Consider the following 48,468-nt stretch of genomic DNA (forward strand, 5'->3'; position numbering starts at 1 on the left):
CCCTCGACGGCCGCGAGCTGCCGGTGATCGGCGACGGCGCCCTGATGGCCGCCCTCGGCCAGGCCCGCAGCCACACCATGCGGGACATCGTCTCCAGCATCCAGGCCGAGCAGGACCTGGTCATCCGGGCGCCCGCCGCCTCCGTGACGTACGTCGAGGGCGGGCCGGGGACGGGGAAGACGGCGGTCGCGCTGCACCGGGCCGCCTACCTGCTCTACCAGGACCGGCGGCGCTACGCCGGCGGCATCCTCATCGTCTCCCCGACCCCGCTCCTCGTCTCGTACACCGAGGGCGTCCTGCCCTCCCTCGGCGAGGAGGGCCAGGTCGCGATCCGCGCCGTCGGCTCGCTCGTCGACGGCGCCGAGGCCACCGCCTACGACGAGCCCGCCGTCGCGCGCGTCAAGGGCTCCTCCCGCATGGTGCACGTGCTCCGGAAGGCGGCCAGGGGCGCCCTGGAGAGCCCGGACGCCCCGCAGCTCCTGCGCGTCGTCGCCTTCGGGCGCCGGCTCGAGCTCGAGGCCGACGAGCTCCGCCGCATCCGGCACAACGTCCTCGGCGGCACCGCCCCCGTCAACCTGCTGCGGCCCCGTGCCCGCAGGCTCCTCCTCGACGCGCTCTACGCCAAGTCCGGCGCCGCGGGCCGGCACAGCGACCCCGAGCTCGCCGCCGAACTGCGGTCCTCCTTCGACGAGGACGTGTCGACCGAGGACTCGTTCCTGGGCTTCCTCGACGCCTGGTGGCCCGAGCTCACCCCCCGCCAGGTCCTCGACGCCATGGCCGACGAACGGCGGCTCGGGCGCTGGGCCCGCCGGATCCTCAACCCGGGCGAGGTGCGGCGGCTCGCGCGTTCGCTGCGCCGCCGGGAGCTCTCCGTCCACGACGTCGCCCTCCTGGACGAGCTCAACACCCTGCTCGGCGCCCCGGCCCGGCCCCGGAAGAAGCGGGAGTACGACCCGCTGGACCAGCTCACGGGCCTGGAGGAGCTGATGCCCGTACGGGAGGAGACCCAGCGGGAGCGGGCCGAGCGGCTCGCCGCCGAGCGCACCGAGTACGCGCACGTGATCGTCGACGAGGCCCAGGACCTGACGCCCATGCAGTGGCGGATGGTCGGGCGGCGCGGCCGGCACGCCACCTGGACGGTCGTCGGCGACCCGGCGCAGTCCTCCTGGTCGGACCCGGACGAGGCAGCGGAGTCCCGCGACGAGGCCCTCGGCTCCCGGCCGCGGCGCCGCTTCGAGCTCACCGTGAACTACAGGAACCCGGCGGAGATCGCCGAGCTCGCCGCCAAGGTCCTCGCGCTCGCGATGCCGGGCAAGGAGTCGCCGCGCGCCGTCCGCTCCACGGGCGTCGAGCCCCGCTTCGTACCGGTGCCGGAGAAGGGTGATCTGGCCGAAACCGTACGTTTGGAAGCGGAGCGGCTCCTCACCCAGGTGGACGGAACCGTGGGTGTCGTCGTCGCCATGAACCGGCGCGAGGAGGCCGCGCGCTGGCTCGCCGGGCTCGGCGACCGGGTCGTGGCGCTCGGCTCCCTGGAGGCGAAGGGTCTCGAGTACGACGCGACGGTGGTCGTCTCGCCCGCCGAGATCGCGGACGAGTCCCCGGCCGGCCTGCGGGTGCTGTACGTGGCCCTCACCCGGTCGACGCAGGCGCTCACGGTCCTCGCGGGCGGCCGGGACATGCCGGACGAGGCGGGGGTGCCGGACCTGCTGCGGGACTGAGCGGGTCGACTCCCGGCCGGTCACGGCCGCCGATTTCAGGTCAACCTGTGGCGCTGGAATCACCAGGCAGGGTGGTTTGTTAGCCTTGTCGTGGCACCGGCTCGATCCAAGCCCCCGGGCCCAACCTTCGTCCCTCAGAGGGACCACTTGCCGCGAGGCGAGCATGGCGGGTCGGTGCCACTTAGACGTACGTACAAAGTTGAGGCCCCTGTCACCTCCGGTGACGGGGGTCTCTTCAGTTTTTCCGACAGTTCTCGTATGGTGGAAACTACTTTCCGAAAACAAAATGACCGCATTACCTGCTACCGGCAGGTAGGTGCGACCATCGGAGGGCGCCGCCAGGCAACCAGCCGGGGCGGCGTAGCAACGAAGCTCAGGGAAAGCAGAGGAACTCGGCCATGGCAACGGCGCCCAGCGTCTCGTACTCGATGACGGTCCGGCTGGAGGTTCCCGCCAGCGGAACCGCGGTCTCCCAGCTCACCACGGCGGTGGAGTCCCACGGCGGATCCGTCACCGGCCTCGACGTGACCGCCTCCGGCCACGAGAAGCTCCGCATCGACGTCACCATCGCCGCGACCTCCACCGCGCACGCCGACGAGATCGTCGAGCAGCTGCGCACCATCGAGGGCGTCGTCCTCGGCAAGGTCTCCGACCGTACGTTCCTGATGCACCTCGGCGGCAAGATCGAGATGGCGTCGAAGCACCCCATCCGCAACCGTGACGACCTCTCCATGATCTACACCCCGGGCGTCGCCCGCGTGTGCATGGCGATCGCCGAGAACCCCGAGGACGCCCGCCGCCTCACCATCAAGCGCAACTCCGTCGCGGTCGTCACCGACGGCTCCGCCGTCCTCGGCCTCGGCAACATCGGCCCGATGGCCTCGCTGCCCGTCATGGAGGGCAAGGCCGCCCTCTTCAAGCGCTTCGCCGGCATCGACGCCTGGCCGATCTGCCTCGACACCCAGGACACCGACGAGATCGTCGCGATCGTCAAGGCGATCGCCCCCGGCTTCGCGGGCATCAACCTGGAGGACATCTCCGCGCCCCGCTGCTTCGAGATCGAGGCCCGGCTGCGCGAGGCCCTCGACATCCCCGTCTTCCACGACGACCAGCACGGCACCGCCATCGTCGTCCTCGCCGCCCTCACCAACGCGCTGCGCGTGGTCGGCAAGGGCATCGGCGACGTACGGGTCGTCATGTCCGGTGCCGGCGCCGCCGGTACGGCCATCCTCAAGCTGCTGATCGCGGCGGGCGTGAAGCACGCCGTCGTCGCCGACATCCACGGCGTCGTGCACGCGGGCCGCGAGGACCTGGTCGACGCCGCCCCCGGCACGCCGCTGCGCTGGATCGCCGACAACACCAACCCCGAGGGCGTCACCGGCACCCTCAAGGAGGCCGTCGTCGGCGCGGACGTCTTCATCGGCGTCTCGGCCCCGAACCTGCTCGGCGCGGAGGACGTCGCCGCCATGGCGGAGGGCGCCATCGTGTTCGCGCTCGCGAACCCCGACCCGGAGGTCGACCCGGCCGCCGCGCGGCAGACCGCCGCCGTCGTCGCCACCGGCCGCTCGGACTTCCCGAACCAGATCAACAACGTGCTGGTCTTCCCGGGCGTCTTCCGCGGTCTGCTCGACGCCCAGTCCCGTACGGTCAACACGGAGATGATGCTGGCGGCGGCCACCGCCCTCGCCGACGTGGTCACCGAGGACGAGCTCAACCCGAACTACATCATCCCGTCGGTCTTCAACGACAAGGTCGCCGGCGCCGTCGCCGGAGCCGTCCGGAACGCGGCGAAGTCCACCGTCTGACGCGGCGAAGCCCCCGGCCCCGGGCGCGGCGCCCGGGCGCCGCTGACGGCGCGTCGCGATTCGCGGAGCCGTAAACCCGCCTTTAGGGTGGCGTTTCGGCTCCGCGCGGTTTTCGCGGCGTCGACAGAACGTCACCACCACGGGGCTCGGGCGCTTTTCGTGTGACCCGCGGGGGTGCCGGATTGGCGTTCCCGCCGCTGGTGGGGGCAGGATGCGTGTTTGGGCGCGAGGGTCTGTCGTCTGACCCGGGTCCGGGGACTGTCCGAGGGCCCTGGCAGCATCGGCTTCGCTGTACCCAATCGCGCGGCTTCCGCCGCGTGGCACGCCTCACAGGCAAGAAGAACACGGGAGTAACAACATGAACCGCAGTGAGCTGGTGGCCGCCCTGGCCGACCGCGCCGAGGTGACCCGCAAGGACGCCGACGCCGTGCTGGCCGCTCTCGCCGAGACCGTCGGTGAGGTCGTCGCCAAGGGTGACGAGAAGGTCACCATCCCCGGCTTCCTGACCTTCGAGCGCACCCACCGTGCCGCTCGCACCGCTCGTAACCCGCAGACCGGCGACCCGATCGACATCCCGGCCGGCTACAGCGTGAAGGTCTCCGCGGGCTCGAAGCTCAAGGAAGCCGCCAAGGGCAAGTAAGGCTGCCTAGAGGCGCAGAAAGGGCGGCCACCCTGTCAGGGGGTGGCCGCCCTTTCGTTCGTGCCTGTACGGGGCCGTGACGCCTTACGCGCCTGTACGGGCCCGTGGGCCTCGCCCGCCGGTGCGGGCCCGTGACGCCTCACAGGGCCCGGCGCCGGGCCCTGTGAGGCGGGTGGGGCCGGTCAGACCAGCGCGCTGCCCGGCAGCTCGACCTTCGCGCCCAGCTCGACGAGCTTCTCCATGAAGTTCTCGTAGCCGCGGTTGATCAGGTCGATGCCGTGGACCCGGCTCGTGCCCTGCGCCGCGAGGGCCGCGATCAGGTACGAGAAGCCGCCGCGCAGGTCGGGGATGACCAGGTCGGCGCCCTGGAGCCGGGTCGGGCCCGACACGACCGCCGAGTGCAGGAAGTTCCGCTGGCCGAAGCGGCAGTCGGAGCCGCCCAGGCACTCGCGGTACAGCTGGATGTGGGCACCCATCTGGTTCAGCGCGGAGGTGAAGCCGAGCCGGGACTCGTACACCGTCTCGTGGACGATGGAGAGGCCGGAGGCCTGCGTCAGGGCCACGACCAGCGGCTGCTGCCAGTCCGTCTGGAAGCCGGGGTGCACGTCCGTCTCCAGGTGGATCGCGTTGAGCGAGCCGCCCGGGTGCCAGAAGCGGATGCCCTCGTCGTCGATCTCGAAGGCGCCGCCGACCTTCCGGTACGTGTTGAGGAAGGTCATCATCGAGCGCTGCTGGGCGCCGCGCACGTAGATGTTGCCCTCGGTCGCCAGCGCCGCGGACGCCCAGGAGGCCGCCTCCAGGCGGTCCGGGAGCGCCCGGTGGGTGTAGCCGTCGAGGCGGTCGACACCGGTGATCCGGATGGTCCGGTCGGTGTCCATGGAGATGATCGCGCCCATTTTCTGCAGGACGCAGATCAGGTCCTCGATCTCGGGCTCCACGGCCGCGTTCGACAGCTCGGTGACGCCCTCGGCGAGGACGGCCGTGAGCAGCACCTGCTCGGTCGAGCCGACCGAGGGGTACGGCAGGCGGATCTTGCAACCGCGAAGGCGCTGCGGGGCCTCCAGGTACTGCCCGTCGGCGCGCTTCTCGATGGTCGCGCCGAACTGGCGGAGCACGTCGAAGTGGAAGTCGATGGGCCGGCCGCCGATGTCGCAGCCGCCCAGGCCCGGGATGAAGGCGTGGCCGAGGCGGTGCAGCAGCGGGCCGCAGAAGAGGATCGGGATGCGCGACGAGCCGGCGTGGGCATCGATGTCAGCGACGTTCGCGGACTCGACGTGCGTCGGGTCGAGGACGAGCTCGCCGGGCTCCTCGCCCGGGCGGACCGTCACTCCGTGCAGCTGGAGCAGCCCGCGGACGACGCGGACGTCACGGATGTCGGGAACGTTGCGCAGGCGGCTGGGGCCGCTGCCGAGCAGGGCGGCGACCATCGCCTTGGGCACGAGGTTCTTCGCGCCGCGGACGCGGATCTCGCCCTCCAGCGGGGTGCCGCCGTGGACAAGCAGGACATCGTCTGTGCCGGTCATGAATCTCGCGTTCCGAAAGTGGGGTCCGACGGGTGGCCAGTGAAAAGGGTAAGGGGCCATGAGACCCCGAACGGGTGCCTCATGGGGGCTGTCAGATGTAATGAATTCGGCACAACACCCTCTGTTCCCGTGATCTTGCGGAGCGTTACCGTCCGCTTGTCCCCGAGGGGCGGCCGGGCACCGCGGCCCCTCCGTCCCGGACCGCGGTGGTCCCCGCCTTCCCGCCATCACGTCCCACAACCCCCCGCGAACGCCGAAGATGCGGGATCATGTGTCGCATGACCGAGGTGTCCTCGCTCACAGGACGGCTGCTCGTGGCCACCCCCGCGCTGGCGGACCCGAATTTCGACCGCGCGGTGGTCCTGCTGCTCGACCACGACGACGAGGGCTCCCTCGGCGTGGTCCTCAACCGGCCCACGCCCGTCACCGTCGGCGACATCCTCGCCCCCTGGGCCGCCCTCGCCGGCGAACCCGGGGTCGTCTTCCAGGGCGGCCCGGTCTCGCTCGACGCGGCCCTCGGCGTCGCCGTCATCCCCGGCGACGAGGGCCCGCTCGGCTGGCGGCGGGTGTACGGCGCGATCGGCCTGGTCGACCTGGAGACCCCGCCCGAGCTGCTCGGACCCGCGCTCGGCTCGCTGCGGATCTTCGCCGGATACGCGGGCTGGGGCCCCGGCCAGCTGGAGTCGGAGCTCGGCGACGGAGCCTGGTACGTGGTCGAGTCGGAGCCCGGCGACGTCTCCTCGCCGCACCCCGAGACGCTCTGGCGGCAGGTGCTGCGACGGCAGCGCGGCGAGCTCGCGATGATCGCGACGTACCCGGACGACCCGTCCCTCAACTGAGGGCCACGGCTTTCAGTACCCTTGGCGGTTATGAGCACTCTCGAGCCCGAGCGCGGGGCAGGTACGGGAACCCTCGTCGAGCCGACGCCGCAGGTGTCCCACGGTGACGGCGACCACGAGCGCTACGCCCACTACGTCCAGAAGGACAAGATCATGGCGAGCGCCCTCGACGGCACGCCCGTCGTGGCGCTGTGCGGAAAGGTCTGGGTACCGGGGCGCGACCCCAAGAAGTACCCGGTCTGTCCGATGTGCAAGGAGATCTACGACTCCATGGGCGCGGGCGGCGGCGACAAGGACAAGGGCGGCAAGGACAAGTGACGCGGTCCTGACGCCGGGGGCGGCCCCCGTCGTGCGTACTCCGGTACGTGCGGCGGGGGCCGTTTCGCGTCTCCGGGCCGGTCGGTGCGGCCGGCGCGCTCGATCCGCTCCTTCTGGCCGATGTGGTTCAGACCTCTTGTGGGCCCGCCGGGGGCGCGCCTAACCTCTCGCGTGTTGTGCAGTGCGAAACGACCGTTGCGCATGTTGCAACGCACGCATTCGGAGGGGGTTCCGCATGACGTCCGAGCAGTCCGCCAGGAAGCTGCCGGCCCGCCTCACGGCCCCGGCCGCCACACCCCTGCTCGCCGGCCTCACCACCACCGCCTGCGCGCCCCGGACGTCCGGCGGCACCGCCACGGCCGACAGGAAGAGCGGAACCCTGCGCGTCTGGCTCTTCCGGGAGGTGGGCGACCAGCCCGAGGAGAAGGTCGTCCAGGAGGCCGTCGCCGCCTTCGAGAAGCGCCACGCGGGCGCGAAGGCCGAAGTCGAGTACATCCCCGTCGAGACCCGCGCCCAGCGCGTCAAAGCCGCCTTCGACGACCCCACGTCGGCGCCCGACCTCATCGAGTACGGCAACACCGACACCGCCGGATACGTCCACGACGGCGGACTCGCCGACATCAGCGCCGAGTTCGCCGCCTGGGACGAGGCCGGGGACACCGACCCCACCGCCAGGCAGTCCGTCACCGTCGGCGGCGAGGTCTACGGCGCCCTGCCCTTCGTCTGGGCCGCCGGCGGCGAACTCGCCACCGCGCAGGGCGACTCGTACGAGGCCGCCGTCGACAGCGAGGCCCCCCGCAGGGGCATCGCCACGTACACCTCGCTCTTCGGCGACGACAACTGCCCGGCCGTCAAGTGCGCGCAGATGGGCGGCATCGCCACCGTCACCGCCTTCGCCTCCGGCAACAAGATCGGCGTCCGACCTGGAACGGCTTCCTCTTCGCGAAGTCCTTCCTCATCGGCGACACCTCGCAGTCGACCCTGCCGATGGGCTGCTCGTCTTCTTCGAGCCCGACGAGAACGACTGGGGAGGAATCATGGCCGGGTCGACCGTGATGACGATCCCGGTGCTCGTCTTCTTCGTACTCGTACAGCGCCGCCTGGTCTCTGGACTGGGCGGGGCGGTGAAGGACTGACGCGATGACCCACCCCATGGACCTGATCCCCGCGCCCGTACGGGTCGAGGGGCCGTACCGCTGCGGCTTCGTCCTCGACTCCAGGACCACCCTGAGCGCCGCCCCCGGCACCGAGACCACCGAACGCTGGCTGCGCACCACCCTCGGCGCCGCCTTCGCGCTTCCGCTCCGGGCGACCGACGACGAGAACGCCACCCACAGCATCCGGCTGCGCATCGACGACACCCTCGCCCCCGAGGCGTACCGGGTCCACGTCGTGATCGACGAGGTCGTCGAGATCACCGGCGGCGGGCCCGCCGGAGTGTTCTGGGGCGCGCAGACCCTCCGGCAGCTCCTCGGTCCCGAGGCCTTCCGCAAGGCGCCCGTGAAGGCGAAGCCGACCGCCGTCCTGGTGGCGCAGACCATCGAGGACGCACCCCGCTTCGGCTGGCGCGGCCTCCTCCTCGACGTCTCCCGGCACTTCCTGCCCAAGGACGACGTCCTGCGCTACCTCGACCTCCTCGCCGCCCACAAGCTCAACGTCCTCCACCTCCACCTCACCGACGACCAGGGCTGGCGCATCGAGATCGAGCGCCGCCCGAAGCTCACCGAGGTCGGCTCCTGGCGGGCCCGTACCAAGTGGGGGCACCGGGCCTCGGAGCTCTGGACCGAGACCCCCCACGGCGGCTTCTACACCCAGGACGACATCCGCGAGATCGTCGCCTACGCCGCCGAGCGGCACATCACCGTCGTCCCCGAGATCGACCTCCCCGGCCATGCACAGGCCGCCATCGCCGCCCACCCCGAGCTCGGCAACACCGACGTCGTCGACACCGCCGCCCTCACCGTCTGGGACACCTGGGGCGTCAACCCCAACGTCCTCGCCCCGACCGAGGCCGTCCTCCGCTTCTACGAGGGCGTCTTCGAGGAGGTCCTCGACCTCTTCCCGTCCACCTTCGTCCACGTCGGCGGCGACGAGTGCCCCAAGGACCAGTGGAAGGCCTCCCCGGCCGCCCGGGCCCGCATCGAGGAGCTGGGCGTCGGCGACGAGGAAGGACTCCAGTCCTGGTTCATCCGCCACTTCGACCGCTGGCTCGCCGCCCGCGGAAGGCGCCTGATCGGCTGGGACGAGATCCTGGAGGGCGGCCTCGCCGAGGGCGCGGCCGTCTCCTCCTGGCGGGGGTACGCGGGCGGGATCGCCGCCGCCGAGGCCGGCCACGACGTCGTCATGTGCCCCGAACAGCACGTCTACCTCGACCACCGTCAGGCACCGGGCGAGGACGAGCCCATGCCCATCGGATACGTCCGCACCCTGGAGGACGTCTACCGCTTCGAGCCCGTCCCGCCGGGCCTCACGCCCGAGGCCGCCGCCCACATCCTGGGAACCCAGGCCAACGTCTGGACCGAGGTCATGGAGAACCGCGCCCGCGTCGACTACCAGGTCTTCCCGCGCCTCGCCGCCTTCGCCGAGGTCGCCTGGTCCGCGCTGCCCGCGCCGGAGGCGCGCGACCACGCCGACTTCGAGCGCCGCATGCACAGCCACTACCGGCGCCTGGACGCCCTCGGAGTCGACTACCGCCCGCCCGCCGGACCCCACCCGTGGCAGCGGCGCCCCGGGGTGGTCGGCCGGCCCCTGGAGGGCACGCCCCCGAACGTGTGAGAGACCCGACGTCACCCGGTCACCCAAGAGCGGCGAAAGGGAAGTTACCGTCGCTCACAGGGCGTCCCGGACGGAACAGTCCTTCGCGGACCCTCGCGCCGGACTCCTCGGAAGATGTGCCAGAGTTGCCACGTCCGGCCTGTGAGCACGTACGGTACGCCCACACGCAGGCGCGACGGCCGGGCACAGTCGGGGACCACCGGGACACCGGGAAGGGGCAGCGGGTTGACCACGCACGCACCACAGACGGCGCAGTCCGTGACGCTGCCCGCCTCGCTCGACGAGGCCGTGGCAGCGCTCACGGCCATGCCGGCCGCCGTCCCCGTCGCCGGCGGCACCGACCTCATGGCCGCCGTCAACAAAGGCCAGCTCCGCCCCGCCGGACTCGTCGGCCTGAGCCGCATCAACGAGATCCGCGGCTGGCAGTACCAGGACGGCCACGCGCTCCTCGGCGCGGGCCTCACCCACGCCCGGATGGGCCGCCCCGACTTCGCCGCCCTCATCCCGGCCCTCGCCGCCGCCTCCCGCGCGGCCGGGCCGCCCCAGATCCGCAACGCGGGCACCCTCGGCGGCAACATCGTCACCGCGGCGCCCACCGGCGACTCGCTGCCCGTCCTCGCCGCCCTGGAGGCCGACCTCGTCGTCCTCGGACCGCTCGGCAGCCGCGAGATCCCCGTCTCCCACCTCCTCGCGGGCCGCGACCTGCTCGCCCCCGGCGAGCTCGTCGGCTTCGTCCGCGTCCCGCTCCTGCACGCCCCCCAGGTCTTCCTCAAGGCCACCGGCCGCACCGGCCCGGCCCGCGCCACCGCCTCCGTCGCCGTCGTCCTCGACCCGGCCCGGCGGGGCGTGCGCTGCGCGGTCGGCGCCGTCGCGCCCATGCCGCTGCGGCCCCTGGAGGCCGAGCGCTGGATCGCCTCGCTGGTGGACTGGGACAACGAGCGCGGGCTGGCCCCGGAGGCGCTCGCGGCCTTCGGCGAGTACGTCGCCGCCGCCTGCATCCCGGACCCGCCGGGCGACGAACAGTTGCCCCCGGCCGTACTGCACCTGCGGCGCACGGTCGCCGCACTCGCCCGACGGGCACTGGGGAGGGCACTGGCATGAGCGACGAGCACACGGGTCAGACGGGCGGCTGGGAGCCGCTGCCGCAGAGCGAGGGCTACGACGGAGACGCGACCGCCTTCGTCCAGCTGCCGCCCGACTTCATGCTGGACGGCGTCCCCCTGGAGGCGCCGGGCCACGGCTACGTACCGCCGATGATCACCCCGCTCCAGCCGCTCACCCCGGCCGCGGCGACGGACCCGTCGGCGACGGGCTCGTGGACGGTGCACGTCCCGACGGAGGCGCAGCAGACGCAGTACTTCGAGGGCGGTGAGTACGGGGAGCAGGACGGAACCTTCCAGGGCGTCGAGCACTTCCATCCGCCCGCGTACGTCGAGCACGCCGTGGAGCACGTCGAGCACGTCGAGCACGTCGAGCACGTGGAGCACGTCGAGCACGTGGAGCACGTCGAGCACGTGGAGCACGTCGAGCACGTGGAGCACGTCGAGCACGTGGAGCACGTCGAGCACCTGGGCCACGCCGAGCCCGACCCGCACGCGACGGCCGAGTGGCGTTTCGAGGAGGCGGTGGCTCCGGCCGCGGACCCGGGGGCCACGGGGCAGTGGCAGATCCCGGCGGAGGCGGTGGCGGCGCAGCCGGAGGAGGCGTCGGCGCCTGGCATGCCCGCCTCGCCCGCCTCGTACCCCGAGGCTCCGGCGACGCTGCCGGGCGGTGCGGCGGCGCCGTGGGCGCTCCCGGAGGAGCCGGAGGCCGTATCGGAGCCCGTGCCGGAGGTCGTACCGGATCCGGTCCCGGATCGCGTCCCGGAGGCCGTACAGGAGTCGGCCCCCGCGGCGCCCGCGGACGCCCTGGAGGCCGTACCGGAGGCCGTACCGGAGGAGACTCCCGAGCCTTCCCCCGCCCCCGTGGTGGTGCCGCCCGTCGACGCGTCCACGGACAGCGACGAGCACCCGCACACCTCGTACACCCTGCGGGTCAACGGCACCGACCGGCCCGTGACCGGTTCCTGGATCGGCGAGTCGCTGCTCTACGTCCTGCGCGAGCGCCTCGGCCTCGCCGGGGCCAAGGACGGCTGCTCGCAGGGCGAGTGCGGCGCGTGCAACGTGCAGGTCGACGGCCGGCTGGTCGCCTCCTGCCTGGTGCCCGCGGCGACCACCGCCGGGAGCGAGGTGCGGACGGTCGAGGGCCTCGCGGTCGACGGCGAACCCTCGGACGTGCAGCGGGCGATGGCGAAGTGCGGCACCGTCCAGTGCGGCTTCTGCATCCCCGGCATGTGCATGACCGTGCACGACCTCCTGGAGGGCAACCACGCCCCCTCGGAGCTGGAGACCCGCCAGGCCCTCGCCGGCAACCTCTGCCGCTGCTCCGGCTACCGGGGCGTCCTCGACGCCGTCCGGGACGTCGTCGCCGAGCGGGAGGCGGCCGCCGCGGCCGCCGCGCCCGAGGCCGGCGACGAGGCCCGTGTCCCGCACCAGATTCCCCACCCGCACGACGGAGGCATGGCGTGAGCAGCGACGCGACCACCGCCGCTCTGGACACCCCCGGTCAGGAGCAGCCCGCGGCACACGGCCTCGGCACCTCGCTCCCGCAGGCCGAGGCGCGCGCGAAGACCGAGGGCACCTTCCCGTACGCCTCCGACCTGTGGGCCGAGGGGCTGCTCTGGGCCGCGATCCTCCGCTCGCCGCATCCGCACGCCCGGATCGTGTCGATCGACACGTCGGCGGCCGAGGCCATGCCGGGCGTACGGGCCGTGGTGACGGCCGCGGACGTGCCGGGCGCGGCGACGTACGGGCGCAGGGTCGCCGACCGGCCGGTCTTCGCGTCCGACCTGGTACGGCACCACGGCGAGGCCCTCGCGGCCATCGCCGCCGACCACCCGGACACGGCGCGGCTCGCGACGGCGGCGATCGCCGTCGAGTACGAGGTCCTCGAACCCGTCACGGACCCGGAGAAGGCGTTCGCGGCGGAGGCGCTGCACCCCGACGGGAACCTGATCCGGCACATCCCGCTGCGCTTCGGGGACCCGGAGGCGACGGGCGAGGTCGTCGTCGAGGGCCTGTACCGGATCGGCCGGCAGGACCCGGCGCCGATCGGCGCGGAGGCGGGCCTCGCCGTGCCGCGCCCCGACGGCGGCGTGGAGATCTACACGGCCTCCACCGACCCGCACACCGACCGCGACCTGGCGGCGGCCTGCTTCGGGCTCGCGCCGGAGCAGGTCAAGCTGGTCGTCACCGGCGTCCCGGGCGCGACGGGCGACCGCGAGGACCCGGGCTTCCAGATCCCGCTGGGGCTGCTCGCCCTGCGCACCGGCTGCCCGGTCAAGCTCACCGCCACGCGCGAGGAGTCCTTCCTCGGCCACGCCCACCGCCACCCGACCCTGCTGCGCTACCGCCACCACGCGGACGCGGAGGGCCGGTTGGTGAAGGTCGAGGCGCAGATCCTGCTCGACGCGGGCGCGTACGCGGACTCCTCGTCGGAGTCGCTCGCGGCGGCGGTGGCCTTCGCGTGCGGCCCGTACGTCGTTCCGCACGCCTTCGTGGAAGGCTGGGCGGTCCGCACCAACAACCCCCCTTCGGGCCATGTCCGGGGCGAGGGCGCGATGCAGGTGTGCGCGGCGTACGAGGCGCAGATGGACAAGCTGGCGGCGAAGCTGGGCGTGGACCCGGCGGAGCTGCGCATGCGGAACGTCATGGCGACGGGCGACATCCTGCCGACGGGCCAGACGGTGACCTGCCCGGCCCCGGTGGCGGAACTCCTCGCGGCGGTAAGGGACTTCCCGCTCCCCCCGCTCCCCAAGGACACCCCGGAAGGCGACTGGCTGCTGCCCGGCGGCCCGGAGGGCGCGGGCGAACCCGGCGCGGTGCGGCGGGGCGTGGGCTACGCGCTGGGCATGGTGCACATGCTGGGCGCGGAGGGCACCGACGAGGTCTCGACGGCGACCGTGCGGGTCATGGACGGGGTGGCGACGGTCATCTGCTCGGCCGTGGACACGGGTTCGGGCTTCTCCACGCTGGCCCGCCAGATCGTGCAGGAGACGCTGGGCATCGACGAGGTGCACGTGGCACCGGTCGACACGGACCAGCCCCCGGCGGGCCCGGCGGCCCACGGCCGCCACACGTGGGTCTCGGGCGGTGCGGTGGAACGCGCGGCGAAGATGGTCCGTACGCAACTGCTCCAGCCGCTGGCCCACAAGTTCGGCATGTCGACGGAGCTGCTCCAGATCACGGACGGCAAGATCACCTCGTACGACGGCGTCCTGTCGACGACGGTCACCGAAGCGATGGACGGCAAGGAACTCTGGGCCACGGCCCAGTGCCGCCCGCACCCGACGGAGCCGCTGGACGAGTCGGGCCAGGGCGACGCGTTCGTCGGCCTCGCCTTCTGCGCGATCCGCGCGGTGGTGGACGTGGACATCGAACTCGGCGCGGTACGCGTGGTGGAGATGGCCGTGGCCCAGGACGTGGGTCGCATCCTGAACCCCGCGCAGCTCGCCGCACGCATCGAGGCGGGCATCACCCAGGGCGTCGGCGCGGCCCTCACGGAGAACCTCCGCACGGCCCGCGGTCTGGTCCGGCACCCCGACTTCACGGGGTACGCACTCCCGACATCCCTGGATGCCCCGGACATTCGCATCGTGAAACTCGTCGAGGAACGCGACGTGGTGGCGCCCTTCGGCGCGAAGGCGGCGAGCGCGATCCCGGTGGTCACCGCACCGGCCGCGGTGGCCTCAGCGGTACGCGCGGCAACGGGCCGCCCGGTCAACCGCCTCCCGATCCGCCCCCAGGCGGCGGTCGCCGTGCCCAATTCGTAACCACCCGATGTCCGTTGCTTGTGCAACCCGGAGGTGCGTTCTGTCCGTCGTCTTGACTACGATGAAGTCCTGACTTGTCGAACGGGGAGGCGGCTATGGCGGAGGCGACGGACAGTGGTGGAGCGGTGAACGCGGCGCTCTCCCTCGTGCCCCTGATAGGCGGCGCTGTCGGTGCGGCCGCGAGCATGGCCGTGGAGGTGAACGAGCTGGCGCACCTCAAGGACCGCGTGGACGCGCTGCTCACAGGGTTCGAGGAGTCGAACGCCGGACCGGGCAAGATCGGCGACGACTGGCTGGAGGAGGCCGCCCTCGCGGGCCCGGGGTTCCACGAGGCGGGCTACCTCTTCTCCAGCTACGCCGTCGTACGGGATGAACTGCTCAAGTTCTCCAAGGTTCTGGGACTCCAGATGGAGAGCATGAAGATCGCGATCGACCTCTCCAAGAGCGGGTACGAGAACATCGACGACGACATCCGTGCGCGGATGAGGTCGCTCAACACACAGATCACCGATCTGCAGCGCTCCGGCGAGGAGAAGGGGAACGCCCAGCACACCATGGGCGGCACCTCTGCGGAGGCTCCGAGGGCCGACGTGCCCGCAGGGGGCGGCGACGCGCAGGGTGATTTCCAGTGAACCACCTGACGGACACGGGGGAAGAGTCGCATGGGTAACGGGCCCAAGAAGCCGGAGCCGAAGTCGACTTCGCTCGAAGGCATGTCGAACGAGCAGCTGCTGGCGATGCTCACTCCCATCCAGCACGACCGCGCCGAGGCGCTCTCGGGGAAGCTCAAGAGCGCGGCGGAGGAGATCACCAAGATCGCCGAATACCTGCGCAACCGCGCCCACGGCGGTCTCAGCTGGAAGGGCGTGGCGGCGGACTCGTTCGTCGAATGGACTTCGGCCACGGCGAGCGCGACGTTCCAGCTCGCCGACTACACGAGGCTGGCGGGCGATTGCCTGGCGGAGTCGGCTCAGGCCATGGCCACGGCGAAGAGCGGCGTGGACGAGATCGCCGAGACGAGCGCCTCGGCGAAGACGGACTACGCGAATGCCCAGCGCACGCTGAACGCGGCCCGCCACGACCCCGGCGCCGGCAAGACCGAGGTCAAGACGGCGACCGACGACATGAACGCGGCGGCGAGCGCGCGGGAGCAGGCGCGGATCGAGGCGCTGATGAAGCTCCGTTCGCTGGGGCAGACCTACACGTTCACGGGCGAGCGGGTGAACAGCGCGCCGCGGCCGGAGTTCCCGCCGCCGGCGGGGATGAACGAGGCCTGGATCTACGAGTCGGAGAACATCCAGGTGCCAGGGCGTTCGTCCGGGACCGGTACGTCCTCCACGACCGGTACGACCGGCACGTCCTCCACGCGGCAGACCCATGACGTCATCGGCGGGCGCACGGAGACCACGAGCGACGGGAGTGTCGTACACGGCTCGGACGGGAGGACGACGGACACGGGCGGCACGGTGCGACCCGGCCCCACGCACGTCACGCCCGATGCTCCCGTCGACCTGGGGATCGACAGCACTGACACCCTGCCGAAGCCGACCACGACCGGTCCGACGACGCCGGCCCCGGGAGGCCCACCGCCGATCGGCAAGCCGGACGGCGGCACACCCCCGTTCGTGACCACCGGCGTGCCTCCGCTGACCGTCAAGGGAGGCCCGGGCCCCTTCGGCCCCACGTCGCCCCTCACCGGCGGCACCGGCAACCCACGCAGTCCGCTGACCGGTGGCCTCCGCACCACGACGCCCAACATGCCCCGCGAGGGCATCAGCGGTGGCCGTCAGGTCCCCAGCACCACGGGCCGGCCCCAGACCGGCCTCCCGCGCAGCACCGTCATCGGCAACGAGCCCGCCGGCCAGGGCCGGACGGGCATGGGTCGGGGCATGGGCGGCGCGCACGGCATGGGTGGCCCCATGGGCGGTGCGGCCGGCCAGAACGGCATCAGCGGCGGCCGTCGCCTCGCCGGCGAGACCGGTGGAGTCGTCGGCGGCAGGGCGCAGCGCACCGGCGCCGCCGGTGGCGGGAAGCCCTTCACCGCCGGTGGGTCGGGCCTCGTACGCGGAAACGCCGCGAAGCCCGGTGAGCGCGAAGAACAGCACGGAGAACGTCCCGACTACCTGGTCGAGGACGAGGAGACCTGGCAGCAGGGCAGGCGACCGAGCGCTCCCCCGGTCGTCGACTGACCCCGTAGGCAGAAGGGCACGGAGAAGCAGATGCGAACCAGCGGTGGACGGGCCATGCGGTCCGGCTCCCTGACGGCGGCCGCCATGGCCCTGACACTGCTGGGCGTCGGTGCGACTCCGGCTCACGCCGAGTCGGTACGCGACATGCAGTGGCACCTGGATGCCATGGGCGCGGACAAGATGTGGAAAGTCAGTCAGGGCGAGGGTGTCGTCGTCGCGGTCCTCGACTCCGGCGTCGACGACACCGTCGCCGACCTTCGAGGCCAGGTGCTGCCGGGCAAGGACTTCTCCCGCTTGTCAGGAGACGAGAACAACGACATCGACGGTCACGGCACCGGCATCGCCGCGCTCATCGCGGGGACGGGCGCTCGCGGACCGGAGCAGGGATCCTTCGGGCTCGCACCGAAGGCCAAGATCCTTCCGATCAGGATCCCCTACAACCAGGAGCAGTTCCAGCAGAAGGGCCACGTCGACCCGTTCTCGGTGAACATGGCGAAAGCCATTCGCTTCGCCGCGGACTCCCAGGCCAAGGTCATCAACATCTCTGCGGCCCAACACGAGCAGAATCCTGATCCGCAGCTCGCGGAGGCAGTTCGGTACGCACTCTCCAAGAACAAGCTGATCTTCGCGGGCGTGGGAAACAGCGCCGACACGACCAACGACGTGATGTACCCCGCGGCGACGCCCGGTGTCGTCGGCGTGGGTGGCCTCAACAAGAAGGCGGCCTGGTGGCCCAAGTCCGAGACAGGTCCGCAGGTCGACCTCGCTGCCCCGGCTGAGGATGCCATCAGCGCATGCTCCAAGGGAACCCAGCTGTGCAAGGGCAGTGGTACGAGTGCCGCCACCGCCCTCGCCTCCGCCTCCGCCGCCCTGATCTGGTCCAAGCACCCCGACTGGACCAACAACCAGGTCCTGCGCGTCATGCTCAACACCGCCGGCAAGCCGAAGAGCGGGAAGGCGCGGACCGACTACCTCGGCTACGGCAGCATCCGCACCCTTCGCGCGCTGACCACCCCGGGCGACCCCGGTGCCCCCGACGTCTACCCGCTGCCGGACCTCGCCGCCGCCGAGGCGTCCGCGTCGCCCTCGCCGTCCGCGAGCGCGTCGTCCACTCCGGCCCCGGCGGAGCAGGGCAAGGGCAACGACAAGCCGGCCACCGCAGCCCCCGCCGCGGAGTCCGACAGTGGGAGCGACACCGGTCTCTGGATCGCCCTGGGCGTCGGTGCCGCCCTGCTGGTCGGCGGCGCGGCCGCGGTCGTGGTCGTCCGTTCCCGGCGCCGCGGCGCCGTTGTTCAGGCTCCGCCCCCGGCGATGCCTCAGTACGCACCGTACGGCGCCGCCCCGCAGCAGCCCGCCCCGTACCAGCAGAACGCGCAGTACGGCCCGCCTCCCGGACCGGGGCAGCACGGCTGAGCCCTCCAAGCTGCGGGCGTTGCAAGCAGATTCCGCATTGCGCTTGCACACGACCCCTGGGTCCCCGGTAGCGTTACCGCGAGCGGGAAGCTGACACATGAGAGTGCGACCAACGGGGGAGAGTGCATGGCTGGCGAAACGCAACCGCAAAGCCTGCAACAGTTGCTTCAGTTCGAGGGAGGCGACTCGTCGGCCGAGCAGGGGATGAGCCTTGCGGGCGTCGCGCCGGAGTCCGGGGGCGGAGGAGGCGCGGACGCGGATCTCAAGCACACCGAGGGGCCCTGGACGCACGCCGCGGGTGTGGTCGTGGAGCTGCAGGCCGACACCGACACAGGGCTTACTCAGCTGGAGACCGCGCACACCGGCGTCCAGGCCCATACCGAGGGCCTTGAGACGACGGCCGCGCTCAGCGCCGTGCTCTTCTCCTGGCAGGAGCGGCTGAAGAGCGTACGGGACGAGGCCGGGAGCCTGGAGGCACCGCTGCGGAAGGTCGCCCAGGACCACGGTGAGCTGGAGGCCGCCCAGAAGGCGATGTTCTCCCAGGTCGCACCCCTGCCCAAGCAGGGCAAGGGGGGTCGGTGACCGCCATGATGTCGATGCAGGAGCTCAAGGACCTCAAGCTCAACGAGCTCACGGAGGCCGCCAGGGGCTGGGGCGAAGTCAGCAAGCGGGCGTACCAGTCCCGCAAGCGGGTCGACGGCGACGTGGTGCCCAAACTGACGGACGTCACGAAGGGCATGGCCACCACCTCGGCGGCGTTCCGGCTGGGGCGGTTGAGCCGCAACTACCAGTACATCCACACCGAGTGCGGTCTGCTGCAGGTCTCCCTCGACGGACTCGCCGAGGAACTGGCCGTCCCCCAGCGCAACTTGCTCAACGCGCTGGCCGAAGCGCAGGCGCTCGGGTTCACGGTGCACCCCGACGGGTCCGTCAGCTACCCGGCCGCCGGTGACGAGGTCGACGGCCAGCAGCCGCAGGGTGACACCGTCCGGCGTGCCGACGGCCTCTTCGGGCGCATGGCCACCGACGTGTCCGCCCTGGCCAATCCCAATCCGAACGCCGCCAAGGCGCAGCACATCGCCGACGCGATCGGCAGCGCGCTCGTGGAGGCGCAGACGATCGACGGCGAGTACGCGGCCGCCGTGCGCAGACTCAAGGCCGAACAGGGCCTGGACGTCACGGAGAACAGCTGGGCCGACGTCAGCAAGGACGCGCAGGCGGTCCATGGGGCGGCGGACGACGTCTTCAAGGACGACATCCCGACGGGCGGGAGCCCCGCAGAACGCAAGGCGTGGTGGGACGGGCTCAGCGAGGAGGACCGGATCGCGTACATGGCCGCGTATCCGGACACCGTAGGCAACCTGGACGGGATCCCTTCGCTGGCCCGTGACGAGGCGAATCGCACGTACCTGCCTCAGCTCATGGGGAAGCTCGCCGACCAGGGCGACGAGGCGTCGATGACCAAGCTCGCCGGCCTGCAGGGTATTCAGGACAAGCTGAACACGGCCACCCAGCCGCCCATGCTTCTACTTGGCATCGGGGATGAGGGCAACGGGCGCGCCATCGTGGCCTTCGGTAATCCGGACACCTCCAAGAACGTCTCCGCCTATGTGCCCGGTCTTGGCACCAAACTCGATGCCGAGTTCGCGGGCGGAACAGTGAAGAGGGCTTTCGACACGGCGAAGGGCGCGCAGGAGATCGATCCGTCCAGCGCCTCCATCGTCTGGCTGGGTTACGACGCTCCGCAGGACATCGACGTCATGTCGGAGGGCGACGCCCAGCGCGGCGCTCCCGCGTACAACTCCTTCATGGAGGGGCTGTCGACGACGAATACCTTGGGCGACGACGCACACATCACCGCCATCGGTCATAGCTACGGCTCACTCACAGTCGGCCAGGCCACACAGATGCAGCCCGGCGGCATTCCAGGAGTCGACGACATCATCCTGGTCGGTAGCCCCGGTGTCGGCGTGGACAAGGCCACGGACCTGGGCGTCGACCCGGGCCATGTCTTCGTCGGCGCGGCCGACAACGACGTCGTCACGAAGCTCCCGAGCAAGGACGAAGGGAAGGCCACCGGAGGTGGAGCTGTGCTCGGCGGGATACTGGGTACGGTGACCGGGGGCCCAGTAGGTACGGTCACCGGTGCGATCTCGGGTGGACTCGCCGGATACGGCATCGGGGAGTCTTTCGACCGAGGCCACGACGACATCTACTTCGGCAAGGACCCGGCGAGCGAGGCATTCGGCGCCACCAGGTTCCGAGTCGACCCGGGCCCTGAACTGGTGGACGTGAAGTTCCCCGAATTCTGGGAGACCCGGCCCGACCTCAACGCGCACTCGAACTACTTCACACCTGAGAAGGACCAGATCTCCGCGAACAACATCGCGGCGATCGTCGCCGGCGAGCCCGGCAAAATCATCCCGGAGGCACGACGATGAAACTGCGCGCGCTGGCAACGACGAGCCTGGTCATCCTGCTCGCGGGTTGCGGCATGTCCGGCGGGACACAGACGGGTGGCAGGGGAACGATGGAGCCGAAGATGAACATGCAGCAGGCCGCGGAGCGGGCCGACCAGATCCTCGACGAGACGTTCGCCGCCATCGTCCCGCCGGTTCAGTGGACCCACGGGTCCGCCATGCCGGGAAACTGCTCGACGGACCGTAGGCGGACGGTCATGACGATCATCTCCGAGGAGCGCATGCCCGCGTTTCTCGGCCTCGTCGACCGATTCTGGAAGAGCAAGGGATTCACGTTCCGTGCCGCGAGCAAGGACAAGCAGGCCGCGTACTACGTGACGCCGGACGGCTTCCAGTTGAGCGTGTTGTTCGGCTGGAAGGGACAGGCCCACTTCGAGGTCACCACCCCCTGCGTGGAGAAGTCCGACGTGCTGCCCCCCACCACACCGCCGAACGGCCCCGACTACAGCAAACTGCCGCCCACCGCGCCGAACGTGACGTCGGATTTCTGGTCGGCGAAGAAGACCCCGGCCCCCAGCGCCTCGCCGAGCAGTTGAGGTCCCGCCGCGCCCGGCCGGGTGGCCGCCGGGGCTGACGGGGCGGTCGGCGTCGTGCTGGAATGCGATCGGCTGGTCCCCGTCCACGAGGGCATGCGCTGAACGGAGCCGAGACGAAAAGCCGTTACGGGGAGAGCATGGCGTTCGACGAAGGCCAGCGGAGCGGCCAAGGCGACGACGACGTGTGGTTCGGCAAGGACCCGGCGAGCGAGGAGTTCGGCGCGACCCGATTCAGGACGGAGAAGGCCCCAACGCCCTCACGGAGTTCACCCTCGAAGCACACTCCAACTGCTTCGACCCCCAGAAGGACCAGATGTCCGCTGACAGTATCGCCAACATCGTGGCCGGCAATCCCGGCGGCATCACCCCGGAGGCCAGGCGATGAGGGTACGGGCAGCCGCTGCGGTGGCCGCGCTGGCGGTGCTTCTCACCGCTTGCGGTCAGACGGGGAACTCGGGGAGCGCGAACGAAGGAAGGGCCCAGGACATGAACATGCAAGAGGCGGCGGAGAGGGCCGACGCGCTCCTGAACGACACCATCGCGGCAATCGAGCCAGCCGTGAAATGGGACCACGGGATTTCCACGGACGGCGGGTGCGAGGTCTCGCGACGCATCTCCGTCACGACGGTCATCTATCCGGAACGTGTGGGTAGTTTCCTGGGCGTTGTGGAGCGCCACTGGGAAAAGAGTGGCTTCACCCGTAGGGGAACCAACAAGAGTGAGAAGACTCCGGCGACGTACTTCGTGACGCCGGACGGATTCCAGATCAGGCTTCTTTTCGGGTACCAGAGGCAAGCACACTTCGAGGTCGCCACCCCTTGTGTGGAGAAGTCCGACGTCCAGCCCCCCAAGGCGGTGCCCGGCGGGCCCGCCTACGACGGCAACAAGCCGCCCCTGCCGGGCGAGCAGTCCGACTTCTGGTCCGCGCATACGCCGATCTCAGGGTCTTCGGCCACGCCTTCCTGACGACAAGACCGGGGAGCCGAAAGGGGCGGGGCGGCCGAGGCCTGCGGAGGACTCGACAAGGGTGCCCCACAGGAGCCCCGCTCAGGACCGTTGCGGACATCGAACTGGGCGCGGCCCTCACGGAGAACCTCCGCACGGCCCGCGGTCTGGTCCGGCACCCCGACTTCACGGGGTACGCACTCCCGACATCCCTGGATGCCCCGGACATTCGCATCGTGAAACTCGTCGAGGAACGCGACGTGGTGGCGCCCTTCGGCGCGAAGGCGGCGAGCGCGATCCCGGTGGTCACCGCACCGGCCGCGGTGGCCTCAGCGGTACGCGCGGCAACGGGCCGCCCGGTCAACCGCCTCCCGATCCGCTCCCAGGCGGCGGTCGCCGTGCCCAATTCGTAACCATGTGATGTCCGTTGCTTGTGCAACCGGGAGGTGCGGACTTTCGTCGTTCCTGACTACAGTGAACTTCTAGACTGGCCGTTGACGGCACGGTGGGTTCACGGGGGAGGAGCGCGGGCGTGCGCGCCGAGATGGAGGGCATGACGTCCGGGATGCGGACGCAGGCCGTCAAGTACAGCGCCGACTCCATGGACGAGTTCAAGAAGGATGTCGACAAGCTCATCGACAACGGGGCCTTCGGCCTGGCCCCGGGGGCCAAGGGGTCTCTCGTCTTCGCCTCCGTCGGGAACAGCGGCGACACGAGCAACGTGATCGAATACCCGGGGGCGACCCCCGGCGTGGTCGGCGTCGGCGCTGTCGACGACAAGGGCAAGCGCATCCCGGTGTCCGAGTACGGCCCCCAGGTCGACGTCGTCGCCCCTGGAAAAGACATGGTGCACGCCTGTGGTGGAGGAACCGGCCTCTGCAAGGGCACTGGTACCAATGACGCCGCCGCCATCGCCTCCGCGGCCGCCGCGCTGCTCTGGTCGAAGCACCCCGACTGGACCAACAACCAGGTCCTGAAGGTCATGCTCAACACCGTCGCCGGGCCCAGCGGGGGCGAGAAGCGCAGCAACCACGTCGGCTTCGGCGCCCTTCGCCCCCTTCGTACGCTGAAGACGCCCGGCGACCCCGGCCCGGCCGACGTCCGGCCCATTGACGACCTCACCGAGGCGCCGAAGGCGACTCCCACGCCCTCCGCCGACCCGTCCTCGGCGGCCCCGGCCCCTTCGGAGTCCACCGTCGCCCCCGCCCCGGCCCTCGCCGCCCAGGCCTCCAAGGACGGTAGCACCGCCCTCTGGATCGGCCTCGGGATCGGTGCTGCCGTGCTGATCGGTGCCGCCGTTGCCGTACCCGTACTCCGGTCCCGGCGGGGCTGAGCCCTACCCCTGCCATCGGCCGTCCGTAACTCACTCATGGGGAAGTAGATGTCGTTCGACGAAGAGTGGACACAAGTCCGCAGCGAGACCGCGGCGATGCGGCTCAACAGCGTGCCCATGGACCCCGGCGGCGGTGGCGGCGGGGCCAGTGACTACAAGGTGACCTCCGCCGACCTCAAGGCCATCGGCAACGAGGCCCAGGAGCTCTTCCACTGGTTCGAGCGGGACGCCTTCCATGCCGGCGCCCAGACCGACACCGCGGCCAAGAGCCTCGACGGCGACGGGTTCCTGACCGGCGCGGCGATGTGGACGATGTGGGACACCTGGCGCGGCCAGGCCGAGGCGCTCCTCAGCGCCTGCGCGCACATCCACAACCACCTGGAAGACACCGTCGTCAGCCATACCAACCACGAGGAATCGCTGATCACGAACTTCTCCATGTCCGAGATCGACAAGCACTTCAAATGAGCCGGGCCCGTAACAACGGCTGACGAGGGAAACAGATGCTGAAGTTCGACCAGGTCCTCCACGCCCACCTCGGAGGCCTCAAAGAGGCCGTCACCGTCTGGTCGGAGACGGTTTCCAAGCTGGAGAAGACCAAGGAGAAGGCCGAGACCGGCCTCCAGGGCAAGGCCGACAAGGCCGACTGGAAGGGCGAGAACGCCGGTGTGACGCAGGCGTTCGTCCGCAAGACCGCCAAGGAGTTCGGCGACGCGCTGACCGAGGCGAGCAGCATCCGCAACATCCTGCGGGACGCGGAGAGCGAGTTCCAGGCCGCCAAGTCCGAGCTGGAGAAGCTCGTCGCGGAGGCCCCGGGCAAGGGCATCCGCATCGACCAGGACGGTGTCGTCAGCTATCTGATCCACCCCGACCGCCGCGCCAAGGACTACGACGGGCCCAAGCCCGAGCAGGCCGACTTCGAGGCCATGCGTTCGGCGATCAAGGCCGCGATCGACAAGGCCAACAACGCCGACGACGTCGCCTCCCGCGCCCTGCGCGGACTCGTCGGCAGCGACAAGATGAACTTCTCCGGCACGAGCTACGACTCCCTCAAGGCCGCCTCGAAGGCACAGGACGCCGAGGACGCGCACGCCGCCTACGAGCTGTACAAGAAGGGCGACGACGCCACCCCCGAGGAGATCGACAAGCTCAACGCCCTCTTCAAGGCCAACCAGAAGGACCCGTACTTCGCCGAGAAGTTCGCCCTCGAGGTCGGTCCGAAGGGCAGCATGGAGTACTGGGCCGACATGGGCGACCCCAGCGACGGCTCCCGGCTCGGCGTCGACCACCGCGACAAGCTCAAGGAACTCCAGACGAACTGGAGTCTGACGCTCGCCACCGCGACCCATTCCACCAGCCCCGAGATGGAGCAGTGGAAGGCCGACGTCATCAAGGCCGGCGGCGAGCCGATCCAGACGCGCGGCACCAGCCCGTACGGCTTCCAGGTCATGTCCAACCTGATGCGCGTCGGCGACTACGACGACAAGTTCCTCAAGGACTACGGCAACGGACTCGTCATCACCGAGCGGAAGATGACCCACGACGGGGCGCTGCCCGCCGACCGCGCCTGGCGCCAGATGACCGGTATGCCGAGCCACCTGAACTGGATGGGCGGCGACCTCGGCAACGACCCCATGGTCGGCTTCATGGAGGGTCTCGGGCACAACCCCAAGGCCTCCACGGACTTCTTCAACGGCGACATCGACCTCACGCCCGAGAACACCAAGGACGACAAGAAGCTCGACCCGTTCGACTACTTCACCAAGGACCGCGAGTGGCCCGAGGAGATCAACGACAAGGGTGACCGCACCAAGGAGCCCGGCTACAACGCGCTCGGCCACGCCCTGGAGTCCGCGACCACCGGCCACCCGTACGACGCCGAGGCCGAGGGCCTCAAGGACGTACGGACCAAGGAGAACGCGGAGGTCATGCAGAAGGTCGTCGAGCGCTACGGCAGCGACCCCAAGTACATGCACGAGCAGCCGGGCATCGACGACAGCCTCGGCAAGATGGGCGCCGCGTACATCGACGAGCTGAACCGCTCCCTGGAGACGGACAGCGACACGACGATGGAGGAGAAGCGGAACTCCCCCTTCGGCTTCAACGACGGCAAGGGCGGCTCGCGGTTCGGCTCCGAGTTCGACACCGGCCTCCTCTGGAACCGCGGCGACGCCGTCAACTTCATGGGCATCGTGTCCCAGAGCGAGACCGGCCACTCCACCCTCTCGGCGGCCGAGTCGCTGTACACGACGAGCGTCCTCGACGAGGTCGGCCCCAAGCCCGGCTCCACCTTCGACGACCGCGACCTCACCGACGCGCGGACCACATTGCGCGTCGGGTCGGAGGCGCAGGGCATCCTCGACGAGTCCCGGATGGCGCAGATCGACAAGGACTACGAGAAGGACTCCGAGGAGCACAAGAAGGCCGTCGGCCGGACGACCGAATGGGTCAAGTTCGGTGTCGGCGCGGCGGCTGCGGGCGGCATCGCGGTCCTGACCGGCGGTGCGGGTGGCGTACTGGTACCGCTGGCCGCCGAGACGGTGGGCGGCGCGGTGACCACCGTCATCGGCATGGAGGCCGACGACATGGCGGAGAAGTACGAGAAGGACGAGCTGCTGAAGAAGAAGTCGGACGACCTGTCGGACGAGGCGCTGGCCATGGGCAAGGAGAACTCCCTCCGCCCCGGCATCGCCTACGCCAACGCCCCGGGCTGGAGCGAGAAGGACCGCAACTACCTCGACGAGGAGCTCGTCAAGTACGTCCGGGACTCGCGCATGCACGCCCGCGACAACTCGCTGCCCGACCCGTACGAGAAGAAGTGACGCACATGCGGTCTGTACTGACCGGGATCGGGGCGGCCGTCGCCATGGCCGCCCTCCTCACCGGATGCGGCGGCGACGGCGGGGACGCCACGGCGGGCCCGGAGGGCCTCACGGCGGCCGAGGCCTGCGGAGGCTTCGCCGAGGACGCGCCGGCCTCGACGGCGCTCAAGGCCGTCCTGGGCGGCGAGCGCTACGAGGACAACCTGTCGAAGCCGGAGAAGGCGCTCGACAGGCTGCGGGAGGACGCCGCCGCGAAGTGGGCCGACTCGTACCGGCCGCAGCCGGTGACGTACTGCGGCCTCCAGTCCGCCGAGGAGGTGTCGAGGAACCTCAAGATCGAGGTGAACGCGGTGGGCAAGGGCCCGTACCTGGGTCCGGAACTCGCCGAGAAGGTGACCTCGTACACCTCGGGGCTCGAGGCCTTCACCTCCTCCACGCTCGGCCACGTCTACTTCACCTGCCGTCTCAAGGCGCCCGCCCACGAGATCGTCGTCGAGACGACCATCTGGGGACCGGCGGGCGTCCCGGACACGGACACGGAGCAGCGGACCCGGCTGATCACCCTCGCCAACGCGGCGGCTCGCGACGTCTCGGCGAAGCTGGGCTGCCAGGGGGAGGACGGGCTGGCGGCCGGGGTGCCTGCGCGCGCTGCGGCGGCCTCCTGAGAGAGTCGTGCCATGCGCACCACCACCGTCCACAGGATCGTGCTTCCGGTCGCCGCCCTCGTGCTGGCGGCGACCGGCTGTACGCAGGGAACCGACGACGCCTCCGCGAAGGGGCAGGCCGCCTCGGAGGTCTGCGGTGCGTTCGCCAAGGAGCCGCGCGTGGCCTCGGCCCTCGAGGCCGTCGCGGGCAAGGGCGTCCGGCTGACGAGCGACCGGTCCGAGCCGGACAGGGTCGTCGGCGAGCTGCGGAAGGCCGCGCGGACGCCGCAGAGCGGCAAGAAGCGGATGCGGGGCATCCCGTTCTGCACGCTGGAGGCGGCGGAGGACGGGAAGAACGTCCTGAGCATCACCCTCCGGGAGGCCCTGGCCGTCCCTGGCAGCGACATCTCGAAGGGCTTCGTCACGGTCTACGCCACCGGGCGCCTCGCGACCTCGTCCGACCTCTACGCCGCGATCTACTTCACCTGCCGGATGCCGGCGCCGGCGCACACGATCGTCCTGGACGCGGAGCTGGAGCGGGCCGACGAGAACGAGGCGGATGGCCCCGGCATCCGGGACGAGCAGATCGTTCTCGCCAATGCGGCGGCTCGGCACCTTGCCGGTGAGCTGGGGTGTGCGGATACGGGGCTGGTCGAGGGTGTGCCGGCGAAGGCGCGGCCATGAGGCGACCTGCACCCCGGACACCGGCAGCGCCCCGATCCTGCCGTTCTCGGCGCGATCGTTCCGCCCGTGCAGTGGACGCATCGGCAGACCATGGCGGGCAACTGTTCCAGCGACCGCTCGCGCACGGTCATGACCATCATTTCCGAGGAGCGGAGGGGCGCCTTCCTCGGCTTGGTCGATCGGCACTGGAAGAGCAAGGGTTTCACTTTCCGCGCGACGAGCAAGAACAAGCTGGCCGCCTACTATGTGTCTCCGGACGGCTTCCAGGCCAAGGTGCTGATCGGCTGGAAGGGCCAGGCGCACTTCGAGGTGACCACCCCGTGCGTGGAGAAGTCCGACGTTGCTCCGCCCACCACACCGCCGAACGGCCCCGACTACAGCAAACTGCCAGCTACCGCACCGAACGTGACGTCCGACTTCTGGTCCGCGCATACGCCGATCTCAGCGTCTTCGGCCACGCCTTCCTGACGACAAGACCGTAGGTGTAGCGGGGGTTGGGACTGCTCGACCCCGACTCGTATGAGAAGAACGGACATGGGCAAGGTGCTGAAAAGGATCGGTGCGGTCGTGGTGCTGGCGGGGGCGTGGTTTCCGGAAGCCGGTACCGTGCCACCTGCCGTTGCTTCGTGACCGGCAGGGAGGCCCTGTCCTCGGATCGCCCTGCGAAAATCCTGTTCACGTGCCGCACGGCGGACTCGGCAGAAGACCGTATCGTCAGTGCCGAACTCGAGAGGCTGAACGAGAGCGCCGCGAGCGAGAAGACCTTCCTGGCCACCAGATGACGGTCCTCAACGCTGCCGTCCACACTGGCGCTACGAGGCTGGGCTGCGGGGACGCCAAGCTGGTTGACGGAGTTCCGGCTGAAGAACGCTCCTGACATCGCAGCCTGTACGGGCGAGGATCGTTACCTCACCGACAGCCGGGGGGGCTCTCCGTGTCGTGCCGGAATACGATCTCCTGGTCTCCGTCCACGAGGGCATGCAATGAACGGAGTCGAGACGATCAGCTGTTACGGGGAGAGCATGGCGTTCGACGAAGGCCGGCGGAGCGGCCGAGGTGACGACAGTCGCACCGGGGCGGCCGCGGCCCCCCGCCGGGTGTTCCGTCTCGTTGCGGGAGCGCTGGGGCTCGCGTTGTTCGGGATCGCCGCGACGCCGGCGCACGCCGACACGATCCGCTCCCGGCAGTGGCACCTCACAGCCATGGGCGCCGAGGAGATCTGGGGCATCAGCAGGGGTGAGGGCGTCACCATCGCCCTCATCGACACTGGCGTGGAGGAAGTCCCCGAGCTCAAGGGGCGGCTGGTCCCGGGCAAGGACTTCCCGGGCGCCGAAACGGCGAGCGACAAGGGTCGAGGGACGACGCCGGCTGCGATCATCGCCGGAACGGGCAGGGGCCCCGGAGGGCAGCAAAGCGCGTTCGGGCTGGCGCCCGGGGCGAAGGTCATGCCGCTCGACATCACCGACGGCTACACCGGCAAGGGGAGCCTGGCGGATCAGGAGAAAGCGGTCTACGCGGGTCTGGCGCCTGCCCTTCGTTATGCGGCGAACTCCCAGGCGAAGATCATCTCCGTCTCCGTCTCCCTTCCCGTCGACGAGGGGTCCGTCGAGGTGAGTGATGCCGTGAGCTATGCCCTGTCGAAGGGAAAGCTCATCTTTGCGGGCGTCGGGGACGCCGACTACGACGACTCTCCCCTGGTGGGGTACCCGGCGGTGCTCCCGGGTGTGGTCGGCGTCGGGGCCGTCGACAAGAAGGTCACTTGGGTCAAGGGGTCCGCGGTCGGACCCGAGGTCGACGTCGCCGCTCCGGGAGCCGAGGTCATCAGCGCGTGCGCCGGAGGCACCGGACTGTGCAGGTCCAAGGGAACGCGCGTCGCGTCCGCGGTGGCGTCCGCGGCTGCCGCGCTCGTCTGGGCCAAACATCCCGAGTGGACGCGCAACCAGGTTCTGCGCGTGCTGCTCAACACGATCAGCGCACCCGCGGGCGGGGAAGTGCGCAGCGATTACATCGGCTACGGAGCCCTCCGGCCGCTGCGCGCCCTCAAGACTCCGGGCGACCCGGGCGATCCGGACACGTTCCCCCTGCCCGATCTCGCCAACGCGACGCCCACTCCCACGCCGTCGACGGCCACCCCTGCCCCGACCCCCTCCGCCTCGCAAGCCGTGGTCGAGGTGGCCACCCCCGCCGAGGACGGTCACAGCGCGGGCTTCTGGATCGCGCTGGGTGTGGCGGCGGCCGGCCTGCTCTGTGTCGGTGTCGGCACCCCGCTCCTGGTGGCCGAGCGCCGCCGGGGCCTGATCTAGTCGTCCTTCTGGGCGAAGGCAGCCACGCCGCCACCGACGGCGAAAACAGCACCGCCCGACACCAGAGTGGTGAGGAAACGGCGTCGCGCGGGCGAGGAGGGCACGACGGTCGCGGAGCCCGACGAGGTGTGAGCGGCGCCGTTCTCCCGGTGCTTGATGTCGGCGGCGAGGGGGCCCTTGCGCCAGGCGCGGTCTGCGCCCTTCGCAGGGGGGAAGGCCGCGCTGATCTGCGCGGGTACGGGCCGCAGCGCAGGGTCCTTGGCCAGGCAGGGGCCGATCAGCTGCTGGAGGGCCGGAGGGACCATGCTCAAGTCCGGGGTGCCGTGGACGACTTCGTACTGGACGGCCGCCACGTGTGTCGCGTCGAAGGCCCGCCGGCCGCTCGCCGCGTAGACCAGGACCGCGCCGAGCGAGAAGACGTCCGAAGCCGGGCCCACCCGGTGGCCCAGGACCTGTTCCGGGGCACCGTACCCCGGTGTCACCGGGATCTGGCCCGTCGTCGTCAGCGTCAGGCCGTGTTCGGGGCGGGCGATGCCGAAGTCGATGACCCGCGGACCCGACGAGGTCAGCACGATGTTCGCCGGCTTCAGATCGCGGTGGACGAGGCCCGCCGCATGGATGTCGTGCAGGGTGCGGGAGAGGAAATGGGCCAGGGCGCGGACCGTGGGCTCGTCCATCGGGCCGTAGGTACGGACGGCCTCGTCGAGCGTCGGGCCGGCGAGGAACTCGGCGGCGATCCACGGCCGTCCGCCCTCGGTCTGCGCGCCCAGGACCCGGGCCACGCCCTTGCTGGTGACGGCCCGCGCCATCTCGGCCTCGCGGACGAAGCGCTGGGAGAGGTGGTGGTCGTGGGCGAGTTCGGGGCGCAGGACCTTCACGGCGGCGAGAAGCCCGGCCCCGTCCTGGCCGAAGTAGACCTTGCCCATGCCGCCTTCGCCCAGGACGCCGTGCAGGCGGTACGGGCCGAGCCGGAGGGGGTCGCCGGTGGAGAGGGGGCTCATGGGGCTCACAGGTCGTCTCCCGCCACGTCGAACTCCTTCAGGTATCCGTCACCGACGCCGTAGAACCACTTGTCCCCGACGGCCGTCAGCCGGGCGGTTCCGGCTCCCAGCGTCTGCACATAGCGATGCGCGGTCAGGTCGACGACGCCGACACCGCGGGCGTTCACCAGACACAGGACGGTGGCGCCCGCGACAGGCGGTACTGCGAGGCTGGGCACGCCGCCCGCCGTCACCGGGGCCTCCCACACGATCTCGCCGCGCTGGGAGTCCAGCGCGACCAGGGTACGGGTCCCCTCCACCGCGTAGACCACGCCGCCGCGTACCATCGGGGCGCCGTAGTGGCGCTCGACCGGACGGAGATCGGCGTAGTCGCGGCCGTGTCCGAACTTCCAGATCTCCCTTCCGTCGGACAGCCGGATAGCGGACACGAACTCGGCCCCGACGTAGACGTGCACACCGTCCTCCGCCACCTGGCCCCCACTGGTGGGAATGTCGACGAAGGGCGTGGCGGCCCGGGGCACGACCGTGCGCCACAGCACCTTGCCGGAACGGGTGTCGTAGGCGGTCAGCGTCATGTCGATGGTCGACTGCCCGACGAGGAGCCTGTTGCCCACTGCCTTCGCGAACCTGACATTGAAGCCGTGGCCCGGCTCGGATTCCTTGATCGGAGTACGCCAGAGCTCTTTGCCCGACGCGACGTCGAGAGCGATCAGGACCCAGTCGTACGTACCCGCGACGGCGTTCGGCTTGGTCCGGTCGACGGCCAGGTAGAGCGCGCCGTCGCTCACGTACAGCATCTTGGCGAGGCCGGTGATCCACTTGTGCTTGAACTCGGGGAGGACGGCGAGCTTGCGCTCCCGCTCGCCGCTGTTGGCGTCGATGGCGACGATCGTCAGTCCGTTGATCTCGTCCGCGATCAGTCCGTAGACGTTCTTCTTGTCCGCGAGGACCTGGTCGTCGTGAGTGAGCTGCGGGTCCGTCCACATGGGCTCGCCGCGCGTCGCCCTCAGGGCCTTCAGCCCGTTCTCGGACATGGTGATGACCGCGGAGTCGAGGAGGACCGGAGGGGCGGAGCCGACGGCACCCGCCGCCTCCGCGCTCCACTCGGTCCGCAGCGGACCTTCCTCCGCGGCGGGAGTCTCTGTGGGCGCGGCCGTGACCTGAGGCTTGCCGTCGCCCTTGTCGCCAGAGTTGTCGCCAGGCCCCAGCCACGCCCACACCGCGGCCCCCACCCCTGCAAGACCCAGCAGCGAACCTCCGCCCGCCGCAAGGACCTTGCGGCGCGAGGGGCGCGCGGAAGGAGGGGGCATCGTCTGCGCGTACGGGTCGACCGCCGGTGCCGGCAGGCGATGCGGCGTGTGCAGCCAGACGTCCGTCGCGCGGCGGGCGATGTCGGCCAGGAGCAGCGGCGGCAGGTGGTCCGCGAACTCGCCGTGGCCGTCGTGGAGGTGGTCCGTCAGGGTGCCCGTGGTGGGGCGGGACGTCGGGTCCTTGGACAGGCAGGCCGTCAGGAGGGGGAGGAGGGGGGCCGGTACTCCCGTCAGGTCGGGTTCGGCATAGCGCACGCGGTAGAGGAGGTCCGCCGGGGAGCCCTTGCCGAAGGGGCCGTGGCCCGTCGCCGCGAAGACGAGGACGCCCGCCAGGGCGAACACGTCGCCCGCCGGGGTGTGTTCCTCGCCGCTCGCCTGCTCCGGCGACATGAAGGCGGGCGTGCCGGCCGCCGCTCCCGTACGGGTGAGGTGGTCGTCGCCGGCCGCGCGGGCGATGCCGAAGTCGATGATCTTCGGTCCGTACGCGGTCACCAGGACGTTCGAGGGCTTCAGGTCGCGGTGGACCACGTCCGAGGAGTGCAGCTGCGCGAGGGCCCCGGCGAGGGCGGCGCCGAGGGCGCGGACCGTCGGTTCCGGGAGCGGGCCGCCGAGGGCGACGGCGTCGTCGAGCGGCGGGCCGAGGACGTACTCGGTGGCCAGCCAGGGCGTCTCGGCCAGCGGGTCCGCGTCGACGACCGCCGCGCCGTGCCGCGCGCCGATGATCCGCGCCGCGTCCGTCTCCAGGCGGAAGCGGCTGCGGAAGGCCGGGTCCGTGGCGAGCCGGGCGTGCACCGTCTTCAGGGCGACCGTGCGGCCACCGGGCGTCCGCGCCAGGTACACCGTGCCCATGCCGCCGGAGCCGAGGCGGGCGAGCAGGCGGTACGTGGCGACGGTGGCCGGGTCGTCGTGGGTGAGGGGCGACAGCATGAGGTCAGGTCCGTGAGGTGGTGTCGGTGGGGAGTTCGGCGGCCAGGAGTTCCGAGGACTGGCGGGCCAGCGCCGCGACCACCCTCCCCGGCAGCCAGCCGGGGGTGAGCAGCGCGCCGGCCGAGTTCAGGACCGTCCGGTGCGGGGTCGGCGGTGCCAGGGCCGCCATCAGCGCGGCGGCGGTCGGGCGGTCCGCCGGGTCGCGGGCCAGGCAGGAGGAGACGACCGGGCGCAGGGCGGGCGGGAGTTCGTCACGTTCGGGCACGGTGTGGCCCGTGGCGGCGTACGCCAGGACCGCGCCGAGCGCGAAGACGTCGCCCGGCGGGCGCGGCCGTCCGCCCGACGCCTGCTCGGGGGCGAGCGCGCCGGGGTCGAGGCCCGGCAGGCCGGTGCGCGCCTCCCCGTCGGCCGAGGCGGCCCGTACCGCGCCGAAGCAGGTCAGCCGGGGGCCGCCGGCCGTGAGCAGGACCGCGGCGGGGGAGACCCCGGCGTGGGTGAGGCCCTGTCCGTGCGCGGCGGCGAGCGCCTCGGCGAGGGCGGTGCCCACGGCCCGTACGGCCGTCTCAGGCAGGGGCCCGCCGTGGACGGCGAGGGCCACGGGGAGGGGGAGGGCGGGGACGTACGGGGTCGCGTACCAGGGGGTCTCACCCGGTGCCGCGACGTCCGTCACCGGGGCGATCCACGGGCCCAGGAGGCGGCGGGCCGCGTCGGCCTCCGTGGCGAAGCGGGCCGGGTCGGTGCCGGGCAGCGGGGCGTTCAGCAGGACCGTACGCTCGCCGTCCTGCGTACGGGCCACGAAGCGGCGGCAGGGAATCGCCGGGCCCGGCGGGTCGAGGCGGGTGATCAGCCGGTACGGGCCGATCCGGCGCGCGGAGTCCTCCCGCGTGCGCGACTGCTCCACGTGTACGTCCCCCCGTCGTTCCGGCGCCCCGTGACGACGGGGGCGGGACGAGCCTATCGAGGCGGGGGAGCGGGGCCGTGCGCGGGAGCGGTCCCCGGTGGCCGGTCCGGGCGGGTCCGGACGGAGAACGTCCGGGGTGCCCGAGTTGCGAAGGCGAAGTGCGGGGCGCGGACGGTGTGATGACCTTGTGCGCCCGCCTTTTCCGGGCAGGGAGGGGGTCGAACGGGTGCACGGCGGCTAGGGTGGCGATGCTTCCCCCGGTGCCGAACTTGCTGGGGCGAAGCCGGAAGGTCACCGCCGTACGGTCGGCGGTCACGGGAGCAGCGGGGGAGAGCATGTCGTTCGACGCGGGCCTTCCCGGGAACCCGGTTCTTACGGAGAAGAAGTGGCGCAGAGAGCAGTAGTGGTCGTGGGCGGAGTCCTGCTGCTCGCCGCGACCGCCTGTGCCGGTGGCGGGGAGGAGGGGGGCGGAATGGGTGCCGTGTCCCCGGCCGGGCTCGTGACCTGCCGGCAGGTCTTCGGGGCCAGGAACGTTGGCGCTCTGCGGGTCGATCTGGGCGACGCCTTCCGCCCGCACGACCGCTCGCTCACCGACATGAAGGAGCGGATGCTCACGGAGGCGCGGGAGTGGGATCCCGTCGTGGACAAGCTCGCGCGGACGACCTTCCGGCCCTGCCAGGTCGAGGGACGGGTGGACGGGAAGGAAGCCTGGGTCACCGCCACCGTCGGCTGGTCGAGGTACGACGTGACCTTCGTGACCGAGGGGAAGCACGCGCGCGAGTTCCGCGAGGTGGCGAAGGGGGCCTATCTCGACCGCCGCGACGGGCTCGACGGCCGTCCCCTCATCATGCCGTGCACGGTCCCCGGCACCCGGGCCGGGCAGGGCGGGAAGCTGCCGCTCCAGGTCTCCGTGGCCGATACGGACCGCATCGCCCGGTCCGTGTCCACGGATCAGTTGCTGAAGGCGCTCGCCGTGAGCACCCGGGAGCTGCTCGGGTGCGTCGAGAGGGTGTCGGTTCCGGAGGGGCTGTTGTCGTGAAGGGCCGGCCCGTCAGTCCTCGGCCATCTCGACGGCCGGGCCCAGCTGGGACAGGAGCAGGAGCGTCGCGCGGGTGATCAGGGCCGCCAGGAGGATCGTCGCGAGGCCGTCCACGTGGAGGTACGCGATCTTCGGGCCCAGCCAGGACAGCAGCCACCAGATCAGGGCGTCCTGGATGAAGCCGGCGAGGCCGAAGACCGCGAGGGCCGGGAGCGGGACGCGGCCCGAGGGGCCGATGAAGATCACCTGGGTGAGGACCGTCATGACGACGGCCGCCATCAGGACGGAGAGGGCGATGTCGACGGTCTCCGACCCGCGCAGGGTGATGCCGGGCAGCAGTCCGCAGGCGAGGCCCACGCCTATGAGGACGCCGAGTCTGCGTCCGCCTTGAGCGTTCATGGCCGGACTGTCGCACACCCCGCGAGGTGTTGTGAAGATCCCGTAAGGAAGATCGCTTGGAGACCGTGGCGGGATTCGAACCCACGTAACTCGCTTTGCAGGCGAGCCCCTCAACCACTCGGGCACACGGTCGTGTTGTGCACGAGTACGACCGTAGGGCGGGGGCCGGAAGGGGCTCAAGGGTTTCCGGGGGCATGCCATGCGACTGCCACACGGCCGCAACATTCCGTTCGTGGTCGTACGTCCATCGGCCGAGGCCGACCGGGACTCCTGACAGGAGCCAACCCGGCGATCGCCTCTTACTCTGGGGGAATGAGCGCCCTCGAACCCCGCGACGCCGACGTCGCCCCCGCCCCCGGACCCCCCGCCGCCGCTCCCGGCGACAGCAAGGGGTCCGTCCTCGACCCGGACCACCGGGCGCTCAGTATCGGCATCGTCTCCGTCGTCCTGCTCATCGCCTTCGAGGCGACCGCCGTCGGCACCGCCATGCCCGTCGCCGCCCGCGAGCTCGACGGCATCCCCCTCTACGCCTTCGCCTTCTCCGCGTACTTCACCACCAGCCTCTTCGGCATGGTCCTGGCCGGCCAGTGGTCCGACCGCAGCGGCCCCCTCGCGCCCCTGACCAGCGGCATCAGCGCCTTCGCCGCCGGACTGCTGCTCTCCGGGACCGCCGGCGCGATGTGGCAGTTCATCCTCGGCCGCGCCGTGCAGGGCCTCGGCGGCGGACTCGTGATCGTCGCGCTGTACGTGATCGTCAGCCGCGCCTACTCCGAACACCTCAGGCCCGCGATCATGGCGGCCTTCGCCGCCGCCTGGGTCGTCCCCTCCGTCGTCGGACCCCTCGCCTCAGGAACCGTCACCGAGCACCTCGGCTGGCGCTGGGTCTTCCTCGGCATCCCCGCCCTCGTCGTCTTCCCGCTGGCCCTCGCCCTCCCGGCCATCCGCCGCACCGCCTCCGGCCCCGCCGACCCGGCCGCGCCCCTCGCCCCCTGGGACCGGCGCCGGATCCTGCTCGCCCTGTCCATCTCGGCGGGCGCCGCGCTCCTCCAGTACGCCGGACAGGAACTGCGCTGGCTCTCCCTCCTGCCCGCCGCCGCCGGCCTCGCGCTCCTCGTGCCCGCCGTCCGCGGGCTGCTGCCGCGCGGCACCTACCGGGCCGCCCGCGGACTGCCGTCCGTCATCCTGCTCCGCGGCATCGCCGCCGGGTCCTTCATCGCCGCCGAGTCCTTCGTCCCGCTGATGCTGGTCTCGCAGCGCGGCCTCAGCCCCACCCTGGCCGGCCTCTCCCTGGCCGTCGGCGGCCTCACCTGGGCGCTCGGCTCCTGGATCCAGTCCCGGCCGTGGACGGAGCCGTACCGCGAGCGGCTCGTCGTCCTCGGCATGCTCCTCGTCGCCCTCGCGATCGCCGCCGCGCCCAGCGTCCTGATCGCGTCCGTGCCCGTGTGGGTCGTCGCGGTCGCCTGGGCCTTCGGCTGCCTCGGCATGGGCGCCGTGATCGCCTCGACGAGCGTGCTCCTCATGAAGCTCTCCGCCCCCGAGGAGGTCGGCGCGAACTCGGCCGCGCTCCAGATCTCCGACGGCCTCTCCAACGTCCTGCTGCTCGCCGTCGGCGGCGCGGCCTTCGCGGCCCTCGGCGGCGGCGCGGTGGGCCACGCGATGGACGCGGGCACCACCACCGGCTCCCACCCGGCGGCCTTCGCGGCCGTCTTCCTGCCGATGGCGGGGGTGGCGGCGGTGGGCGGCTGGGTCGCGACGCGGCTGCACGCGGCGTCGGGCGACTCCTAGGCAGTCCAGTACCAGATTGACCCCATGGTGGTACCGTTCTGGTATGGCTATGAACCTGCGTCTCCGCGACGACCAGACCGAGGCCCTCAAGCAGCGGGCCGAGCAGGAGGGCACCAGCATGCACGCCATACTCCTCAGGGCGGTCGACGACTACCTGGCGCGCACCGCCCAGGAGGCCATCGTGCGCAAGACGGCCATGGAGCAGGCGGCCAAGTGGCATGAGCTGATGGAGCGGCTCAAGTGACCTGCGTCTACCTCTCGACGGAGGACGTTCTGGTCGTCGCCGAACACGCGGTCGACGACCAGAAGGTCGTCGTCCGGGACGCCGGGCTGCTCGACTCGGCGGTACACCGTCCGTCGGCCGCCATGTTCGGCGAAGAGGCCTATCCCGACCTCGTGACCAAGGCCGCCGCCCTCCTGCAGTCCCTCGCGATCAACCACCCCTTCGTCGACGGGAACAAGCGCACGGCCTGGCTCTCCTGCGTCACCTTCCTCGCCATGAACGGCATCCAGCTCCGCCCCGACATCGACGCCGCGGAACGCCTGGTCATCGCTGTGGCCACCGGTGAGATCGACGAGGTCCGGGCCATCGGGGAGGGCCTCCGGACGCTGATCGACACGGACGTGAGCTGAATCGCAACCGCCTCGTCCCCACCCCGTTTCGTACGAGCTTCCGGCCGGGCCGCCGGTAAGGTGGCCCGGTTGTCATATCTGGACTGTCATTTCGTGACGAGCGTCGAACCCGGAGATCGTGACTACCACCGCCACCTCCTCCCATCACCTTTCTCCCGCCTTCCCAGGACGGGCCCCGTGGGGTACCGCCAACAAGCTGCGAGCCTGGCAGCAGGGCGCGATGGAGAAGTACATCCAGGAGCAGCCCCGTGACTTCCTCGCGGTCGCCACGCCCGGCGCCGGCAAGACCACCTTCGCCCTGACCCTCGCCTCATGGCTGCTGCACCACCACGTCGTGCAGCAGATCACCGTGGTCGCCCCCACCGAGCACCTCAAGAAGCAGTGGGCGGCCGCGGCGGCGCGGATAGGGATCAAGCTGGACCCGGACTACAGCGCGGGACCGCTGAGCAAGGAGTACGACGGGATCGCGATCACGTACGCCGGCGTCGGCGTGCGCCCCATGCTCCACCGCAACCGTTCCGAACAGCGCAAGACCCTCGTCATCCTCGACGAGATCCACCACGCCGGAGACTCCAAGTCCTGGGGCGAGGCCTGCCTGGAGGCCTTCGAGCCCGCCACCCGGCGCCTCGCCCTCACCGGCACGCCCTTCCGCTCGGACACCAACCCGATCCCCTTCGTCACGTACGAGGAGGGGAACGACGGCATCCGGCGGTCCTCCGCCGACTACACCTACGGCTACGGCAACGCCCTCGGCGACGGAGTCGTCCGCCCGGTCATCTTCCTCTCCTACAGCGGCAACATGCGCTGGCGCACCAAGGCCGGCGACGAGATCGCCGCCCGCCTCGGCGAGCCCATGACCAAGGACGCCATCTCGCAGGCCTGGCGCACCGCCCTGGACGCCAAGGGCGACTGGATGCCGAACGTGCTGCGCGCCGCCGACCAGCGGCTGACGGAGGTCAGGAAGTCCATTCCCGACGCCGGCGGCCTCGTCATCGCCTCCGACCAGGACTCGGCCCGCTCGTACGCCAAGCTGATCCGCGAGATCACCGGGACCAAGGCCACCGTCGTCCTCTCCGACGACACCGGCGCCTCCAGCCGCATCGACGAGTTCAGCGAGAACACCGACCGCTGGATGGTCGCCGTCCGCATGGTGTCCGAGGGCGTCGACGTCCCCCGCCTCGCCGTTGGCGTGTACGCGACGACCATCTCGACCCCGCTGTTCTTCGCCCAGGCCGTCGGCCGCTTCGTGCGATCGCGCAGGCGCGGCGAGACCGCGTCCGTGTTCCTTCCGACGATCCCCAGCCTCCTCGGATTCGCCAACGAGATGGAGGTCGAGCGCGACCACGTCCTCGACCGCCCGAAGAAGGCAGGCGAGGACGAGGACCCGTACGCCGAGTCCGAGAAGGAGATGGCCGAGGCCGAGCGCCAGCAGGACGAGGACACCGGCGAGCAGGACATGCTGCCCTTCGAGGCGCTGGAGTCCGACGCCGTCTTCGACCGCGTCCTCTACAACAGCGCCGAGTTCGGCATGCAGGCCCACCCCGGCAGCGAGGAGGAGCAGGACTACCTCGGCATCCCCGGCCTCCTCGAACCGGACCAGGTCCAGCTGCTCCTCCAGAAGCGCCAGGCCCGGCAGATCGCGCACAGCCGCAAGAAGCCGGACACCGAGGCGGACCTCCTGGAGCTTCCGGCGGAACGGCGGCCCGTCGTTTCCCACAAGGAGCTCCTCGAGCTGAGGAAACAGCTCAACACGATGGTCGGTGCGTACGTTCACCAGAGCGGCAAGCCGCACGGCGTCATCCACACCGAGCTGCGCCGGGTCTGCGGCGGGCCGCCCAGCGCCGAGGCGACCGCGGGACAGATCCGGGAACGGATCAAGAAGGTCCAGGAGTGGGCCACCCGGATGCGCTGACCGCCGTCCGGAACATGATCGAGGCCCGTACGCCGGGGGGTGCGTACGGGCCTCGGGCGTCCCGCGGGGGCGGGAGCGGACCCGGAGACCGGCCCCCACGGTCGGCCTCCGGCCGCCTCCACGCTACGGGCACGACATAGCCGATCTTGTCCGCCAAAGTCCCACGTCCGACCGACGAAGGTCCCGAACCGTCGTGATCCGCCCGCCTGCGCCCGGATTCTGGACGAGGTCTTCCGCTGAGCGGAGCGCGCCGCTACTGTCCCGGCTCACAAGCAATCGCCCCGTGGCAGCGCCGCCGCGGAGCGCAGCCGGTGTACCCCTTCCTGCCGGCGGCCTCTGACGTGCGTCGCCGCGGGACCGGCGCCGCAACTCCGTGAGAGATCCGCCGCCACTCACCTCGAAGGAGAGGGCGTCGTGACCGCGGAGACCTCCCAGACGCTCGACCGGGGACTCAGAGTCCTCAAACTGCTCGCCGACACCGACCACGGCCTGACGGTCACCGAGTTGTCCAACAAACTCGGCGTCAACCGGACCGTGGTCTACCGGCTGCTCGCCACGCTCGAGCAGCACGCCCTCGTCCGCCGCGACCTCGGCGGGCGGGCCCGCGTCGGCCTCGGCGTGCTGCGGCTCGGCCGGCAGGTCCACCCGCTCGTACGGGAGGCCGCGCTGCCCGCGCTGCGCTCGCTCGCGGAGGACATAGGGGCGACGGCCCATCTGACGCTCGTCGACGGGGCGGAGGCGCTCGCCGTCGCCGTCGTCGAACCGACCTGGACCGACTACCACGTCGCCTACCGGGCCGGCTTCCGGCACCCGCTCGACCGGGGCGCCGCCGGCCGCGCGATCCTCGCCGCCCGCCAGGGCGGCCTCACCGAACCCGGCTTCACCCTCACCCACGGCGAACTGGAGGCCGGCGCGAGCGGCGCGGCCGCGCCCCTGGTCGGCGTCACGGGCGTCGAGGGCAGCGTCGGCGTCGTCATGCTGGCGGACGCGGTGCCGGAGCGGGTGGGGCCGCGGGTGGTGGACGCGGCGCGAGAGGTGGCGGACGCGCTGCGCTAGAGCGCGCGGCAACGAGACCCTGGCGACGGGACCCGCGTGGGGCGGCGCGGCGCCAGCCGGGGGCTCCGCCCCGCCCGGCGTGCGCCCGGCGGCGCGGCGCCCAATCGGGGCTTCACCCCGCCCCGCGCGCGCCCGCGTCCTCCTGGGCGGTGCCCGGGTCCGCCCCCCTGTGGGGCCCGCGCCCGCTGCCCTGGGGCGGGACGGGCGGGCACACGGGACGGCGCCCTGAGCGGCGCCTCCGCGTTCCGGGCCTGGACCCGCACCACGAGCGCGCCGCCTCTACGGGTGCGGGTTCAGGCTCGGGAGCCTCTGGCGCCGGCATGGGCGCCGTTCCGTTGTGCCCACCCTCCCCCAAGCTCTCGGCTTCGCTCGAGCAGGGGGGACCCCCATCGCCCTGGGGGAACCTCCCGGACGAAGTCTGGGGGAGGAACGCATGCCCACAACGGCGGGGTGCAGGACCGCAACGCACCCCGGGTTACCGCGTCAGTAGGTGGCCCAGGGGCGTGGGGGCGTGGTGGACCGATTTGCCCGTGCGCGTCGTCGTCAGGAGCCCCGCCGCCCGCAGAGCCCCCGCATGCGCCGACGCCGTCGCGTTGCTGACGCCGAGCCGCCGGGCCAGTTCCGTCGTCGTGCGCGGTGACGTGAGCGCGCGGAGCAGTTCGGCACGGGTCCGGCCCAGAACCCCCGCGAGCGCGTCCTCGCCGGCCGCGACCGGCACGCCCGGCGGCAGCCCCCCGCCCGCCGCGTACGTCAGGACCACCGGCGCACCCGGCACGTCCTGCACCAGCGGCCCGCCCCGCCAGTGGAAGGTCGGCAGGAGGATCAGCCCCCGCCCCGCCAGACGGACGTCACGCGGCGCGCCGGGCCACTCCCAGACGCCGCCCTCCCGCAGCCCCGGCGACAGGGCCTCCAGCGCCGCCCCCACGCCCCGCTCCGCCACCATCAGCGCGTGCCGGGTGAACTCCGCCCGGTGCAGGTCCTGGACCAGCGGCCACACGGGCGCCAGGACCGTCTCGTACGCCGCCCGCTGCGCCCGTTCCAGGACCCGCCACGCCTCCGGGCTCCCCGCGTGCAGGCCCCGGATCCAGGGCGGCACGGCGCCCTGCCCCGCGTACACCCGCTCCAGCTCCGACCGTACGAACTCCGGCCGCGCCGACCGGATCAGCGCGAGGCCCTCCTCCCGCGTCTCGCCGAGGACGTCGAGGAAGTACGGCGCCACCCCGCCCGGCACCAGGTCGGCGAGCGGCTCGGCGGCCCCCGGCAGGGCGCGCAGCAGCCTGCCCCGCCACCGCCCGAAGAGCAGCTCCTCGTGCGGGGCGCCCAGCATCATCAGCGCGGCGTGCAGCTCGGGCACGGGCGACGGCCGGGGCGCGAACCTCACCCGCGTGAAGTCCTCCGCCGTGAAGTGGATGCGTAGCAACCCCCAGAACCTCCCCCGTGTGCCAGCCTTTCGGGTACGGCCTGAACCTTCGCGGTCCTGCCCGCCCCGAACCAGCATGCCGTGCATGACATCCCCTTCCGCACCCAGCCGCCGTACCGTCGCCAAGGGCGCCCTCCTCGGCGCCGCCGCCGTCCTCCTCGGCGCCCCCACCGCCCGGGCGGCGCAGGGACCGGCCGCGCTCACGCTGCCCGCGCCCACCGGCCCCCACCCCGTGGGCCTGCGCACCTTCGCCCTCACCGACCCCGGACGCGACGACCCCTGGCAGCCCGGCCCCCGCGAGCTGATGATCAGCGTCCTGTACCCCGCCCGTACCGTCCGCGACCACCCCCGCGCCCCGCAGCTCACCCCCGCCGAGGCCGGTGTCTTCGCCGAGCTCGCCCCGCTCGTGCACCCCGGCCTGCCCGCCGCCGGCGTCGACTGGGGCGCGGTCCTCACCCACGGGCACCTGGACGCGCCCCCGCTCCCGGGCCGCCGCCCGGTGCTGCTGTACACCCCCGGCGGCGGCGACTCCCGCACGCTCGGTACGACCCTCGCCGAGGACCTCGCGAGCCACGGCCACGTGGTGGTCCTCGTCGACCACCCCGGTGACGCCAGCCAGGTCGAGCTGCCGAGCGGGATGCGCGTCACCGTCCTGCGCGGCGACCCCGACCCGGCGACCTTCCGCACCATGATCGACACCCGGGTCGCCGACCTCCGCCTCGTCCTCGACCGGCTCGGCGACCTGCCCCTCGCCCCCGTCGTGGACCCGCGCCGGATCGGCGTGTACGGGCACTCGGCGGGCGGCACCGCCGCCGTCCACGCCCTGGCCGGCGACGACCGGATCACCGCCGGCGTCAACCTGGAGGGGTACCTCGACCTCGACCCGGCGCTCATGGCGGGCCTCCACCGGCCCCTGCTCATGTGCCGCACGGACGGTTTCGCGGGCTCCGCGCGCCTCGAAGCCTCCTGGGCAGGCATCCCCGCCCGCCGCGTCCTGCTGCACGACGCCGGCCACTGGGTCTTCGGCGACTACGCCCACCTCGTCCCGCAGCTCCAGGCCGCCGGGCTCGTCACCGCCGACGCGCGGGCCGCGCTCGTGGGGGCCGGGGACACGCGGGCCGCGACGGCGGTCGTACGACGGGCGGTACGGTCCTTCTTCGCCCGCCGTCTCCGGCTGCCCGCGCCCCCGGCCGGGCCCCGCCGCCCGCCCCAGTAGATTGGGGGCGTGCTCTCCAGCCTCTCCCGTCCCCGCGCCCTCGCTCTGTGCGCCCTGCCCGTCGCCGCGCTCTTCGCCGTCGTCGGGCTCGCGCCGCTGCCGTACGCGATCGCGCAGCCCGGCACGACCGCCGACGTGCTCGGCAAGGACCAGGGCAAGGAGGTCATCACCATCACCGGCGCCCCGGTGCATCCGACCACGGGGCAGCTGCGGATGACGACGATCCTCGCGACCGGGCCGTCCACGGAGGTGGACCTCGCGGACGTCACCGACGCCTGGTTCCGTACCGACCGGGCCGTCCTGCCGCACGACTCCGTCTACCCGTCGGGCCAGTCCGACGAGGAGATCGAGAAGCACAACCTCGGGCAGATGAAGGAGTCGCAGGACGCCGCCACCCTCGCGGCCCTCGGGTACCTGAAGCTGGACCCCGAGAAGGTGAAGGTCACCCTGCACCTCGCCGACGTCGGCGGGCCCAGTGCCGGGCTGCTCTTCTCCCTCGGCATCGTCGACAAGCTCGACGGCGACGGGAACGGCGGCGACCTCACCGGCGGCCGGATCGTCGCCGGTACGGGCACGATCGATCCGGACGGCACCGTCGGCGCGGTCGGCGGGGTCTCCCTCAAGACGCAGGCCGCCGCCCGGGACGGGGCCACCGTCTTCCTCGTACCGAAGAACGAGTGCTCGGACGCCCGGGCCGAGCGGCCGAAGGGCCTGCGGCTCGTGCCCGTGACCGCGCTCAGCGACGCGGTGGCGTCCCTGCGGGCCCTGGAGCAGGGGCAGGAGTCGAAGGTTCCGTCCTGCTGACGTCCTCGGCGGACCGGGTCTTCGGATGCGCGTCCATGCCGCGCCAGGCCGGGAAGAGCATCGGCGAGAGCGTCACGAGGAAGTAGAGCGTCCCGATTCCGAGCAGCGTCGCCGTCAGTCCGGCCCGCTCGACCAGGAGACCCGCCACGAGCCCGCCCAGCGGATTCGTGAGCAGCACTCCGGCCGTACTCGCGCCCATGACCCGGCTGCGCAGTTCGTCGGGCACCTGCTCGTAGGCGACGGTGGTCAGGATCGGGTTGAGGACCCCGACCCCGAGCCCCGAGGCCGCGAGCGTCACCAGGAGCGGTGCGGTGGTGTCGGTGAGGGCGGCCACCACGTACGGCGGGGCGCCGCCGATCAGGAAGCCCGCCGTGAACACGGCGCGGCGCGGGAAGCGTTCCCCGATCGCCCCGTAGAGCAGGGCGCCCGCCAGGGCGCAGCCGGCGAAGACGGAGACGAGCAGGCCCTGTGCGGCGGGCCCGCCGAGATTCTCCCGGCTGTGGACCGGCAGCAGCACCGAACTCCAGCTCTGGCTGAGGCCGTTGGTCACCATCACCATGACCGTGATCCCGAGCATCAGCCGGACGCGGAACAGGAAGGCGTACCCCTCGCGCAGATCGGCGCGGTAGCGGGCGACGGAGAGGCGCTCCGCGTCGCGCAGCGGCTCAGCCGACGGCACCCCGCGCAGGGTCGCCGTGACGAGCAGCGCGGAGACGGCGAAGGTGGCGGCGTCGACGTACAGCACGGTGCCGGGGCCCATGAACGCGACGAGCAGTCCGGCGATCGCGGCGCCCGTCATCCGGGCCCCGCGCGCCACCGCGTCGTACAGGCTGGCGGCCCGGGTGAGCGAGGTCCCGGCACGCCCGGCCAGGTCGGGCACGAGCACGTGCCGGGCCATCTCGCCGGGCGCGTGGAACAGGCCGGTGACCGCCATCAGCGCGCACAGCATCCAGAACCGGAGGACGCCGGTCTGGTTCAGGAGCGGGATCGCGGTGAGCGCGAGTCCGCAGACCAGGTCGGACGTGATGCTGACCCGACGGCGCCCGAGGCGGTCGATGACCGGGCCGCCGGCGACGGCGGAGAGCACGACGGGGACGGCCGCGCAGAAGGCGACAAGACCCGCCTTGCCGGGGCTTCCCGTGGTCTCGAGCGCGAACCACGGGACGCCGATGAGCGTGAGTGAATTGCCGGTCACCGACACGGCGTTGGCGGCCAGGACGCCCGTCAGCGGTGTGCGGCTGTGCTGCGTTGTCGTCGTCACTTCGTGCCCCCCCGATGCGGTCAAACGGCCAGAGTGGCCGGGCGGTGGGCGGGTGTGGCCAGGCGCAGGCCCAACTCGACGAGCGTCCAGCCCAGTCGGGCGCGGAGGACGGGGACGCGCGGGGCGGCGTCCGGCCGGACGGCGGCGGCCTCGCGCCGGAGCTCCGTGGCCGTCAGCGCGTGCAGCTGGAGGTGGATGTCGGCATGCATGATGCGGGGTTCCTTCCGTGGGTGCGGGCGACGGCGGTGCGGGCGGTGCGGCGGCAACTCGGTGGGTACGGCGGGTCCTTGGGCGGTACGGAGGGGGCTCGGGCGGTCAGTCGTTGCGCTGTGGGAACGCGTGCAGGTGCATCCGTACGGTGGTGGCGCCCGGCGCGTCGGGGTCGGCGGTCTCGCTGTACTCGTTGATCAGTGCGTGGATCCGCCCGTTGAGCTCGCGCAGCCGCTCGGGCGGGAGGCTCAGCCGGAAGTCGCTGAAGTCCGAGGCGCCGGCCCAGGCCTCGTCCCAGGTGTGGCGGGTGGCGACCCAGGTCGACAGCTCCTGGGTGTGGATGGTCGCGATCTCGTGCAGGAGGACGTCGAGGGCGCCCTGGACCTCGGGGTCGGGGTTCCTGTGGAGCGCCTCGTCGAAGGTCGTCCCCCGGTGGGCCGCCTTCCACCAGCGCTCCCGGCCCTTGCCGCGCGTCGGGTCGTCCACGATGAAGCCGTGGGCGGCGAGCTGGCGCAGGTGGTAGCTGGTGGCGCCGCTGGACTCGCCGAGGCGGTCGGCGAGCTGGGATGCGGTGGCGGGTCCGTAGCGGCGCAGGGCGCGCAGCAGCTGGATGCGCAACGGGTGGGCGATGGCCCGGAGGGAGCGGGGGTCGAGCGTGCGGTTCAGGAGCTCGTCGGCCTGTACCGCGCCGTTCTGTGCGTCGGCCTGCGCGGGGAGCTCCGCCGGGGAGTGGTCTTCGGGCTCGGGCATGGCTCGACTCTAGAGTTGCAAAGAAGTACTTGCAAGGGTTTATTTGCAAGTACTTCTTTGCAGAGCTCTCTTTGCGTCTCTGTGTCTCTGCGTCTCTGCGTCTCCCTGGTCCCGCGTCTCCGCGTCGGGTGCCGGTCGCCTACTCCTGCGCCGCCTGCTCCACCAGCGGGATGATCCGCAGCGGCACCGGGTTCTCCATCACGATGGCGGTGGACGCCCGCACGATCCCCTCGAAGGCCACCACCTTGTCGATCACCCGCTGCAGGTCCGCATTCGAGCGGGCGACCAGCCGGCAGAGCATGTCGCCGTGGCCCGTCGTCGTGTGCAGTTCGAGCACCTCCGGCACCGTAGCCAGATGGCCCCGCACGTCCGCGCCCTGCCCCTGCTTGATCTCCAGCGTCGCGAAGGCCGTCACCGGATAGCCGAGCGCCGCCGGGTCCACCTGCGGGCCGAAGCCGCGGATCACCCCGCTCGCCTGGAGCCGGTCCAGCCGCGCCTGCACCGTCCCGCGCGCCACCCCCAGACGCCGCGAGGCCTCCAGGACCCCGATGCGCGGCTCGCGCGCCAGGAGCGCGATCAGCCGGCCATCCAAATGATCGATCGCCACAGCGGCCTCCTCATGGTCAGGATGTACAAGTCGCACGGCCATACTCGCCGGTCGCTGTGCACATTGACCAGGGGATCAGCAAACTCTTGCGCACCTTGCCGAACGGCGGGACATTGCTGCCATGGCAGATACCTCGATGACTATCGATCCCAACCCTTCCACCGCGCGTGAGGCCGATCCCTTCCCGGTCAAGGGAATGGACGCGGTCGTCTTCGCCGTCGGCAACGCCAAGCAGGCCGCGCACTACTACTCCACGGCCTTCGGCATGAAGCTGGTCGCCTACTCCGGACCGGAGAACGGCAGCCGCGAGACCGCCAGCTACGTCCTCACCAACGGCTCCGCCCGTTTCGTGTTCACCTCCGTCATCAAGGTCGCGACCGACTGGGGCCGCTTCCTCGCCGAGCACGTCGCCGAGCACGGCGACGGCGTCGTCGACCTGGCGATCGAGGTGCCGGACGCGCGCGCCGCGTACGCCTACGCCGTCGCGCACGGCGCGACCGGCATCACCGAGCCGTACGAGCTCAAGGACGAGAACGGCACGGTCGTCCTCGCCGCCATCGCCACGTACGGCCAGACCCGTCACACCCTCGTCGAGCGCTCCGGCTACGACGGCCCCTACCTGCCGGGCTTCGTCTCCGCCAACCCCATCGTCGAGCCCCCGGCCAAGCGGACCTTCCAGGCCATCGACCACTGCGTCGGCAACGTCGAGCTCGGCAAGATGAACGACTGGGTCGGCTTCTACAACAAGGTCATGGGCTTCACGAACATGAAGGAGTTCGTGGGCGACGACATCGCGACCGAGTACTCGGCGCTGATGTCGAAGGTCGTCGCGGACGGCACCCTCAAGGTGAAGTTCCCGATCAACGAGCCGGCGATCGCGAAGAAGAAGTCGCAGATCGACGAGTACCTGGAGTTCTACGGCGGCGCGGGCGTCCAGCACATCGCGCTGGCCACCAACGACATCGTCGCGACCGTCCGCTCCATGCGCGCGGCGGGCGTCCAGTTCCTCGACACCCCCGACTCGTACTACGACACGCTCGGCGAGTGGGCCGGCGAGACGCGCGTGCCCGTCGAGACGCTGCGCGAGCTGAAGATCCTCGTCGACCGCGACGAGGACGGCTACCTGCTGCAGATCTTCACCAAGCCGGTCCAGGACCGTCCGACCGTCTTCTTCGAGATGATCGAGCGTCACGGGTCGATGGGCTTCGGCAAGGGCAACTTCAAGGCGCTCTTCGAAGCGATCGAGCGCGAACAGGCCAAGCGCGGCAACCTGTAACGGCTCTTTGCAACGGGCCCACCTTCCGCCCCGTTGTGGGCATGCGTTCCTCCCCCAGACTTCGTCCGGGAGGTGCCCCCAGGGCGGAACGGGTGGGCACAACGGAACGGCGCCCTTGCCGGCG

Annotated in this window: 41 protein-coding genes, 1 tRNA gene and 4 pseudogenes (1 of these 46 cut by a window edge); 35 read left to right on the forward strand and 11 right to left on the reverse strand. The window is 71.5% G+C overall.

Annotated elements, in window-relative coordinates; genetic code table 11:
* The 3 genes from ABT041_RS31995 to ABT041_RS32005 form a co-directional block, all read left to right on the forward strand.
* Nucleotides 1-1,718, forward strand: partial view of a HelD family protein gene (locus ABT041_RS31995; protein ID WP_351191066.1) — the 3' portion only. Its footprint begins 562 nt before the window's first position; only the last 1,718 of its 2,280 coding nucleotides appear in the window; its start codon lies beyond the left edge, outside the window; it ends in the stop codon at nt 1,716-1,718.
* Between the two features lie 398 nt (nt 1,719-2,116).
* Nucleotides 2,117-3,523, forward strand: coding sequence for an NAD-dependent malic enzyme (locus ABT041_RS32000; protein WP_351191068.1), 1,407 nt, complete (start codon nt 2,117-2,119; stop codon nt 3,521-3,523).
* 358 nt (nt 3,524-3,881) lie between these two features.
* Nucleotides 3,882-4,163, forward strand: a complete 282-nt coding sequence (locus tag ABT041_RS32005; RefSeq protein WP_015033921.1) for an HU family DNA-binding protein — start codon at nt 3,882-3,884, stop codon at nt 4,161-4,163.
* 182 nt (nt 4,164-4,345) lie between these two features.
* On the opposite strand, the gene murA is transcribed toward ABT041_RS32005, so the two are convergent.
* A complete protein-coding gene (murA, locus tag ABT041_RS32010) occupies nt 4,346-5,686 on the reverse strand; it encodes a UDP-N-acetylglucosamine 1-carboxyvinyltransferase (RefSeq protein WP_351191071.1) in 1,341 nt (446 codons plus the stop codon).
* A 278-nt stretch (nt 5,687-5,964) separates the two neighbouring features.
* Between murA and ABT041_RS32015 the strand changes: the two genes are divergently transcribed.
* The 23 genes and pseudogenes from ABT041_RS32015 to ABT041_RS32125 all read left to right on the forward strand — a co-directional run bounded on the left by ABT041_RS32015 (nt 5,965) and on the right by ABT041_RS32125 (nt 29,837).
* Nucleotides 5,965-6,525, forward strand: coding sequence for a YqgE/AlgH family protein (locus ABT041_RS32015; RefSeq protein WP_351191073.1), 561 nt, complete (start codon nt 5,965-5,967; stop codon nt 6,523-6,525).
* A gap of 30 nt (nt 6,526-6,555) precedes the next feature.
* Entirely contained in the window at nt 6,556-6,843 is a 288-nt protein-coding gene (locus ABT041_RS32020; protein ID WP_015033918.1) for a DUF3039 domain-containing protein, read from the forward strand.
* Nucleotides 6,844-7,078: 235 nt separating this feature from the next.
* Nucleotides 7,079-7,747, forward strand: a pseudogene (locus ABT041_RS32025) (extracellular solute-binding protein); the annotation flags it as partial.
* A 17-nt stretch (nt 7,748-7,764) separates the two neighbouring features.
* Nucleotides 7,765-7,979, forward strand: a pseudogene (locus ABT041_RS32030) (carbohydrate ABC transporter permease); the annotation flags it as partial.
* Between the two features lie 4 nt (nt 7,980-7,983).
* Complete coding sequence (locus ABT041_RS32035) at nt 7,984-9,618, forward strand: beta-N-acetylhexosaminidase (protein WP_351191075.1); 1,635 nt, start codon at nt 7,984-7,986, stop codon at nt 9,616-9,618.
* A 225-nt stretch (nt 9,619-9,843) separates the two neighbouring features.
* A complete protein-coding gene (locus ABT041_RS32040) occupies nt 9,844-10,719 on the forward strand; it encodes an FAD binding domain-containing protein (protein ID WP_351191077.1) in 876 nt (291 codons plus the stop codon).
* A complete protein-coding gene (locus ABT041_RS32045; RefSeq protein ID WP_351191079.1) occupies nt 10,716-12,185 on the forward strand; it encodes a (2Fe-2S)-binding protein in 1,470 nt (489 codons plus the stop codon). The genes ABT041_RS32040 and ABT041_RS32045 overlap by 4 nt, the downstream gene beginning before the upstream one ends.
* Complete coding sequence (locus tag ABT041_RS32050; RefSeq protein WP_502976632.1) at nt 12,182-14,488, forward strand: xanthine dehydrogenase family protein molybdopterin-binding subunit; 2,307 nt, start codon at nt 12,182-12,184, stop codon at nt 14,486-14,488. Before ABT041_RS32045 ends, ABT041_RS32050 begins: the two co-directional genes overlap by 4 nt.
* Nucleotides 14,489-14,583: 95 nt before the next feature.
* Nucleotides 14,584-15,120 carry a hypothetical protein gene (locus ABT041_RS32055; protein ID WP_351191081.1) on the forward strand — a complete coding sequence of 179 codons (537 nt, stop codon included), beginning with the start codon at nt 14,584-14,586 and terminating at the stop codon, nt 15,118-15,120.
* A gap of 30 nt (nt 15,121-15,150) precedes the next feature.
* Nucleotides 15,151-16,677, forward strand: a complete 1,527-nt coding sequence (locus ABT041_RS32060; protein ID WP_351191083.1) for a WXG100 family type VII secretion target — start codon at nt 15,151-15,153, stop codon at nt 16,675-16,677.
* 30 nt (nt 16,678-16,707) lie between these two features.
* Nucleotides 16,708-18,090, forward strand: a complete 1,383-nt coding sequence (gene mycP / locus ABT041_RS32065) for a type VII secretion-associated serine protease mycosin (protein WP_351191085.1) — start codon at nt 16,708-16,710, stop codon at nt 18,088-18,090.
* Nucleotides 18,091-18,252: 162 nt separating this feature from the next.
* Nucleotides 18,253-18,672: a hypothetical protein gene (locus ABT041_RS32070; protein WP_351191087.1), complete on the forward strand. Its 420-nt coding sequence runs from the start codon at nt 18,253-18,255 to the stop codon at nt 18,670-18,672.
* A gap of 5 nt (nt 18,673-18,677) precedes the next feature.
* The gene (locus ABT041_RS32075; RefSeq protein ID WP_502976634.1) at nt 18,678-20,531 is read left to right on the forward strand and encodes an alpha/beta hydrolase; all 1,854 of its coding nucleotides are present in this window, start codon (nt 18,678-18,680) and stop codon (nt 20,529-20,531) included.
* Nucleotides 20,528-21,106 (forward strand): hypothetical protein, encoded by a 579-nt coding sequence (locus ABT041_RS32080; protein ID WP_351191091.1) that lies wholly within the window; start codon nt 20,528-20,530, stop codon nt 21,104-21,106. Before ABT041_RS32075 ends, ABT041_RS32080 begins: the two co-directional genes overlap by 4 nt.
* Before the next feature lie 486 nt (nt 21,107-21,592).
* A complete protein-coding gene (locus ABT041_RS32085; protein WP_351191093.1) occupies nt 21,593-22,072 on the forward strand; it encodes a hypothetical protein in 480 nt (159 codons plus the stop codon).
* 104 nt (nt 22,073-22,176) lie between these two features.
* Nucleotides 22,177-22,464, forward strand: a pseudogene (locus ABT041_RS32090) (oxidoreductase); the annotation flags it as partial.
* Between the two features lie 119 nt (nt 22,465-22,583).
* Complete coding sequence (locus ABT041_RS32095; protein WP_351191095.1) at nt 22,584-23,384, forward strand: S8 family serine peptidase; 801 nt, start codon at nt 22,584-22,586, stop codon at nt 23,382-23,384.
* A gap of 48 nt (nt 23,385-23,432) precedes the next feature.
* Nucleotides 23,433-23,852 (forward strand): hypothetical protein, encoded by a 420-nt coding sequence (locus ABT041_RS32100; RefSeq protein ID WP_351191097.1) that lies wholly within the window; start codon nt 23,433-23,435, stop codon nt 23,850-23,852.
* A gap of 35 nt (nt 23,853-23,887) precedes the next feature.
* Entirely contained in the window at nt 23,888-26,206 is a 2,319-nt protein-coding gene (locus ABT041_RS32105; RefSeq protein ID WP_351191099.1) for a DUF6571 family protein, read from the forward strand.
* A 5-nt stretch (nt 26,207-26,211) separates the two neighbouring features.
* On the forward strand, nt 26,212-26,871 hold the full coding sequence (locus tag ABT041_RS32110; protein WP_351191101.1) for a protein kinase family protein: 660 nt from the start codon (nt 26,212-26,214) through the stop codon (nt 26,869-26,871).
* A 12-nt stretch (nt 26,872-26,883) separates the two neighbouring features.
* Nucleotides 26,884-27,534, forward strand: coding sequence for a hypothetical protein (locus ABT041_RS32115; RefSeq protein ID WP_351191103.1), 651 nt, complete (start codon nt 26,884-26,886; stop codon nt 27,532-27,534).
* A 66-nt stretch (nt 27,535-27,600) separates the two neighbouring features.
* Nucleotides 27,601-28,002 carry a hypothetical protein gene (locus tag ABT041_RS32120; RefSeq protein WP_351191105.1) on the forward strand — a complete coding sequence of 134 codons (402 nt, stop codon included), beginning with the start codon at nt 27,601-27,603 and terminating at the stop codon, nt 28,000-28,002.
* Between the two features lie 515 nt (nt 28,003-28,517).
* Nucleotides 28,518-29,837, forward strand: a complete 1,320-nt coding sequence (locus ABT041_RS32125; RefSeq protein WP_351191107.1) for a S8 family serine peptidase — start codon at nt 28,518-28,520, stop codon at nt 29,835-29,837.
* A gap of 14 nt (nt 29,838-29,851) precedes the next feature.
* Here ABT041_RS32125 and ABT041_RS32130 read toward each other — a convergent pair.
* From ABT041_RS32130 to ABT041_RS32140, 3 genes and pseudogenes are all read right to left on the reverse strand, one after another.
* Nucleotides 29,852-30,838: pseudogene (locus ABT041_RS32130) on the reverse strand (serine/threonine-protein kinase); the annotation flags it as partial.
* 5 nt (nt 30,839-30,843) lie between these two features.
* Entirely contained in the window at nt 30,844-33,075 is a 2,232-nt protein-coding gene (locus ABT041_RS32135; RefSeq protein ID WP_351191109.1) for a serine/threonine-protein kinase, read from the reverse strand.
* A 4-nt stretch (nt 33,076-33,079) separates the two neighbouring features.
* On the reverse strand, nt 33,080-33,976 hold the full coding sequence (locus tag ABT041_RS32140) for a protein kinase family protein (protein WP_351191111.1): 897 nt from the start codon (nt 33,974-33,976) through the stop codon (nt 33,080-33,082).
* A gap of 472 nt (nt 33,977-34,448) precedes the next feature.
* Here ABT041_RS32140 and ABT041_RS32145 point away from each other — a divergent pair, with 472 nt between their 5' ends.
* Nucleotides 34,449-35,015: a hypothetical protein gene (locus ABT041_RS32145; RefSeq protein WP_351191113.1), complete on the forward strand. Its 567-nt coding sequence runs from the start codon at nt 34,449-34,451 to the stop codon at nt 35,013-35,015.
* Nucleotides 35,016-35,027: 12 nt separating this feature from the next.
* Here ABT041_RS32145 and ABT041_RS32150 read toward each other — a convergent pair whose 3' ends face one another.
* Together ABT041_RS32150 and ABT041_RS32155 are read right to left on the reverse strand one after the other, a co-directional pair.
* Nucleotides 35,028-35,414: a hypothetical protein gene (locus ABT041_RS32150; RefSeq protein WP_351191115.1), complete on the reverse strand. Its 387-nt coding sequence runs from the start codon at nt 35,412-35,414 to the stop codon at nt 35,028-35,030.
* A gap of 57 nt (nt 35,415-35,471) precedes the next feature.
* Nucleotides 35,472-35,546, reverse strand: a tRNA-Cys gene (locus tag ABT041_RS32155).
* A 180-nt stretch (nt 35,547-35,726) separates the two neighbouring features.
* Between ABT041_RS32155 and ABT041_RS32160 the strand changes: the two genes are divergently transcribed.
* The 5 genes from ABT041_RS32160 to ABT041_RS32180 all read left to right on the forward strand — a co-directional run bounded on the left by ABT041_RS32160 (nt 35,727) and on the right by ABT041_RS32180 (nt 40,800).
* Complete coding sequence (locus ABT041_RS32160; protein ID WP_351191117.1) at nt 35,727-37,199, forward strand: MFS transporter; 1,473 nt, start codon at nt 35,727-35,729, stop codon at nt 37,197-37,199.
* A gap of 43 nt (nt 37,200-37,242) precedes the next feature.
* The gene (locus ABT041_RS32165; protein ID WP_351191119.1) at nt 37,243-37,443 is read left to right on the forward strand and encodes a ribbon-helix-helix protein, CopG family; all 201 of its coding nucleotides are present in this window, start codon (nt 37,243-37,245) and stop codon (nt 37,441-37,443) included.
* On the forward strand, nt 37,440-37,832 hold the full coding sequence (locus ABT041_RS32170) for a type II toxin-antitoxin system death-on-curing family toxin (RefSeq protein WP_351191121.1): 393 nt from the start codon (nt 37,440-37,442) through the stop codon (nt 37,830-37,832). Before ABT041_RS32165 ends, ABT041_RS32170 begins: the two co-directional genes overlap by 4 nt.
* A gap of 115 nt (nt 37,833-37,947) precedes the next feature.
* Nucleotides 37,948-39,744 carry a DEAD/DEAH box helicase gene (locus ABT041_RS32175; protein ID WP_351191144.1) on the forward strand — a complete coding sequence of 599 codons (1,797 nt, stop codon included), beginning with the start codon at nt 37,948-37,950 and terminating at the stop codon, nt 39,742-39,744.
* A 414-nt stretch (nt 39,745-40,158) separates the two neighbouring features.
* The gene (locus tag ABT041_RS32180; protein ID WP_041129456.1) at nt 40,159-40,800 is read left to right on the forward strand and encodes an IclR family transcriptional regulator; all 642 of its coding nucleotides are present in this window, start codon (nt 40,159-40,161) and stop codon (nt 40,798-40,800) included.
* 475 nt (nt 40,801-41,275) lie between these two features.
* Here the strand turns inward: ABT041_RS32180 and ABT041_RS32185 are convergent, their stop codons facing one another.
* Entirely contained in the window at nt 41,276-42,220 is a 945-nt protein-coding gene (locus ABT041_RS32185) for a winged helix-turn-helix domain-containing protein (protein WP_351191123.1), read from the reverse strand.
* A gap of 85 nt (nt 42,221-42,305) precedes the next feature.
* Here ABT041_RS32185 and ABT041_RS32190 point away from each other — a divergent pair, with 85 nt between their 5' ends.
* Nucleotides 42,306-43,436 carry an alpha/beta hydrolase family protein gene (locus ABT041_RS32190; RefSeq protein ID WP_351191125.1) on the forward strand — a complete coding sequence of 377 codons (1,131 nt, stop codon included), beginning with the start codon at nt 42,306-42,308 and terminating at the stop codon, nt 43,434-43,436.
* A 9-nt stretch (nt 43,437-43,445) separates the two neighbouring features.
* Complete coding sequence (locus ABT041_RS32195) at nt 43,446-44,240, forward strand: S16 family serine protease (RefSeq protein WP_351191127.1); 795 nt, start codon at nt 43,446-43,448, stop codon at nt 44,238-44,240.
* Here the strand turns inward: ABT041_RS32195 and ABT041_RS32200 are convergent.
* The 4 genes from ABT041_RS32200 to ABT041_RS32215 form a co-directional block, all read right to left on the reverse strand.
* Entirely contained in the window at nt 44,173-45,501 is a 1,329-nt protein-coding gene (locus ABT041_RS32200; RefSeq protein WP_351191129.1) for an MFS transporter, read from the reverse strand. The two genes, ABT041_RS32195 and ABT041_RS32200, sit on opposite strands and share 68 nt — an antisense overlap.
* Before the next feature lie 20 nt (nt 45,502-45,521).
* Nucleotides 45,522-45,710 carry a hypothetical protein gene (locus ABT041_RS32205; protein WP_351191131.1) on the reverse strand — a complete coding sequence of 63 codons (189 nt, stop codon included), beginning with the start codon at nt 45,708-45,710 and terminating at the stop codon, nt 45,522-45,524.
* 106 nt (nt 45,711-45,816) lie between these two features.
* The gene (locus ABT041_RS32210) at nt 45,817-46,461 is read right to left on the reverse strand and encodes an ArsR/SmtB family transcription factor (RefSeq protein ID WP_351191133.1); all 645 of its coding nucleotides are present in this window, start codon (nt 46,459-46,461) and stop codon (nt 45,817-45,819) included.
* A gap of 139 nt (nt 46,462-46,600) precedes the next feature.
* Nucleotides 46,601-47,068 (reverse strand): Lrp/AsnC family transcriptional regulator, encoded by a 468-nt coding sequence (locus tag ABT041_RS32215; RefSeq protein ID WP_123452764.1) that lies wholly within the window; start codon nt 47,066-47,068, stop codon nt 46,601-46,603.
* A gap of 136 nt (nt 47,069-47,204) precedes the next feature.
* Between ABT041_RS32215 and hppD the strand changes: the two genes are divergently transcribed.
* Nucleotides 47,205-48,344 carry a 4-hydroxyphenylpyruvate dioxygenase gene (hppD, locus tag ABT041_RS32220; protein ID WP_351191136.1) on the forward strand — a complete coding sequence of 380 codons (1,140 nt, stop codon included), beginning with the start codon at nt 47,205-47,207 and terminating at the stop codon, nt 48,342-48,344.
* The last annotated feature ends 124 nt before the right edge of the window (nt 48,345-48,468 follow it).

The organism is Streptomyces sp. NPDC002825 (genome assembly GCF_040295385.1).
Taxonomy (GTDB): Bacteria; Actinomycetota; Actinomycetes; order Streptomycetales; family Streptomycetaceae; genus Streptomyces.

What these genes read in the sequence shown, in the direction of transcription:
- ABT041_RS32105 (WP_351191099.1), top strand. Translation starts at nt 23,888, where the DNA reads ATGCTGAAGTTCGACCAGGTCCTCCACGCCCACCTCGGAGGCCTCAAA.
- hppD (WP_351191136.1), top strand. Translation starts at nt 47,205, where the DNA reads ATGACTATCGATCCCAACCCTTCCACCGCGCGTGAGGCCGATCCCTTC.
- ABT041_RS32210 (WP_351191133.1), bottom strand. Translation starts at nt 46,461, where the DNA reads ATGCCCGAGCCCGAAGACCACTCCCCGGCGGAGCTCCCCGCGCAGGCC.
- ABT041_RS32160 (WP_351191117.1), top strand. Translation starts at nt 35,727, where the DNA reads ATGAGCGCCCTCGAACCCCGCGACGCCGACGTCGCCCCCGCCCCCGGA.
- ABT041_RS32020 (WP_015033918.1), top strand. Translation starts at nt 6,556, where the DNA reads ATGAGCACTCTCGAGCCCGAGCGCGGGGCAGGTACGGGAACCCTCGTC.
- ABT041_RS32015 (WP_351191073.1), top strand. Translation starts at nt 5,965, where the DNA reads ATGACCGAGGTGTCCTCGCTCACAGGACGGCTGCTCGTGGCCACCCCC.
- ABT041_RS32055 (WP_351191081.1), top strand. Translation starts at nt 14,584, where the DNA reads ATGGCGGAGGCGACGGACAGTGGTGGAGCGGTGAACGCGGCGCTCTCC.
- ABT041_RS32060 (WP_351191083.1), top strand. Translation starts at nt 15,151, where the DNA reads ATGGGTAACGGGCCCAAGAAGCCGGAGCCGAAGTCGACTTCGCTCGAA.
- ABT041_RS32115 (WP_351191103.1), top strand. Translation starts at nt 26,884, where the DNA reads ATGCGCACCACCACCGTCCACAGGATCGTGCTTCCGGTCGCCGCCCTC.
- ABT041_RS32110 (WP_351191101.1), top strand. Translation starts at nt 26,212, where the DNA reads ATGCGGTCTGTACTGACCGGGATCGGGGCGGCCGTCGCCATGGCCGCC.
- ABT041_RS32080 (WP_351191091.1), top strand. Translation starts at nt 20,528, where the DNA reads ATGAAACTGCGCGCGCTGGCAACGACGAGCCTGGTCATCCTGCTCGCG.
- ABT041_RS32045 (WP_351191079.1), top strand. Translation starts at nt 10,716, where the DNA reads ATGAGCGACGAGCACACGGGTCAGACGGGCGGCTGGGAGCCGCTGCCG.
- ABT041_RS32125 (WP_351191107.1), top strand. Translation starts at nt 28,518, where the DNA reads ATGAACGGAGTCGAGACGATCAGCTGTTACGGGGAGAGCATGGCGTTC.
- ABT041_RS32000 (WP_351191068.1), top strand. Translation starts at nt 2,117, where the DNA reads ATGGCAACGGCGCCCAGCGTCTCGTACTCGATGACGGTCCGGCTGGAG.
- ABT041_RS32005 (WP_015033921.1), top strand. Translation starts at nt 3,882, where the DNA reads ATGAACCGCAGTGAGCTGGTGGCCGCCCTGGCCGACCGCGCCGAGGTG.
- ABT041_RS32100 (WP_351191097.1), top strand. Translation starts at nt 23,433, where the DNA reads ATGTCGTTCGACGAAGAGTGGACACAAGTCCGCAGCGAGACCGCGGCG.
- ABT041_RS32150 (WP_351191115.1), bottom strand. Translation starts at nt 35,414, where the DNA reads ATGAACGCTCAAGGCGGACGCAGACTCGGCGTCCTCATAGGCGTGGGC.
- ABT041_RS32085 (WP_351191093.1), top strand. Translation starts at nt 21,593, where the DNA reads ATGAACATGCAAGAGGCGGCGGAGAGGGCCGACGCGCTCCTGAACGAC.
- ABT041_RS32075 (WP_502976634.1), top strand. Translation starts at nt 18,678, where the DNA reads ATGATGTCGATGCAGGAGCTCAAGGACCTCAAGCTCAACGAGCTCACG.
- ABT041_RS32135 (WP_351191109.1), bottom strand. Translation starts at nt 33,075, where the DNA reads ATGCTGTCGCCCCTCACCCACGACGACCCGGCCACCGTCGCCACGTAC.
- murA (WP_351191071.1), bottom strand. Translation starts at nt 5,686, where the DNA reads ATGACCGGCACAGACGATGTCCTGCTTGTCCACGGCGGCACCCCGCTG.
- ABT041_RS32165 (WP_351191119.1), top strand. Translation starts at nt 37,243, where the DNA reads ATGGCTATGAACCTGCGTCTCCGCGACGACCAGACCGAGGCCCTCAAG.
- ABT041_RS32035 (WP_351191075.1), top strand. Translation starts at nt 7,984, where the DNA reads ATGACCCACCCCATGGACCTGATCCCCGCGCCCGTACGGGTCGAGGGG.
- mycP (WP_351191085.1), top strand. Translation starts at nt 16,708, where the DNA reads ATGCGAACCAGCGGTGGACGGGCCATGCGGTCCGGCTCCCTGACGGCG.
- ABT041_RS32145 (WP_351191113.1), top strand. Translation starts at nt 34,449, where the DNA reads ATGGGTGCCGTGTCCCCGGCCGGGCTCGTGACCTGCCGGCAGGTCTTC.
- ABT041_RS32205 (WP_351191131.1), bottom strand. Translation starts at nt 45,710, where the DNA reads ATGCATGCCGACATCCACCTCCAGCTGCACGCGCTGACGGCCACGGAG.
- ABT041_RS32190 (WP_351191125.1), top strand. Translation starts at nt 42,306, where the DNA reads ATGACATCCCCTTCCGCACCCAGCCGCCGTACCGTCGCCAAGGGCGCC.